The 57671-nt window shown below is 33.9% G+C and carries 60 protein-coding genes and 1 other RNA gene (1 of these 61 running past the window's edge); 14 read left to right on the top strand and 47 right to left on the bottom strand.

The annotated features are described in order from the left end of the window. Together H3T43_RS07860 and glpK are read right to left on the bottom strand one after the other, a co-directional pair. Window positions 1-867 carry the start of an FAD-dependent oxidoreductase gene (locus H3T43_RS07860; protein ID WP_198213789.1) on the bottom strand. The gene continues 879 nt to the left of window position 1, outside the view, so the window shows 867 of its 1746 coding nt (coding positions 1-867); the start codon lies at window positions 865-867; its stop codon lies off the left edge, out of view. Between the two features lie 31 nt (window positions 868-898). Next, complete coding sequence (gene glpK, locus H3T43_RS07855; protein ID WP_034977680.1) at window positions 899-2416, bottom strand: glycerol kinase GlpK; 1518 nt, start codon at window positions 2414-2416, stop codon at window positions 899-901. 145 nt (window positions 2417-2561) lie between these two features. Between glpK and H3T43_RS07850 the strand changes: the two genes are divergently transcribed. After that, complete coding sequence (locus H3T43_RS07850) at window positions 2562-3440, top strand: LysR family transcriptional regulator (protein ID WP_198213787.1); 879 nt, start codon at window positions 2562-2564, stop codon at window positions 3438-3440. A 21-nt stretch (window positions 3441-3461) separates the two neighbouring features. On the opposite strand, the gene H3T43_RS07845 is transcribed toward H3T43_RS07850, so the two are convergent. Continuing rightward, the gene (locus H3T43_RS07845; RefSeq protein WP_198213785.1) at window positions 3462-4655 is read right to left on the bottom strand and encodes an MFS transporter; all 1194 of its coding nucleotides are present in this window, start codon (window positions 4653-4655) and stop codon (window positions 3462-3464) included. A gap of 244 nt (window positions 4656-4899) precedes the next feature. Between H3T43_RS07845 and H3T43_RS07840 the strand changes: the two genes are divergently transcribed. Then, entirely contained in the window at window positions 4900-5181 is a 282-nt protein-coding gene (locus H3T43_RS07840; RefSeq protein WP_198213783.1) for a DUF2628 domain-containing protein, read from the top strand. Between the two features lie 176 nt (window positions 5182-5357). Here the strand turns inward: H3T43_RS07840 and H3T43_RS07835 are convergent, their stop codons facing one another. The 14 genes from H3T43_RS07835 to H3T43_RS07770 all read right to left on the bottom strand — a co-directional run bounded on the left by H3T43_RS07835 (window position 5358) and on the right by H3T43_RS07770 (window position 15427). Beyond that, window positions 5358-5573 carry a hypothetical protein gene (locus H3T43_RS07835; protein WP_034977671.1) on the bottom strand — a complete coding sequence of 72 codons (216 nt, stop codon included), beginning with the start codon at window positions 5571-5573 and terminating at the stop codon, window positions 5358-5360. A 421-nt stretch (window positions 5574-5994) separates the two neighbouring features. Further along, window positions 5995-6360: a transfer-messenger RNA gene (gene ssrA, locus H3T43_RS07830) on the bottom strand. A 63-nt stretch (window positions 6361-6423) separates the two neighbouring features. After that, entirely contained in the window at window positions 6424-7236 is an 813-nt protein-coding gene (locus H3T43_RS07825; protein WP_198213781.1) for a Cof-type HAD-IIB family hydrolase, read from the bottom strand. A 272-nt stretch (window positions 7237-7508) separates the two neighbouring features. After that, window positions 7509-8693: an acetate/propionate family kinase gene (locus tag H3T43_RS07820; RefSeq protein ID WP_198213779.1), complete on the bottom strand. Its 1185-nt coding sequence runs from the start codon at window positions 8691-8693 to the stop codon at window positions 7509-7511. 43 nt (window positions 8694-8736) lie between these two features. Further along, window positions 8737-9738 carry a class I SAM-dependent methyltransferase gene (locus H3T43_RS07815; protein ID WP_198213777.1) on the bottom strand — a complete coding sequence of 334 codons (1002 nt, stop codon included), beginning with the start codon at window positions 9736-9738 and terminating at the stop codon, window positions 8737-8739. A 184-nt stretch (window positions 9739-9922) separates the two neighbouring features. After that, window positions 9923-10411, bottom strand: a complete 489-nt coding sequence (locus H3T43_RS07810) for a ComGF family competence protein (RefSeq protein WP_198213775.1) — start codon at window positions 10409-10411, stop codon at window positions 9923-9925. Window positions 10412-10421: 10 nt separating this feature from the next. Next, entirely contained in the window at window positions 10422-10667 is a 246-nt protein-coding gene (locus tag H3T43_RS07805) for a hypothetical protein (RefSeq protein ID WP_034977645.1), read from the bottom strand. Between the two features lie 19 nt (window positions 10668-10686). Next, entirely contained in the window at window positions 10687-11109 is a 423-nt protein-coding gene (locus tag H3T43_RS07800) for a Tfp pilus assembly protein FimT/FimU (protein ID WP_198213773.1), read from the bottom strand. Continuing rightward, window positions 11099-11437 (bottom strand): competence type IV pilus major pilin ComGC, encoded by a 339-nt coding sequence (gene comGC, locus H3T43_RS07795; protein WP_370520800.1) that lies wholly within the window; start codon window positions 11435-11437, stop codon window positions 11099-11101. The genes H3T43_RS07800 and comGC overlap by 11 nt, the downstream gene beginning before the upstream one ends. Window positions 11438-11446: 9 nt before the next feature. Continuing rightward, window positions 11447-12451: a type II secretion system F family protein gene (locus tag H3T43_RS07790; RefSeq protein WP_198213771.1), complete on the bottom strand. Its 1005-nt coding sequence runs from the start codon at window positions 12449-12451 to the stop codon at window positions 11447-11449. Then, the gene (gene comGA / locus H3T43_RS07785; protein WP_198213769.1) at window positions 12417-13391 is read right to left on the bottom strand and encodes a competence type IV pilus ATPase ComGA; all 975 of its coding nucleotides are present in this window, start codon (window positions 13389-13391) and stop codon (window positions 12417-12419) included. The genes H3T43_RS07790 and comGA overlap by 35 nt, the downstream gene beginning before the upstream one ends. Window positions 13392-13509: 118 nt before the next feature. After that, entirely contained in the window at window positions 13510-14043 is a 534-nt protein-coding gene (locus H3T43_RS07780; protein ID WP_198213767.1) for an NAD(P)H-dependent oxidoreductase, read from the bottom strand. A gap of 23 nt (window positions 14044-14066) precedes the next feature. Continuing rightward, window positions 14067-14744 (bottom strand): flavodoxin, encoded by a 678-nt coding sequence (locus H3T43_RS07775; protein WP_198213765.1) that lies wholly within the window; start codon window positions 14742-14744, stop codon window positions 14067-14069. A 302-nt stretch (window positions 14745-15046) separates the two neighbouring features. Continuing rightward, window positions 15047-15427: a VOC family protein gene (locus H3T43_RS07770; protein WP_198213763.1), complete on the bottom strand. Its 381-nt coding sequence runs from the start codon at window positions 15425-15427 to the stop codon at window positions 15047-15049. 1382 nt (window positions 15428-16809) lie between these two features. Between H3T43_RS07770 and H3T43_RS07765 the strand changes: the two genes are divergently transcribed. After that, on the top strand, window positions 16810-17151 hold the full coding sequence (locus H3T43_RS07765) for a helix-turn-helix domain-containing protein (RefSeq protein ID WP_198213761.1): 342 nt from the start codon (window positions 16810-16812) through the stop codon (window positions 17149-17151). Window positions 17152-17212: 61 nt separating this feature from the next. Here H3T43_RS07765 and H3T43_RS07760 read toward each other — a convergent pair whose 3' ends face one another. Then, the gene (locus H3T43_RS07760) at window positions 17213-17941 is read right to left on the bottom strand and encodes a YebC/PmpR family DNA-binding transcriptional regulator (RefSeq protein WP_034977621.1); all 729 of its coding nucleotides are present in this window, start codon (window positions 17939-17941) and stop codon (window positions 17213-17215) included. A gap of 261 nt (window positions 17942-18202) precedes the next feature. On the opposite strand from H3T43_RS07760, the gene H3T43_RS07755 reads away from it, so the two are divergent. The 7 genes from H3T43_RS07755 (at window position 18203) to H3T43_RS07725 (ending at window position 26724) form a co-directional block, all read left to right on the top strand. After that, the gene (locus tag H3T43_RS07755) at window positions 18203-19807 is read left to right on the top strand and encodes an amino acid permease (protein ID WP_232350315.1); all 1605 of its coding nucleotides are present in this window, start codon (window positions 18203-18205) and stop codon (window positions 19805-19807) included. A 140-nt stretch (window positions 19808-19947) separates the two neighbouring features. Continuing rightward, the gene (locus H3T43_RS07750) at window positions 19948-20760 is read left to right on the top strand and encodes a Cof-type HAD-IIB family hydrolase (RefSeq protein ID WP_198213757.1); all 813 of its coding nucleotides are present in this window, start codon (window positions 19948-19950) and stop codon (window positions 20758-20760) included. Between the two features lie 46 nt (window positions 20761-20806). Then, complete coding sequence (locus H3T43_RS07745) at window positions 20807-21508, top strand: ABC transporter ATP-binding protein (RefSeq protein WP_198213755.1); 702 nt, start codon at window positions 20807-20809, stop codon at window positions 21506-21508. A gap of 12 nt (window positions 21509-21520) precedes the next feature. After that, entirely contained in the window at window positions 21521-24313 is a 2793-nt protein-coding gene (locus tag H3T43_RS07740; protein WP_198213753.1) for an ABC transporter permease, read from the top strand. Between the two features lie 193 nt (window positions 24314-24506). Then, window positions 24507-25271 carry an ABC transporter ATP-binding protein gene (locus tag H3T43_RS07735; protein WP_198213751.1) on the top strand — a complete coding sequence of 255 codons (765 nt, stop codon included), beginning with the start codon at window positions 24507-24509 and terminating at the stop codon, window positions 25269-25271. A gap of 2 nt (window positions 25272-25273) precedes the next feature. Further along, window positions 25274-26005, top strand: coding sequence for a hypothetical protein (locus H3T43_RS07730; protein WP_034977608.1), 732 nt, complete (start codon window positions 25274-25276; stop codon window positions 26003-26005). Further along, complete coding sequence (locus H3T43_RS07725; RefSeq protein WP_198213749.1) at window positions 26005-26724, top strand: antibiotic transporter permease; 720 nt, start codon at window positions 26005-26007, stop codon at window positions 26722-26724. The genes H3T43_RS07730 and H3T43_RS07725 overlap by 1 nt, the downstream gene beginning before the upstream one ends. Window positions 26725-26777: 53 nt before the next feature. Here H3T43_RS07725 and H3T43_RS07720 read toward each other — a convergent pair whose 3' ends face one another. The 7 genes from H3T43_RS07720 to add form a co-directional block, all read right to left on the bottom strand. Further along, complete coding sequence (locus H3T43_RS07720) at window positions 26778-28685, bottom strand: copper-translocating P-type ATPase (protein WP_198213747.1); 1908 nt, start codon at window positions 28683-28685, stop codon at window positions 26778-26780. Window positions 28686-28698: 13 nt separating this feature from the next. Then, window positions 28699-29070, bottom strand: a complete 372-nt coding sequence (locus H3T43_RS07715) for a cupredoxin domain-containing protein (protein ID WP_198213745.1) — start codon at window positions 29068-29070, stop codon at window positions 28699-28701. Window positions 29071-29206: 136 nt separating this feature from the next. Beyond that, window positions 29207-29410 carry a hypothetical protein gene (locus H3T43_RS07710; protein ID WP_198213743.1) on the bottom strand — a complete coding sequence of 68 codons (204 nt, stop codon included), beginning with the start codon at window positions 29408-29410 and terminating at the stop codon, window positions 29207-29209. Window positions 29411-29510: 100 nt separating this feature from the next. Next, a complete protein-coding gene (locus H3T43_RS07705; protein ID WP_198213741.1) occupies window positions 29511-30293 on the bottom strand; it encodes an ABC transporter permease in 783 nt (260 codons plus the stop codon). Between the two features lie 2 nt (window positions 30294-30295). Next, window positions 30296-31093 (bottom strand): ABC-2 family transporter protein, encoded by a 798-nt coding sequence (locus tag H3T43_RS07700; protein WP_232350310.1) that lies wholly within the window; start codon window positions 31091-31093, stop codon window positions 30296-30298. Next, window positions 31090-32073: an ATP-binding cassette domain-containing protein gene (locus H3T43_RS07695; protein ID WP_198213739.1), complete on the bottom strand. Its 984-nt coding sequence runs from the start codon at window positions 32071-32073 to the stop codon at window positions 31090-31092. Before H3T43_RS07695 ends, H3T43_RS07700 begins: the two co-directional genes overlap by 4 nt. A gap of 241 nt (window positions 32074-32314) precedes the next feature. Next, window positions 32315-33340, bottom strand: a complete 1026-nt coding sequence (gene add / locus H3T43_RS07690; RefSeq protein WP_198213737.1) for an adenosine deaminase — start codon at window positions 33338-33340, stop codon at window positions 32315-32317. Window positions 33341-33640: 300 nt separating this feature from the next. Between add and H3T43_RS07685 the strand changes: the two genes are divergently transcribed. After that, window positions 33641-34786 carry an IMP dehydrogenase gene (locus tag H3T43_RS07685; protein WP_198213735.1) on the top strand — a complete coding sequence of 382 codons (1146 nt, stop codon included), beginning with the start codon at window positions 33641-33643 and terminating at the stop codon, window positions 34784-34786. A 54-nt stretch (window positions 34787-34840) separates the two neighbouring features. Here H3T43_RS07685 and H3T43_RS07680 read toward each other — a convergent pair whose 3' ends face one another. From H3T43_RS07680 to murB, 11 genes are all read right to left on the bottom strand, one after another. Further along, window positions 34841-35266 carry a MarR family winged helix-turn-helix transcriptional regulator gene (locus H3T43_RS07680; protein ID WP_198213733.1) on the bottom strand — a complete coding sequence of 142 codons (426 nt, stop codon included), beginning with the start codon at window positions 35264-35266 and terminating at the stop codon, window positions 34841-34843. Window positions 35267-35276: 10 nt separating this feature from the next. Continuing rightward, the gene (locus H3T43_RS07675) at window positions 35277-36674 is read right to left on the bottom strand and encodes a DHA2 family efflux MFS transporter permease subunit (RefSeq protein WP_198213731.1); all 1398 of its coding nucleotides are present in this window, start codon (window positions 36672-36674) and stop codon (window positions 35277-35279) included. Between the two features lie 132 nt (window positions 36675-36806). Then, window positions 36807-38330 (bottom strand): glycosyltransferase, encoded by a 1524-nt coding sequence (locus H3T43_RS07670; protein WP_198213729.1) that lies wholly within the window; start codon window positions 38328-38330, stop codon window positions 36807-36809. Between the two features lie 142 nt (window positions 38331-38472). Beyond that, window positions 38473-39183, bottom strand: coding sequence for a hypothetical protein (locus H3T43_RS07665; RefSeq protein WP_198213727.1), 711 nt, complete (start codon window positions 39181-39183; stop codon window positions 38473-38475). Window positions 39184-39219: 36 nt separating this feature from the next. After that, a complete protein-coding gene (locus H3T43_RS07660; protein ID WP_198213725.1) occupies window positions 39220-39657 on the bottom strand; it encodes a CopY/TcrY family copper transport repressor in 438 nt (145 codons plus the stop codon). 24 nt (window positions 39658-39681) lie between these two features. Further along, window positions 39682-40497: a Cof-type HAD-IIB family hydrolase gene (locus H3T43_RS07655; protein ID WP_198213723.1), complete on the bottom strand. Its 816-nt coding sequence runs from the start codon at window positions 40495-40497 to the stop codon at window positions 39682-39684. 126 nt (window positions 40498-40623) lie between these two features. Beyond that, window positions 40624-42435, bottom strand: a complete 1812-nt coding sequence (glmS, locus tag H3T43_RS07650; protein ID WP_198213721.1) for a glutamine--fructose-6-phosphate transaminase (isomerizing) — start codon at window positions 42433-42435, stop codon at window positions 40624-40626. Between the two features lie 487 nt (window positions 42436-42922). Beyond that, entirely contained in the window at window positions 42923-44275 is a 1353-nt protein-coding gene (glmM, locus tag H3T43_RS07645; RefSeq protein ID WP_198213719.1) for a phosphoglucosamine mutase, read from the bottom strand. A gap of 20 nt (window positions 44276-44295) precedes the next feature. After that, on the bottom strand, window positions 44296-45273 hold the full coding sequence (locus tag H3T43_RS07640; RefSeq protein ID WP_198213717.1) for a YbbR-like domain-containing protein: 978 nt from the start codon (window positions 45271-45273) through the stop codon (window positions 44296-44298). Then, window positions 45270-46115, bottom strand: coding sequence for a diadenylate cyclase CdaA (cdaA, locus tag H3T43_RS07635; protein ID WP_198213715.1), 846 nt, complete (start codon window positions 46113-46115; stop codon window positions 45270-45272). The genes H3T43_RS07640 and cdaA overlap by 4 nt, the downstream gene beginning before the upstream one ends. A gap of 44 nt (window positions 46116-46159) precedes the next feature. Beyond that, window positions 46160-47059 (bottom strand): UDP-N-acetylmuramate dehydrogenase, encoded by a 900-nt coding sequence (gene murB / locus H3T43_RS07630; protein ID WP_198213713.1) that lies wholly within the window; start codon window positions 47057-47059, stop codon window positions 46160-46162. A 98-nt stretch (window positions 47060-47157) separates the two neighbouring features. Here murB and H3T43_RS07625 point away from each other — a divergent pair, with 98 nt between their 5' ends. Further along, window positions 47158-47691, top strand: coding sequence for a 3'-5' exonuclease (locus tag H3T43_RS07625; RefSeq protein ID WP_034977550.1), 534 nt, complete (start codon window positions 47158-47160; stop codon window positions 47689-47691). Window positions 47692-47765: 74 nt separating this feature from the next. Here H3T43_RS07625 and tsaE read toward each other — a convergent pair whose 3' ends face one another. Genes tsaE through H3T43_RS07610 form a run of 3 tightly spaced genes read right to left on the bottom strand, consistent with a single transcriptional unit; the run spans window position 47766 to window position 49934 of the window. Beyond that, the gene (gene tsaE, locus H3T43_RS07620; protein WP_198213711.1) at window positions 47766-48239 is read right to left on the bottom strand and encodes a tRNA (adenosine(37)-N6)-threonylcarbamoyltransferase complex ATPase subunit type 1 TsaE; all 474 of its coding nucleotides are present in this window, start codon (window positions 48237-48239) and stop codon (window positions 47766-47768) included. After that, window positions 48229-49227 (bottom strand): phosphate acetyltransferase, encoded by a 999-nt coding sequence (gene pta, locus H3T43_RS07615; RefSeq protein ID WP_198213709.1) that lies wholly within the window; start codon window positions 49225-49227, stop codon window positions 48229-48231. The genes tsaE and pta overlap by 11 nt, the downstream gene beginning before the upstream one ends. Before the next feature lie 11 nt (window positions 49228-49238). Continuing rightward, window positions 49239-49934: a uracil-DNA glycosylase gene (locus H3T43_RS07610; RefSeq protein WP_034977541.1), complete on the bottom strand. Its 696-nt coding sequence runs from the start codon at window positions 49932-49934 to the stop codon at window positions 49239-49241. 196 nt (window positions 49935-50130) lie between these two features. Here H3T43_RS07610 and H3T43_RS07605 point away from each other — a divergent pair, with 196 nt between their 5' ends. Both H3T43_RS07605 and H3T43_RS07600 read left to right on the top strand, forming a co-directional pair. Next, entirely contained in the window at window positions 50131-51006 is an 876-nt protein-coding gene (locus tag H3T43_RS07605) for a Cof-type HAD-IIB family hydrolase (RefSeq protein WP_034977539.1), read from the top strand. A gap of 10 nt (window positions 51007-51016) precedes the next feature. After that, window positions 51017-51538, top strand: coding sequence for a hypothetical protein (locus H3T43_RS07600; protein ID WP_034977536.1), 522 nt, complete (start codon window positions 51017-51019; stop codon window positions 51536-51538). A 61-nt stretch (window positions 51539-51599) separates the two neighbouring features. Here the strand turns inward: H3T43_RS07600 and H3T43_RS07595 are convergent, their stop codons facing one another. The 8 genes from H3T43_RS07595 to H3T43_RS09630 all read right to left on the bottom strand — a co-directional run bounded on the left by H3T43_RS07595 (window position 51600) and on the right by H3T43_RS09630 (window position 57663). Beyond that, window positions 51600-53168 carry an ABC transporter ATP-binding protein gene (locus H3T43_RS07595; protein ID WP_198213707.1) on the bottom strand — a complete coding sequence of 523 codons (1569 nt, stop codon included), beginning with the start codon at window positions 53166-53168 and terminating at the stop codon, window positions 51600-51602. Window positions 53169-53354: 186 nt separating this feature from the next. Then, window positions 53355-53750: a MerR family transcriptional regulator gene (locus tag H3T43_RS07590; RefSeq protein WP_198213705.1), complete on the bottom strand. Its 396-nt coding sequence runs from the start codon at window positions 53748-53750 to the stop codon at window positions 53355-53357. 12 nt (window positions 53751-53762) lie between these two features. After that, window positions 53763-54617 carry an aldo/keto reductase gene (locus tag H3T43_RS07585; protein WP_198213703.1) on the bottom strand — a complete coding sequence of 285 codons (855 nt, stop codon included), beginning with the start codon at window positions 54615-54617 and terminating at the stop codon, window positions 53763-53765. 81 nt (window positions 54618-54698) lie between these two features. Next, on the bottom strand, window positions 54699-55268 hold the full coding sequence (locus tag H3T43_RS07580) for a GDSL-type esterase/lipase family protein (RefSeq protein ID WP_198213701.1): 570 nt from the start codon (window positions 55266-55268) through the stop codon (window positions 54699-54701). 65 nt (window positions 55269-55333) lie between these two features. After that, window positions 55334-55939: a hypothetical protein gene (locus tag H3T43_RS07575; protein WP_198213699.1), complete on the bottom strand. Its 606-nt coding sequence runs from the start codon at window positions 55937-55939 to the stop codon at window positions 55334-55336. Window positions 55940-56061: 122 nt separating this feature from the next. After that, entirely contained in the window at window positions 56062-56703 is a 642-nt protein-coding gene (locus H3T43_RS07570; protein ID WP_198213697.1) for a hypothetical protein, read from the bottom strand. 264 nt (window positions 56704-56967) lie between these two features. After that, the gene (locus tag H3T43_RS07565; protein WP_198213695.1) at window positions 56968-57417 is read right to left on the bottom strand and encodes a hypothetical protein; all 450 of its coding nucleotides are present in this window, start codon (window positions 57415-57417) and stop codon (window positions 56968-56970) included. 162 nt (window positions 57418-57579) lie between these two features. Further along, complete coding sequence (locus tag H3T43_RS09630; protein ID WP_370520801.1) at window positions 57580-57663, bottom strand: IS3 family transposase; 84 nt, start codon at window positions 57661-57663, stop codon at window positions 57580-57582. Between the last annotated feature and the right edge of the window lie 8 nt (window positions 57664-57671).

Raw genomic sequence — 57671 nt, 5'->3', positions numbered from 1 at the left:
CATTCGGCCATCAGCAGTACCTGAACCAAAATATGTTGGCTGTGGCACAGTCAAGCGGGACTGGTCAACTACCAAGTGGACACCTTTTGTAGGACGCAAACGCGGTTTTTTATAAACTTCTTTATCTTCTTGTCTTACCAAATCAGACCAAGGTCCAGAAGTGTTAATAACAACATCAGCATGAATTTCAAATTCTTCACCAGTTAAATTGTCATGAACGCGAACGCCATTAACTTGTTTCTGATCATTATGTAAAATTGCTATACACTTCAGTCGACTAACGGCCAGACATCCTAATTCATGAGCTTTTTTAACATTTTCTACTACCAAGCGGGAATCGTTATTTTGATAATCTAAGTAAACACCTGCACCCTGCAAGTTCTCACTATTTAATTGTGGCTCTCGTTTTAATGTTTCTTCCTTATTCATCATGTAGTTGGCATATTTAATTAAAGGTGAATCTCCTTCGATACCAGCCAAATGATCATAAAGATCCATTGCTACTTTTACCGAGAACATAGTAAACGTTGTCCCTGGTTCGTCATAAATTGGCAAAATCATAGGATCAGGTTGGGTCATATGCGGAGCAATATGCTGGATAACAGCACGCTCCTTGACTGTATCAGAAACGACTTGAACATCAAAGGTCTTCAGATAACGAATACCACCATGTACAAGTCTGGTAGACCGTGATGAGGTACCTCCACCAAAGTCTTGCATATCAATCAAGCCTGTCTTCATTTTAGCTGCACTGGCCTGAAGAGCAACACCTGCTCCAGTAATGCCGCCTCCGATAACCAGCAAATCTAATTTTTCATTTTTTAAACGTTCAATTTCTTCTTTTCTGGTTTCAATTGAAAACGCCATGATTTAGCCTCTTTCTTTTTTATAAAAATTTCTAATTATTCTTTTGATATGGCTTATATGAAAAGCTCTGAGCAGCTTTAACAGCTGATTTCCAACCTTCATAAAGGTGATCTCTTTCTGCACTGCTCATTTGTGGTTTAAAGGTTTTACCTACTTTTTGAATTTTCTTGATTTCATCAAAGTCTTTCCAAAAACCAATGGCTAAACCTGCAAGAAACGCTGCACCTAATGCTGTTGTTTCAAGGTTAGCCGCACGTTCAATTTCGATGCCTAAAATATCAGCTTGGAACTGCATTAAATAGTCATTATTAGCAGCACCACCATCAACCTTTAATTTTGGAATTTGAATCTTGGTATCTTCGTGCATCGTATCAATAACGTCACGACTTTCATAAGCTAGAGACTGTAATGTGGCTTTTGTAAAGTCGTCACTGGTTGTTCCACGAGTCAGACCGAAAACAGCTCCACGGACATTAGAATCCCAGTATGGCGCTCCTAAACCGGTAAATGCAGGGACGACGAAAACTTCATTGTTATCTTTTGAGCGCTTGGCGGCTTCTTCTGATTGAGGAGCATCATCAATAATTCCCAGCTGATCACGCAACCACTGAATAGCTGAACCAGCAACGTAAATACTACCTTCCAAAGCATAATTTACTTTGCCGTTTATGCCATATGCCACAGTAGTTAACAAATTATTAGCTGAAAACTTAGGCTTTTCACCCGTATTCATAACGGTGAACGCACCAGTTCCATATGTGTTTTTAACCATTCCCGGCTCAAATGCCAACTGCCCAAACAAGGCTGACTGCTGGTCACCTGCCATGCCAGCAATTGGTACTTGACTGCCATAAAAGTGATATTCAGCTGTAGTGCCATAAATTTCGGAGTTAGAACGAATTTCAGGCAACATTTTTCTTGGAATGTTTAATAACTTAAGAATCTCATCATCCCAATCAAGTTTGGTAATGTTAAACAGCATTGTTCGACTTGCATTTGTATAATCTGTCACATGAACCTTGCCGCCAGTTAACTTCCAAACTAACCATGAATCAATAGTACCAAACAATAATTCTCCGTTTTCTGCGCGTTCCTGCGCACCAGGAACATGATCAAGAATCCAGCGAATTTTGGTTGCTGAAAAGTAGGCATCAGGAATTAAGCCAGTTTTTTCATGAATCATGTCTGAATAGCCATCAGCAATAATTTTATCTGCAATATCTGATGTCTGACGAGACTGCCATACAATCGCATGGTAAATTGGCAAGCCAGTCTTCTTATCCCAAATAACAGTCGTTTCACGCTGATTTGTGATACCAATAGCTGCAATTTGGTTGGGTTTAATCCCTGAGTTAATAAATGAATTGGCAATTGTAGATAAAACTGAATTCCAAATTTCATTGGCATCATGTTCTACCCAGCCAGGCTTAGGAAAATATTGGTTAAACTCTTTCCGTGAGTCAATTACTTTTTTACCAGAATGGTCCAAAATAATTGCCCTTGTACTAGTAGTACCTTCATCAATCGCTAAAATATATTTTTCAGCCATTATACTTTCTCCTTTTTAGTATTAAAACTAATTTTGTAAAGGTAACTGTCGTTACAATTCAATTTTACCCTCGCTTTTCGGGAAGCGCTAACATATAATGATAATAACTTATTAGTTAAAGTTATAAGTAAAAGGACAAAGTATAATGAAATATAGTTTATTAACATATAAGTACTTTATTGACGTCGTTGAAACTCAAGGATTTACCCCTGCTGCCAAAAGAAATTTTGTCTCCCAAACAGCAATTAGCAATGCAATAAAAAATTTAGAGAAAGACCTGGGCGTTCAACTTATTGATAGGTCAACTTCTCATTTTAAGGTCACTTTAGCCGGAATTAATTTGTACCATTGTGCAGTGCCTGTACTAAACAAATATTATGAGTTTAGCGAAAAAATCAGCCAATTAAACAATTCCTTTCAAACAATAAGAATTCATTATTTGCACGCCTTCAATTATTGGGCAGTTCAATTGGCACAGTCTCTTGCTAAAAACAATCCAGGTTTACAATTACAACTTGACACTGAAAACTTTGCCGCCAGTATACCTAAACTCGATGCAGGAGATTATGACGTATTGATTGGGTTTTCCACTGCCGTTAGTAAAATTAAAAATATCCATGTTAGAAAAATCGGAACAGCTAATTTTGGCATTTTATTGAATCAAAAGGCTATTGATCAAAAAGGAAGACTCAAAAAGGAAGTTATAAAAAAGCAGCCCCTTTTCTTACAAAAATGGACTGCTACTGATAATAATGATGTACAAACAAAAATTAAAAATATTCTAGAAAAAATGAATATTTGTTATGAACAAATTAATTATTTGGATAGCTTTGACGCTGCTTTATCAAATGTTGTTTTAAATTATGGGATGGCTATATATCCAGAAGAGCTGCCACTGCCGAAAATATATGATGAATATGTTACTTTTTTACCAAACTTGCCTAAACTAAAATACGATGTTGTTGCGATATATAAAAATCCAGCTATTTATAATATATTAGAACATTCCCTGTCTAAAAAATAAGTATTAAGTTACTTTCTATAATTAGTCCAGTTTTCCCAATTTGCCTAAACCAGTAACTATAGTTATAAGCACTGAGAGAAACATGCAAACGGCAGCAACGACGAATATTGAATGGATTTCTGCTTTAATTAGAAAGCCACTAATTAAAGACATAACAGGACCAATTATTCTTGTTAGCGAAGTTGAAATAGAAGTTATTGTTCCTTTAAATTTAGATGGGGTTTCTGCTTGAATAACAGTAAAGAAGTTGGCTTGCGACCAGACGCTACCAAACGAAACCAATGCGTAACCAAAAGTGACCCAAATAAATGACTGGACATCAAGCATAATTAGGAAACCTCCCATTATTAACAGGGCAATCATAATCATTTGAGTACCGAGTCTCATGCTTTTATTAACGCGCAAATAAATAAAATTGCCTAAAATGCTTGCAATCGCTGCTACTGTGTAAAAAATACTGACCATATTGACAGAAACTTTCATTTCTTGTTTTAACAAAAAAGTAAGCATGGGAACAACTGCTTGAAAGCCAATGTTTGCCACGAAAAAACTTGCGATCAGCCATTTAATATCATGATGTGCAAATAAAAAAGTGATTCCATCTTTTGCGCTTTTATTAAAAGACTTTTCTTCTTTCACTGACTTAATTTCTTTATACAACGGTTCATAATCTTTAATGACATAGGTTAAGTAGCCAAAACTTAAGGCATCTAGCAAAAAACCACCTACGTAATCAATTAAATTAATAATGACAGCTGCAATACCTGGACCAAAAGTTTTTTGAATCGATGAAATTAATCCCATTTGTCCTGAAACGGAAGATAGTTCTTCTTTTTTAACCGATTCGGCTATGAAAATTTGATATCCGGTCCAAGTAATTAAATCAAATGAACCAAGTATAAAGACTACTAATAAAAGCCAATATAATGAAATATTTTTAATAACCAAAAATGGTGCAATTATAATTAGCACCATTTGCATTATCAAAGAAAAGAGCATGATTGTCTTACGAGAATATATATCAAAAATGGGTCCAATTGTTAGTCCAAACAATGCTGTCGGCAGATATTCAACTGCGGTTAAAAGTCCCATTATGACTGATGAATGAGTTCTAGACAGCATCAGCAGTGGAATTGCAAAAGTGTAAAATTGATCACCCAGTCCTGAAATGGCATAGCCTAAAAGTAGTTTATTTTTTTGTGTTAAATTTTTCATTGTGACTTCTTTTTAAATTTACGACAGACTATGTACTTAACTATTACAACGCACATAATTCGCCGTTTTTAAGTTTAAATTAATTTAAGTAGTTTTATTGTTAGTAAGATAGTTTTTAAATCAGATCGTTTTTTGATTTATTTTTAGTATAATAAATATATATAAATAGAATAACAAATTTTCTTAAGATTTGTCCATATTGCTAGCGACCTAAAACCTAAGGTAAAAATTAAGGAGTGTAAAAATGAAAGCAAATTTAAAAAGTGATAAAACAGGAGTAATTAAACGGGTGAAAGCTGGGGCAAGTTGGACAGCCCTTTTCTTTGGTGCGTGGGTACCAATCTTCAGAGGAGACTGGAAGTTTGCCATTCTTTTTGGAATTATTCAATTACTTGAATTTTTTTCTTTTGGAATTATAGGATTAATTATAAGAATTGTAACCTGTGTCAAATATAATTCTTGGTATATATCAGAACTACTAAATAATGGTTATTCTCCTGCTGATAAACCTCTGAACAGGTATTAAGACAAAAAGGTCTTTACCTAATCTGATGGGATTTCAAATAAACGAATTTATAATTACAAGTAGAATGGTAAACTTTAATACAACTAACTAAAATTAAACTATTCCAAAAAACAATTATCTCAAAATGTGACCTCAAAATTCATAAAATATTTGGAGGCTATTTTTTTGTTAAAATTTTATTTCTTGATTTCACACGCACTCACAATTTCTGAGATGCGAACTTCATTTTCTTCAGAACCTCCAATAAAAGTTAATTCTGGTTCATCATCTTCTTCATTCATAATATCTTGGACAAATATTGTTTTCGTTTTGCCATTTTTTAACTTAAATTGAACAGTTCTACCATAAAAATGTTTTCCTAACTCTTGCAATGTCATTTTATGTGGATCCATTTCATCAACTTCATAGTCATCAAACAATTTTTATATAATTTTGATACGGCAATAGATAAGCTTGTAAATCATCATTTTTAAATACTCAGTTAATATCAAGTAACATTTATTTCCACTTTTTAATTTTATAACACTTACTTATTTTTTATTGCTTCCCCTTTATCATAATACTCTATTGATTCCATTGTCTATATAGTTAATAAGCATTTTTGCTACACGATTAATTGCTTCATATTATTTTTACTGAATGATCTTTCACAGAAAATGTTTATCAAAAAATGAATTGTTATCTATTAACAAACACTTCACTTTGGTTTCCATATTCAAAAAATAAAATATTTAGATTATTTATTCATTTATGCCGTGCGAAAGCAAAATAAAGCCCTATGATTGCTTTATTCATAGGGCTTTATTTAAATATCTATGGAGGTGAGGGGAATTGAACCCCTGTCCAAACGCATTCCGTCACTGACATCTACGATCATAGTTATATTATTTGAACTTCACTAGTCCAAAACGCCATATAACAGGGCTAGTATGGGCTAGCTAACCTGGAATGACTCTTTTTAACTATTCAGATGAGGTAGTTAAACGTAACTCACTAAGTTGATACTTGAATTCAGACGTGAGTAATCCGAAAACAAGCAACACATGCGCCTAAATTAGGCAGCTAATGCGTAAGAATTTTCTTTATTTGCAGTTATAAAACTGTGACGTTTTTACGTAGACGTGACCTACGAACCGCAGTCAATGCGAATCTACGCCTGTCGAATCCCAAAACACCCCCGCTTTGGGTAGAAATAATTATAGCATAATATAGCAATCTTGCCTAATATTATAAAATCACTTTTTATTTATCAAAAACAAATTTGCTAAAAGCTAAGGCTATACCATCTTGATCATTTGATGCAGTTTCAAAGTCAGCTTGTTTTTTTGCTTCTGCAGAACCATTATTCATGACTACTGAAGTTCCAGCTACTTGAAACATTGGTATGTCATTTCGTTCATCCCCAATTGCCATTATTTCTTCCGTTTTGTAATTTAACTTTTGTGCTAAGTACTGTAATGCAATACCTTTATTAACATTGGCATGCATTACTTCTAAAAAATTAACGGCTGCTCTGACAACATAATTATCTTGACCAAAAACATGCTTAACTTCAGCTTCAATTTCATCTAGTTTTTCTTTTTCATCGCCAAAAACGGCTTTGATAACAGTTTCTTTACTTGATAAATCTTGTGGTTTCCTAATCAATATTCCGGCATTATTTTCCCATGCCTGCGTTACTGTTATTCTACCCACATTCAAATTGCTGGTAATAATTTGACTGTCAGCATTCACAATATTATAAAAAACTTTGTTTTTCTGACTAAATTTGTCAATTGCTTCATAAGTTTTTGCAGACAAACATTTCTCAAGTAATTTTACGTGCAACCCTGTTTCAATTACGGCACCATTAAAAGTTATTACATATTGATTATTGTTTTTCAACGCTAATTCATCAATGAATTTTTTAACTCCAGCATAGGGCCTTCCTGAACATAAGACCACTTTAACATTTTTGCTAATTGCTTTTGTAATTGCTTCTCGAGAGGATTCTAGAATCTTACCTTGACTATTTAATAAAGTATCATCAACATCAACAGCTACTAATTTAATCATTTATGTTTCTTTCTATGGTTCTTTCCAATAGTTAGTTATTGTATAGCCTGGCTTCCAAGCTTACTTTTCATTATACAGAAATTTTCAAAATAAAAAATTGTATATCTATAGGGTTTTAAACATTTATTTATGTTAACTGTTAACTCAAAATATGTAAATTCTATAACTAAGTCACTTCTAAGATCAGCAAATCCACCTCATATTAGCTCATTTTCAAAATAAAAGAAAACCGTTAAGAAACTTTCTTAACGGTTCATAATTTTTTGTTTTTATTAATTCAAATGTGCTAATCGAACGACATCACGCTCAATCATTAATTCCTCATCAGTTGGAATAATTAGAGCTTTAATCTTTGAATCTGGTTTAGTAATAAACTTCTCGCCATTGGATTTATTTGCTTCCAAGTCAGGCTTTAAGCCTATAAATTCAAAAGATTTCATTACATTTTCACGAATGCCGGAATCATGCTCACCTACGCCTGCTGTGAAAATAATTGCATCTGCGCCCTTCATTTCCACCATATAGGAGCCAATATATTGGATAACACGATTTACAAAAATAGCTCTAGCGAGATCAGCTTTTTTATCAGAATTATTCTCTAGATCACGCATATCAGAAGAAATTTCAGAAATTCCCAGCAGACCAGACTTATCATTCAAAATCTCAATCATTTCATTGATATCAATATGGTCTTTATTCATGATATATTGCAAAACAGATGGGTCAACATCACCTGAGCGTGTACCCATAGTTATACCAGCCAATGGAGTAAAGCCCATTGATGTATCAAAGGACTTACCACCTTTAACTGCAGTGATGGATGCACCTGAACCAAGGTGACAAACAATTAACCTTAAATCTTTAACATCTTTACCCAACATCTGAGCAGCGCGTCCTACAATATAACGAACAGAAGTACCATGAGCACCATACTTACGAACGCCATATTTCTCATAATAATGATAGGGAATCGAATACATATAATGCACAGGATCTAAAGTTTGATGGAATGAGGTATCGAAAACGCCTACTTCAGGAACACCAGGTAGCAATTTCATAAAGGCCTCAATGCCCTTCCCTTCTGCCGGATTATGAAGTGGAGCATATTCCTTCAAATCATAAATCTTTTGAAGTTTTTCCTTGTCAATTAGAGCAGAATCAGTAAAGTCTTCTCCACCTGCAACTATTCTATGGCCAACACCTACAATTTCACTCAAATCGTTAATCACATGGTATTTCTTTAATGCTTCAAGTAGTAAATTAACTGCAGTTTCCTGATCTGGAATGGCAACATTCTCTGAATGTTTTTCACCATTCTCCAGTTCAATTTCAAAAGAAGAACCATCAATACCAACTCTGTCAGCAATTCCATTTGCTAAAACCTTTTCTTCAGGTAAAGCAAACAACTTATATTTAAATGAAGAACTGCCTGAGTTGATTGCTAAAACTTTTTTCATAAATGTAATTCCTCCATAAACTTGACTTTGAAATTTTCACAAATCAATCAATGTTTTTAGTATACCACTCATTTAGTTTAACATTAAGCTTTATTAGGTCTTGTTCACTTTTAAATGAATCTAACTTTGTGAGAAAAACTTCACTATTTCTGATATTTTTTCCATGATTTTGAAAGGCCAAAATTGATTTTTGATTAAATTTATTCTGAAAAGCACTGTCTGGTAACTCAATTATTGCACGCAGAAAAACCTTATCAGTTAGCCATGGCATAAAGTCACCACCACCTTTGCCAGACAAAATATTCTGTGGCACAATCAGGAAAGCATAGCCACCGGCTTTAAGATTTTTAATGGTCTGTTCAATAAATAAAAGATGAGCAAGCGAATGTCCATTCTCAGATTTGGTAGCAAAATTTTTAGCGTTTTTATCAATTGGATAATAACCAACTGGTAAGTCACTTACAACAACATCAGGGCTTTTAAACATCCAGGGAGTTAGAGCATCCTGACAAAACATTTCAATATCAATATCACTCAAATGAGCTTCAATATCAGCAAAGCTCAACATTTCTTCATCATTATCAATACCATAAAGTTCAAAATCAGACTTTGAATGATTAGCACTTTTCAACTGATTGACTACAGAAAACAATAAATTTCCAGTTCCAATAGCAGGATCGGCAATTATCAACCTTTCCTTTGGTAAAAGTTTTAACATAAACATTGCAATTACTGTTGAAATCGCAGGAGGCGTCGGCATTTGATTAACATCCAACCCGTCTTCATTAATTGCTTTTAAAGTTAAATAAGTAAAAATTTGCAGCTTTAGCTTATTAGAAAGTCCGCTATAATCTAATTTTTCATATTTTTGACTCAATTCCTGAACCGTTTTTTTGTCGGGAGCTCCCAGCTCAACCTTAATTTGATTATTTTCGAGATTATCAAATGTTTCTGTCAGAGCTTCACCAAAAGAGACATTTAATGCCTCTTGCAAGCATTTAACACAGTCCAAGAAATTATTAAACAGTTTTTCAATATTATCCATTGCTTATTCCCCTTATCTCTTAAATATTTTAATAGAAGAAAGGTAATTAGAGCAAGAGAATCAATCATTAATTAAATACTCAATTAATAAAAAATCATTTTCCAAGCTTTCTTGATAAACATCTAGATAAAATTGAATAAAAACTAAGCAGGTGATTAATACCAAAATACTGCTAAGAAAAGCATTAGCTTTTAATCTTAGTCTTTTGTTTTCGATCATTTAATACCTTCTCCTTCTCTTTTTTTGTCGGTCTTGAGTTAAATTTAAAATATAATTCTGATTTTCTGCCGTCTGTTTCTGTAACTTCTATTTTCAACATTCTATCATTGGTTGTAAAACTAGACCTTTTTACATCTAACAATAGTGGCATATGTCCGCCTTCAGGAGTGGTCACGCGCAACATATTTTTATATTGAGTCAAACGATATATTGTATCTTTTCCTTGCGCATCAATTTTCTTAAAAACAGCCTTTTCAGAATTAGATCTCTCTGGTAAGGTAAATGCTTTTATATTCTGTTTCTCTTTAATAAATCGGTTTAGTTGCACATATGAAAATACAATGTCATCTGTTCGATGCTGAACTTTATTTGCTAGAGTAAGACTTTTTACTAAATTCTGTAAAATTAGAACTACCACAAATGTCACAAACACCGCAAATACTGCTTCCGCCAAAATGAAGCCTTTAGTTTTTAATTTTGTATGTCTTTTTTTCTGCCATATCATAAATGCTATTATTACCATTAAGCTCATAAATATGATCGTGGATTAATATTCTTTTTAATCCATGCTTTTTCAAAACACTCCAAGCATATGTGCGATCAGTTTTTTGTTCTACTTTACGCTCAATTATTCTACTTTCTCTAACTGTTAAAGCTAACGTTATGACACCGACTGTTGCGATCATCAAACCAATCATGCTTTCTGCCATTAAGAACCCGCTCTTTTTCCTATTTATCATCAATTGCTCGTCCCCAAGTCATTTGCAACTTCACTTTTCGTGTATAGTGATGGTTAGTAACAGTAATTGTGTGAGGTGGTAACGAACCACTAATTGAAATTTTTAATAGACTTAAGTTACTTATACTTATTTGTGGTTTTATTTTTATTGTCTGAGGCTTTTTTCCACCAATAATTATCAATTTTTTTGACGGAGGATAATATCTGACTATACTTGTGCGGTTTTGTATAGCTGATCTTCTTGCTGCATGTTCAATAGAGCTTTTAATCTCTTTGACCGTGTTTTCCAATATCAGCTTTTCCCTATATTCATTTATTTTTATAGTGCCTAGACCCACTAATCCAAGCATAATAGTGAGGGTAACAACCATTTCAGTCAGAGTAAATCCTTGCAACTTGAACTTATTTAGCATTTTTTTCAACTACACCATCATTTACAGTATAGTTTTTAGACTTTGAGAATTGCTTCTTCGTTAAGTAGCCATCATCAAACATATTTTGAAAGTTAATTTCTTTACCATTACGGTCTTTATCATCTTCATAAAGTGTAGCTTGAGTTTGCAAGGTTGTTTTAAAAGCATCATTAGTCCTTTCATTAGCACTATTTTTTTGTTTTGTTAAATTTGGTGCAATAATTATAAGCAGCATCACTATGATTGCAACCACTACTACCATTTCAATTAAAGTAAAACCTTTTACTTTGTGTTTCTGAGATGTAACTTTTGTCAAAATGTTTTTCACTTTTTTCTCCTATATTTCCTGCATCATTGCATACATTGGCAATAAAAGTTTCAAATATAATCCAATAATGCATAAACCGATTAAAATAAAACAAACAGGTTGAACATTTACTATTAATTTCTCAATTTTTTGTGCTAAGTCATTAAAAAGAGATCGTCCTAATAATAAAAATTTCTTACTCAAATCTCCCCTTTTTGATCCAGCTTTTAACAACAATAGAATTTCATTAGGCAAAAATTGTTCATTTTTAATTATCTCTTCCGGACTCATTCCTTTTGCCAGCTGTTTACCAACTTTTGTGCCCACATATTGCTGTAAAGATCCCTTAACTTGCATTGCTGAATAGTCACAAATCTTTTGCAAGGAAAAGCCACTAGCCAGTAGTAGTCCTGTATCATAGATCAAAATATATTTCACATAAATTTTGATCAATGGCCCAACAACTGGAAAGTGATTAAGTCTACTCAAAGAGTGATAATCTTGTTTTCTTAGTAACAGAAGTATTCTGCTCATAAAATAAACTAAGCCTAAACTCAAAATTAATAGAAGTAATAACAGGTAGTCTCCAGTATGTTCACCAGATTCAGCAAACTGATTAGATACAAAAGTCTGCATAAACAATAAAAGAAAAATCATCATTAACACTAAAATAAAAGGGTATGTCATTTCAGATTTTAACTTTTTTATTTGTTCATGTTTCAAACGAGTTAGAGTCGCAATTTGGGTAAGACATTCAATTAGGTTTCCCTGTACCATTGACAGCTCAATCTGAGTAGCAATAGTCTTAGAAAAGCCCAAATTAAGCATTTCGAAACTTAGTTTTTTTCCTGACTGAATGCTGTTACTTAACCTATTAAATAAGTTCTTTCTTTTAGGCCATATTATCGGCATCATTTCTAAACTGGTATTTAACGAAAAGCCATTTGATAAACTATTTTGTAAATATTCTAGAAATTCAATCCGTTCTTTATTTGTTAGCTTATCCTGCCTGAAATTGTTCAAAGACCTGTTCACTAATTCTTTTCCTTTCCTTTAGCTTGACCAAATTTTGGTGCCAACTAACATAATCACCTCGTTTATGCTTGCTTATGTCTGCCTGTAATTGATGTCCACTATCAATATCCATTAAGCAGGCAAAACCCGTATTAGTTGGCAGTAAGCGTTGATAGCTAACAGCGGTCAAACAATTATAAAGATCAGCCGCATTAATATTTAGACTTTCCAATCTCGAAATAGTCTGCAAAGTACTTTTGGCATGAACAGTTGCAAAAACAAGATGGCCACTTAGAGCAGCATCTACTGCCAGCCTTGCAGTTATTGCATTTCTAATTTCACCGATTATTAGAATATCTGGTCTATGACGTAAAGCTGCTTCAAGCAACCTGGAATATGTGATTTCCGCTGTCATGTTAACCTGCGTTTGTAAAAAATTTATTTCATGTATTTCAACAGGATCTTCAATCGTCATAACCATCTGATTTTGACCTATCATTTTTGCCAAGTTATACATAGTTGTAGTTTTACCCGATCCTGTAGGACCACTTGTAACTATTAAGCCTCTTCTTTGAGCCAAAGTTTTCAGATTCTCAATTTGTTCATCAAAAAAATATTTACCTGTACTTATCTGATAAATAATTCTAATTACCAAAGATTCATGATCATTGAAATCTCCAATACTTGATAACCGCAAGTAATATATTTGTCCCTTAAAATCATATTCGAATGCTCCTACTTGTGGTCTACGATGTTCGGCTATATCCATTTGAGCAGCAAATTTTAGAAAATTGATCATTTCTTTGCCTTCTCTTATTGAATATTCAGCCTGATTTTCTATACCCATAATTGTGCGAAATCTCACAACTAGATTAACTCCCCGCATTAAAAAGAAAATGTCACTTGAATGCTTATTTATTGCATCTTCAATTAAAGAATTAACAGCTTCTTTGATTTTCATAAAAACCTCCTTATCTTGCTACCATTATTAATTACGCAAAAAAAAGAATTTTTCTCATATAACAAAAAAGCTCACACAATTGTGTGAGCTTAACTAAAATAACTAATGAGAAAGAAAGCTATTTGTTGCTTAAAATATAGTCAACATATCTCTCAGATTCTTTTTTTAACTGTTCATCTGTTAGATTTTGCATTACTCCTTGGAGGATTAAAGGTTTCAGAAATTTTGTCCCAATCAAGTTACTTGTAGCTTTAAAAGGAATAAGCATTTCATCAATGGTATAATAAAAATCACCGTAAATATGATAATTTTTAGCTGGAGCACCAGTAGAAACAGCAATAATCATCTCTTTGCCTTTAAGAGCATTTCCGCTACTTCCATAAGCCCAGCCATGTAGAAGAACTTTGTCTTCCCATTTTTTTAATAAGCTGGGGGAACTATACCAGTACATTGGAAATTGTAAAACTATTCTACCGGCTTTTTCTAACAGACTTTGCTCTAATTCTACATCTATTTTTTCATTTGGATACTTTTCGTATTCATCCCTTACTATCACCTCCTTTGAAGAATTTTTCAGAACTTCTTGTTTCAAAGCTTTATTTACTCGTGAATTATTTATATGAGGATGAAAAATTAAAACTAAAGTTTTCAATATGGTTTCCTTTCTTTTTATGTTTAATATCCTAAATCATGAAGCCAAGAATCTACTTTGGCTTTGGCAGAAGCAGCATTTTCTCCTTTAATTTCAAAGCCTTTTTTCAATTTTGCTTTTGGAAAAACATTATGAATAGTATTTAATGACTTGCCCCAACCTGAACTCGCATTTGTAGAAAAGGGTATTATTGTTTTATTATCAAGGTCGACCTGATCCATAAAAGTCCTGACAATCATTGGAATATCATCCCACCAAATTGGGTAACCCAAAAAGATGGTGTCATATTTAGAAACTTTAGGCAGCTCCCCTTCTATTTTTGGTCTAGCCTTATTTTTTTGCTCCCTTTCTGCTTGACTTACTGTTTTATCATAAGACTTTGGATAAGCTACCCTGGGTTTAATCTCAAAAATTTGAGCACCAGTAACTTTTTTAATTTCATCAGCGATACGCGCAGTATTTCCTCGCTTTAAATTAACTCCAGGATAATTTTGACCAGATCTTGAAAAATAAACGATTAAAACGTGACTTCTGTTTAAACTTTTTACTTTTTTAGTTGAAACCTGTTCATTTCTTTTGTCATCAGCTTTTTCCTGAGCCTGATTTCTATTTATAAACCAGTACATGCCTAAACCCAGAAACACTAGTATTAAAAGTAAGACCACAATAACTGTAGTTTTCTGCTTTGAAAATTTTTTCATTGATATTCTCCCAAAGTCTGCTTATAAAATTAATGATTGATTCGTTTATCAAATTATAAAAGCTAATAAATATAAGTTAGTTTTTTATATTTATTATTTCTCATTTACATAAAATTTATAGTTTGCCTGGCTTTATTGCCGTTCACCACCTTTTACAATAAAAGTTTAAAGTCACGGTTAATAATTGTCTAATACTTAAAAAGCATGCTTAATCATGCTTTTGTCGCAATAAATCAGAAAATTTCACAAATAAAAAAACATACAATAGTTTGTATGTTCTTTATTTTATTTTTTAAAAACGTTTATATATAATTGGAAATTTCAATTAGATTCTGATCTGGATCTCTAACGTAAATTGATTTTATTTTTCCCTCAGCACCAGTTCGCAAAACTGGCCCTAAAACGATATGTAAGTTATTTTTTTGAAAAGTCTTCAGTAAATCATCAATTGGCTTATCACTGATCAGACAAATATCTCCAGACCCTGGAGTTGGAAATTCAGCTTTAGGATCAATTTCATGTCCCAATTCATGTAAATTAATTTTTTGATGTCCAAGTTTTAAAGCAGTCCGGCCATTTTGAAAATTAATTGTTTCTATACCAAAATATTTATGGTAAAAATCAGTAGTTGTTTTAATATCTTTAACTGTAAGTACTAAATTGTCAAGTCCAATTATAGCCATATTTTCCGCCACCTTTTTTGCAATTATTATATAAAGACATAGAGAAAAATGTTTGATTTTAAATGTTTGTTTCAAACAAAAAACAACACTTTCGTGTTGCTTTAATCCATTAAATACCTATTCTTACTGCGATTTTAAAAACATACTTATTTAGATAGAAAAATTTTTTATTATATGAATAAACACTAGGAATAATAAAATTAGATCTTCACAGATAATGAGTTGATATTTAAGGTTGAGACTTATTGGCATCACTCCCCTTTCTATTTAATAATTTCAGAGGTAAGAATAATTAAGTCAAAAAGCAATAAATTTTTGTTCTTAAATTAAAATTACTATTGGTTTTTAACTGAGTTAAAGGAAAAACTCTGTCAGATTCAAGTCTTTTTTGTAGTCTCAATTACCAATTTCTCATAATAATATAAGTGAGTGTAGCTTGCATATAAGTTTTTTATTAAAACCATTATTTAAGCATTATCAAGAGTTAAATAGGGTTATCCCCAATTTTCAATTTTTCATTATGGCAAACTATTCATTAATATTTAAAAATATATTATATTATTATTAATTTTAGCCAAAAACAAAAGACAATTTTATCATTAACTTAATTTTGCATTTTTCCTATATATATCTATAAACTTCACTTAAAAATTAAATCCATCATCGGTTATTACGCAAAAAAAGTTAATCCACTTTTTCAAGTTTCATTTTTTCATAGCATTCAATTTTTAATGAAGATAGCATCTTAATGTCTCTTTATTCCCAAATTTTTACCTTATCATCTACCGTTATAGGTGTTATAAAAAAGAGACTGATAAATTTTAGCTATAATAAATACATATATAATATTTTTTGATAAAATATTGATTAGCAATCTAAGTTGTAATCAAATAAACCTGATTACAGCCTAAGCCAACTATTAGAATTGTTACAATTCAAAAATTATATGCTAGGTAAAATGAATATGTAAAAATCCATTAGTTGTGATTGCTAATCAATACATTGCAACAAAACATTTTTTATTGCTATTTTGTCTCTTTGTATATATCATTAACAAAGAAGTAAAAACTACTAAAAATTTTTTCTTTGGCCCAGATATTATTAAATATGAACATTTTAATTGAACATATTTTATTTAGGCTACTACTAACCTCCCGTTTTTTAAAATTGCAACATTTGATATTGCTTTTTCTACTACCACAAGTGATACTATATAAGTATATAAAAAAGTAGTCGATGTTGAACGCAGACTACTAAATTAGTTAACACGATGATAAAAATCATGCCGACCACTATGTGGATGCTTTTATTATATTGCCATTTATGATAGCGGTCAAGCACAAATACAATCATTTGTGATACTTTTTTAAGGAAGAATTTGAATGAATGTATATTCGCGTATTTCTGATACCGCTAAAAAACATGGCATGTCTATTAAAGAACTTGCTAGAAAAGCCCAAATTGGTGAAAATAGTATTTATAGGTGGAAAACTATTAAACCTTCCACGCAATCTTTGACTAAAGTAGCTCGAGAATTGCACGTTTCTACTGATTATTTATTAGGTCAAGAAAAAGGTAGTAATAAAAAAGACTGCCTAGATATAGCTAATAAAAATGCTCAGTTATTATATGAAGGTCAACATGTACCCGAAAAATATGTCAACATGCTCCGCTTTATTATGGAAGAAGATCGCGCAGAAAAAACTAAAACTCCCGAAAATTAAGAAAAAAAATTCCCCAGAATTGACTAGTCAATTCTGGAGAAACAATTAAATAAGATTTTTCTTATTCTTCGTCAGCTGCAGCCGTATAAACATTCTGAACATCATCATCATCTTCTAGAGCATCAACCAAATGGTCAAATTGCTCTTTTTTATCATCTGGAACAGGTGTTGTGTTTTCAGGTATCATTGTTAATTCTGCGTTGGCTAACTTATAGCCATCTTTTTCAAGTGCATCACGAACTTGTGCAAATTGTTTTGGATCTGTATAAATTTCATAAGCATCATCGCTGGTTTGCAAGTCATCTCCACCAGCATCCATTACGTCAAGTAACATCTGATCTTCATCAGCATCAGTAGTTGTGCGATCAATGACAATATAACCTTTACGATTGAACATATAAGCAACAGAACCAGTTGCTCCTAAAGAACCACCATTTCTAGTGAAAGCAACTCTAACTGCAGAAGCTGTCCGGTTCTTATTATCAGTCAGTGCTTCAACAAAGATAGCCACACCACCTGGTGCGTATCCCTCATAAGTGATTTCATCATAATGCTCTTCTGAATTGCCCTCTGCCTTTTTAATAGCCCGGTCAATATTTGACTTAGGCATATTGTTAGCATGTGCCTTGTCCATAACCATACGCAAGTTAGGATTTCCGGAAGGGTCAGGACCACCATTCTTTGCAGCCATGTATATTTCACGAGATAATTTTTGGAAAATCTTACCCCTCTTTGCGTCTTGTGCATTCTTGCGGCCTTGGATATTGTGCCATTTTGAGTGTCCTGACATTTAAGAATCCTTCTTTCTTTTCTTATCATTAACGATATTATCTTACCGCAGAGGACTGTAAATTTCAATACAAGCAACTATTTCTCCCGCTTTTTTAATTAAATTTGAATGTGCTTTCATTAAAATAAGTTTGTCTAGCCTCTGGTCATCTTTTTATTTAATTAGTAAAATAAAAACATTAGTTGTTTTTCAAAGGAGAGAACTTTAGTGGAGGAAATAAATTCAAACAAAAAGTATATTTCTTGGCCCGTTTTAACCTTGATGGCTTTTTGTACTGTTATTGGGTTAGACGATATAATGTACAACTTCCAGAATCAAGGAATGCCGGTTGTTACTTCCTGGATTATCATGTGCTTATTTTATGTTATTCCTTATTCTTTAATGGTTGGGCAACTGGGATCTGTTTTCAATAATGAAGGTGGAGGCTTATCTTCTTGGGTTCGTGGGACTAATGGCGAATTTCTGGGATATTTTACTGCCTGGACATACTGGGCTGCATCTATTCCCTATGCTGTTGATTCTGCTAATGAAATTATAGTTGACATTGGTTGGGCACTGACAGGTTCTGAAAAGTTTCAAAGCCAAATTTCTAACACAAAATTTGCTTTAATGACATTTGCCATGTTTATTATTTTCATTATTGTTGAACATTACTTTTCTCACTCAATGGAAGTCTTATCTACTATTGGTGGTGGACTCATGCTTATTATGACCTTGATGTTTGTTTTCCTGGCATTTCTAGGACTGGCAAAATCAGGTGGTCATATGGCTACACAACCATTTACCTGGCGGACATTAATTCCCAAGTTTGACATGCATTATTGGACGACTATCGCAATGCTCATTTATGCTTTAAATGGCTGTGAACTTGTTGCTCCTTATGTGACCAAAATGAAAAAGCCTAAGTCTGACTTTCCAAAAGCAATGATTGCACTTGCTTTAATGACTATTTTTTTAACAGTGTTCGGTTCATTTGCTTTGGGAATATATTTTAACAGTTACCATATTCCAAACGATTTAAAAATGAATGGTGCCTACTATGTCTTCGATATGGTAGGGCATCAATATAGTTTGGGCAAAACTTTGCTTTATGTATGGGCTTGGACTTCTGTCTTTTATAACGCTGCTTTATTAGCAGTACTGCTTGACGCAATGACCAGAATGCTCATTTCTGATACTGGCGACAAGTACATGCCTAAATTTTTACAGAAAAAAGATAAAAACGGCCTTCCTATCAATGGTTACGTATTAACCGTTTCTTTATCAGCATTTATCATGCTCTTAGGTATCTTTTTACCAGACATGAACGACATTTTTAATTGGCTATTGAACTTAAATGGCATCATCTCACCAGGAGTAACTTGCTGGATATTTTTCTCCTTCATGCAAATTAGAAAAAATTCTAAAAAGTTTACTTCAGACTATGTCTTTATTAAAAACGATAAATTAGGATATCTTGCAGGACTATTTTTACTAATAGTTACTGCTGCAGCTACTATTTTAGGCATTGCACCACAAGATATTAAAAAATTCAGCGGTTATTGGTGGTATGAACTAATCATCAACATAATTGCCATTATTGTTTTAATTGGCTTAGGTGTGATATTACCAAGCATCAGACGTCGTGAAGAAGAGTATGGCATTGCATTTAACCGCAAACAGTGGATCACTATGTTCATCTTAATCATTGGTTCAATTATCTTTGACCTTTATTTAGGCGAAAAAAATGCTTTATTTAATAATGCGGTCATTAATTTTGGTCAGGTAAAAATTGGTATAAATATCTTTCTGATTCTTATCGAAACAGTATTCGCAATTTTAATCTGCTGGCTAGTTGGCAAAAGAAAACCCATTACAACTAAATAAATATAGATAAAAGCAGGAATGTTGCTAATAACATTTCTGCTTTTGCTTTTATTTTGCTTTTAAATTAATGAATATCTGGAGTTAAACCTGACAATAATTACTATATAATATACCTGAGAACTTATATTAAGGAGATTAAAATGACACATATTCCCTTTAAAGCTGTAGCAGTAGACATGGACGGTACTTTTGAAAATGATGACAAACAATATGATCATCAACGCTTTGAAAAAGTTTTAACTAAATTGAGACAACACCACGTTCATTTTATTGTTTCCAGTGGCAGACCATTATCACGTTTGCGTCAAGATTTCTTTGATTTCTTGGACAGAATTGATATTGTAGCTGATAATGGTTCAATTCTCACTCAAGACAATAAAATAATTGTTCGTCACGTTTTTACCTATAAAACGGGTATTAAACTGATCAGTTTTATTGAAAATAATTATCCACAAGTACATATTGCTGCTAGTGGGTTAGATCATTCTTATATTAACAAAAAAGCCCCGACTCAATTTAAAAATATGATGCATTTCTTTTACCCCAATGTAGTGGAGATTGCGAAATTAGTTGATATCCCTACAAGCGATAATTTAACAAAGCTAACTCTAAACTGTTCCTCCAAGCTCGCTGGCGAACTAGAAAAAAAGTTCAATCAAACAAACCCTGAACATATTCACTGTACTACCAGTGGCTTCGATAATATTGATGTTATGCCCAACAATGTTAATAAAGGGCAAGGCATTAAATATTTTTTGAGATATTTCAATGTTAAACCAGAAGAACTCATAGCGTTTGGAGATGGCATGAATGACCGTGAAATGATTGAATTGGCTGGGTACAGTTATGCGATGAAAAACGGTCATGAAAAACTTAAAAAGATTGCAAAATATGAAGCACCATCAAATAATGAAATGGGCGTTTTACAAGTATTAGAAAGTTTTCTAGATTAAAATAAGTTTATATCAGTTATTTTAAAATCAATAAGGACAGATTTTCATGAGTTATATTGACGTAAGACACAACTATAAGCGCTATCAAACTGGAGATACTGAAATATTAGCCAATAATGATGTCAGTTTTACTGTGGAAAAAGGTGAATTGGCTATTATTTTAGGTGCATCAGGAGCAGGTAAATCCACGATTTTGAACATTCTGGGCGGAATGGATACTAATAGTTCCGGGGATGTTATTATCGATGGCAAAAATATTGCTAAATATAATAAAAGACAACTAACCAGCTATCGCCGCACTGACATTGGTTTTGTTTTCCAATTTTATAATTTAATTCAAAATCTAACTGCAAGAGAAAATGTAGAATTGGCATCTGAAATAGTTCCAGATGCACTTGATCCGGTCAAAGCTTTGATAGATGTTGGTCTTAAAAATCGCATTAATAACTTTCCTGCAGAACTTTCAGGGGGTGAACAACAAAGAGTGGCAATTGCTCGGGCAATTGCCAAAAACCCTAAAATTTTGCTTTGTGATGAACCAACTGGTGCACTTGATTATCAAACTGGAAAAAGTGTTTTGCAAACCATTATCAATATGAGTCGTGACAATGGCACTACAGTAGTCATAGTTACTCATAACAGTGCTTTAGCCCCCCTAGCAAACCGTGTGATTCATTTCCATGACGGCAAGGTTACGCAAATTGAAGAAAATACACAGCCAGCAGATGTTGCTAGCGTTAAATGGTAGAAAAGGCTAATCATGAATAAAGTTATTCTGAAAGATTTTTGGCGATCAATTAAACATACTAAGGGACAATTTGTTTCTATCATGGGGTTAATGATGATTGGTGCATTTGCTTTAGTTGGATTAATTGTGACAGGACCTGACATGCGTGATACCGGCAATCACTATGCGCAAAAACTAAAAACAGCTGACCTTACTGTTATCTGTAATTATGGTCTAGACCAAAAAGATAGCCAAAAAATCAAACAAACTAAAGGTTTGCAAACCGTTGAATTTGGCTACATGACAGATACAGTTGTCAAAAATAGCCAAGAAAGTTTTCGTATTTTTTCAAAACCAAAATCAGTAGGAAAATATGAATTGCGTAAAGGTCGTTTGCCGGTAAAAACAAATGAAATTGCTTTGGCAGACCATTATTCACATAAATATAAAATTGGCCAAAATATCAGTTTTACAGAGAAGAAGAATATTTTAGGAAGCACTCTGCTAAAACGAAAAAGCTTCAAAATCACAGGTTTCGTTCGGTCCAGTCAAATTTTATCAAATGTAAACTTAGGGCAAAGCAACAGTGGTACTGGAGAACTTAAAGGTTATGCAGTAGTCAGCCCTGATGCTTTTAATCATACGGTTTATACAGTGGCTAACCTAAGATACAAAGACTTGCGTGGCCTTGACTCTTATGGCAAAGTCTACACTAGTAAAGTTAAGCACCATAAAAAAGTTTTACAAGATAACTTAAAAAACACCGCGCATCAAAGGCAGAAAAGAATAATAACTGCCGCTAACAAAAAAATTGCACCTCAAGAAAAGAAAATTCAACAAGCAGAGCAGAAATTACAGGCTGCAAGCGAGCAAATTAGTTCCGCAGAAAAACAACTAACCCTCCAAAAAAGTAAATTAAATGCGCAAATATCACAGACTGAAGCTGCAGGAGCTAATTTACCTCAAGCAGCAAGATTGCAACTACAACAGGCTCAGCAAGAAATTGCTGCAGGCGAGCAAAAATTAAAACAAGAAAAAAAGATCTTTGCTCGTAAATCTGCGAGAGCCAATAATAAAATTAAAAGTGGCAAAGAAGAAATCAGAAAAGCTAAAAAGCAATTGCGGAAATTGGCTCTGCCAAGCTATAACGTATACAATAGGCGCGAGGTACCAGGCGGTGAAGGCAATTTAGTTTACACAACAGTTGCGCAAGTAGTCGAAGATTTAGCTAAAGTATTTCCTATTTTTCTTTATTTTGTTGCCGCTTTAGTTACCTTTACTACAATGAACCGCTTCATTGATGAAGAAAGAATCAATTCTGGTACAATGAAAGCCCTAGGCTATAATGATCAGGTCATAATTAATAAATTCATCGCTTATGGCTTTATTTCAGGTACAATCGGCACTATTTTGGGCGTTTATTTGGGACACACTTTGATGCCACAAATTGTTTATCATGCTTATTACAAGTCTCTGACCATCCCGCCCATTGAATTACATTTTCATTGGCAAATCAGTCTGATCGCTTTATTATTGTCTTGGATCAGCTCCGTTTTGCCTGCATACTTAACTACTAAAAATGAATTTAGAGAAAAACCGGCCGCATTACTATTGCCTAAGCCTCCTGCAGCAGGCTCTAAAATCTTACTGGAAAGAATTCCTTTTATTTGGAACCATCTCAGCTTTACTCATAAAGTTACTGCCCGTAATATTTTTCGTTATAAAAAGCGCATGCTGATGACTATTTTTGGTGTTTGTGGTGCTGCTACTATGCTCTTTGCCGGTTTTGCTGTAAAAAATTCGATTACTAATATGAATAACAGGCAATTTAATGATCTCATTCACTACAACATGATCGTTGCCCAGAAGTCTGATATTTCAAAGCATCAGCACAAAGCTTTAAATAGCAAATTAAAAGAAGACAGTATTAAGTCAGAAACACCAATTTATTATGAGTCAATGTCTAAAACTGCTGGTAAAACTGGTGATACACAAGATATTACCTTAATTGCTCCTTCTTCTAGCAAAGTACTGAAGAACTATGTTCATTTAAATAATCGTAAAACCAAGCAGACATTGCACTTATCAAACAACGGGGTTATTATTTCAGAAAGATTGTCAACATTGCTCAAAGTGAACAAAGGTGACTATATCTCTCTAACGGATAAAAATAATCAATCCAGGAAAATGAAGGTAGCTGGCATCACTGAAATGTACATGGGACATTTCATTTTCATGAACAAAACGCAATATCAGAAAATTTTTAACAAACGCTTCACGTCAAATGCATACCTTGTTAACTTAAAAAATTCCACTCGCAAAAACACGAGAAAAATTGCTGCAGAATTCATGGCTCTTAATGGTGTGGCAGGAGTGGTACAAAACACTGCAGTTAGCCAAGAGCTGGACGTGGTGGTAAAATCTCTTAACTTGATCATGGTTGTTTTGATTGTAGTTGCCGGACTTTTAGCAATTGTAATTCAATATAATTTGACCAACATCAATATTGCCGAAAGAATTCGCGAACTCTCAACCATCAAAGTTTTAGGTTTCTACGATAATGAAGTAACGATGTATATTTATCGCGAAACTATTCTTTTAACAGGTATTGGCATTTTAGTCGGTTACCTCACAGGAGACTTGCTTTACCGCTATATTCTTTACGTAGTGCCACCTGACAATGTCATGTTTAATCCGGCATTATCTGTCTCAAGTTTTCTGTGGCCGTTAGGAGTTATCGGTATCATTACAATAGTTCTAGGATTTATTGTTAACAAAAAATTAAAAGACCTTGATATGCTTGAAGCTTTAAAATCAGTTGATTAAATAAATGGAACTGCTCTAACAAGAACAGTTCTATTTATTTCTGCAAAAATTAAAAACTAAATAAAAATATGTTATACTTTACTCATTAGATTTAATGCTCACAACAAGATCTTCAAATTAACGTGTATAAAGAACTTGATCATCCTTCCTTTTTAATTGATGAAGTTCCAACAAATTAATTTTGGAGATAAAATTGAATAATATTTTACAAGTTAAACATTTAATAGAAACATATAAAGATAAAAACCAAAAGTTTCAAGCTTTAGACGATGTTTCTTTTACAATTGATCAAGGAAAAATATTAGCTCTCTTAGGACCTAATGGTGCGGGGAAAACTACCACTGTCTCAATTATAGGTGGCTATTTGCTCCCTACTTCTGGTCAGGTAATTTTAAACGGACAGGATATTACTACTGCTCGTAAAAGACCCAACATAGGCGTTTCTTTTGGTGGAGATCTAGGGTTTTACCGTAACGCCACAGCAAAGCAAAATTTACAATTTTTTGCGGATCTGGCCAAAGTACCCTTTCGTAAGCAAAAAAAAGAAATACAGCGAGTTCTGTCTATCGTTGAGCTGGATAATGTCGCAAATAAAAAGGTAGGGAAATTTTCTAAAGGAATGACGCAGAGACTGCATATCGCTCGTTCCTTGTTAAATAATCCAAGTTTATTACTTTTAGATGAACCTACTAGTGGTTTAGATGTTGAAATAGCGCAAAGCGTTCAGAAGACTATTAAAAAATTAGCAGATTCCGGCATTAGTATTTTATTAACAAGTCACACCATGTCAGAAGTTGAAAAGCTAGCTAAAAATGTAGTTATTCTAGGTGCAGGAAAAGTTTTTTTCACTGGCACCGTTTCTGCTGTTTTGGGTTTGGCTGAAAAAGAAATCAACCAAAAATCTAAAAATTTGGAAGAAGCTTATTTAGCAATAGCTCCTAAACTAAGGAGGAATTAGATATGCGTTTTATTCGTCTTTTCCTCTTTCATGTAAAAGATTATCTTTCCGATCAGTACTTTGTCTGGTTAACAATCACTAGTACTGTTTCCATTTTTTTGATGCAATATATTATGGCCTATGCTTCTCACGATTTGAATAATCCACAATTGTGGCTGCAAAGTGGTATTTTTGGCATGTGGACTTCGTGTACAACCGTTGCCGGTTGTATCGGTTTTGAACGTTACAAAGGAACGCTGCCATATTTGCTAAACAGTCAATATGACGAGCGAGCTTCTTTAATTACTTTACTTTTACCTGCTTCGAGCTATGGTTTATTTTCATTTCCTATTGCTTATATTCTTGCAAAAATTTTAGGAGTAGCTACTGGTAAAATTTCTCTGTACCAGATTTTGCTAATTTTTCTACTGTGGATCGGATGCTCAGTAATGGGAATTTTAATTTCTTCATTTCTTACTCTTTCACCTAATGCAATGGTTTATGAGGGATTAATTGGCACTCCTATTTTGTTATTAGCAGGATTATTTGGCAATGAAACCATTTTGAATCCCTTAACCAAGTTTTCTCAGTGGTTTATTCCTATAACTGGACCAATTGCTTCTTTGTCCCATAATAAAAGTCTCAACTGGACTGCTTATTTTTGCAGTTTACTTCTTTGGCTTTTGTTAATTGTGATTATTGTGAGAAAAATTAACGACCTTGTCAGAAAGAAAGGAGCTCTGAAAATTATCTAATGTTTGCTACACAATTCTCTGGCCTTTCTTTTCTCAATAATTGGCGTACCAAACTAACTTATTTCTTTATCACGCCAATGATAAATCTGGCCCTGTTAGTATTAATCAATATGCAGTATTCTAATCAATTTAACTGGGATGTTGCGATCAGTTCAATTGCAATAGATGCTGCGGTACTTGCTCTTGAAACATTTTGCTCTGCTGTGATTAATGATGCAGACTTAAAAATTGACTTTGAATTAATTGCCAAAAGACCTTTCAGTATCATGTATTGGCTTTCTAAATGCATTGTTGCTATTATTATAGGTTGCACTTTAGCATTAATTAACCTATTTCTATTGTACTTAGCCGGTGCTCCCATAGTCATTATTGAAAGAGCTTTGCTCATGCTACCGCTTTTATGTATTTATGGCTGTGTTTTAGGTTTTGTATCTTGGGCCATCTCATGGCAAATGAATGATCCCTACTTTTTGGAGAATATTTTTAGCAGTTTAGCCCAATTAGTATCAGGAGTCCTAGTTGTAATTTCAGCTTATCCTGAATGGTTAAAAGAAATTGCTTTATTATTTCCTTTTGCAGAACCTGTTACTTACATCAAAACTGGTAGCGCCAATTTGATGTACAGTGCATTAATTACATTTATTTGGCTCATTATTGGAATTTTAGCTTATATTAGCCAAATCAAACCAGTTCTGGCTAAAGGTAAACACCATTATTAAAGCTTACACAGTAAAATAGCAATCGCAAGATTTGCGACTGCTATTTTTTATATCTATATTTTTGTTTTTCCTAATAAAACTGAACTGATTACAACCGATAACGAACTAAAGGCCATTGCTAATCCTGCTATTTCTGGACTAAGTGTGAGACCCACACCCGCAAAAACGCCAGCGGCAACCGGAATACCCAGTACATTATAAATGAAAGCCCAGAACAGATTTAGCTTTATCCTATTAAAAGTCTTGCGACTAAGTTTCAAAGCGCGAACAACATCTTCCAGGTCATTTTTGATAAGCACTATGCCACCTGCATCGATGGCAACATCCGTACCGGAACCCATGGCAATTCCAACATCTGCCTGGGTTAGAGCTGGTGCATCGTTGATCCCATCACCAACAAATGCGACATGGTGCTTCTCTTGCAATTTTTTAATAACTGCTGCTTTATCAACCGGCAAAACCTCAGCAATTACCTGATCGATATCCACCTGTTCTGCAATAGCCTGGGCTACTTGTTGATTATCTCCAGTTAACATGACAGTTTTCAAGCCTAAACGATGTAAGTCGTTTATCGCATTTTTGGCATTCACTTTAGGAGCATCCTGAATTGCAATTAGACCCAGCACTTGATTATCTTGAACAACAGACACTACTGTTTTTGCCTCATTTTGCAATGCCACTATTTGCTCTTCTAATTCTGGAGCAATTTTAATTTCTTCTTGTTTTTTGGGACTGCCGACCGCAACATTTGTACCAGAAATTTTACCAGTGACACCCCATCCCTCAATTACAGTAAAATTTTCTACCGTTTTTAACTGCAACTTTTCCTTCTTAGCCGCAGCTAATATAGCTGGAGCGAGAGGATGTTCAGATAATTTCTCTAAACTGGCAGCATATTGTAGGACATTTTCTTTATCTCCAACAATATCTGTTACTTGTGGTTGACCTTTGGTAATCGTTCCCGTTTTATCAAAAACTATAGTATCAATGCTGTTTGCAGCCTCTAAAATTTCTCCATTTTTAATTAGGATTCCCATTTTGGCACCACGACCAGTTCCAACCATTAATGCAGTTGGTGTTGCCAGCCCTAAAGCACAAGGACAGGCAATAACCATAACCGCAACGGCAAAAACTAATGCAGTTGCTATGCTTTTACCTAAAAAAATATACCAAACTAAAAATGTTACAATTGCAATAATCAATACTGTGGGAACAAAAATATTTGCAACCTTATCAGTTAATTTTTGAATCGGTGCATGACTGTTCTGTGCCTTTTTAACAATCTCAATAATTTGCGCCAGCATCGTTTCATTACCAACTTTTTGGGCTTGCATTACAAATGATCCCGTTTGATTGATTGTAGCTCCTATTACCTGATCGCCTGTCACTTTTTTAACTGGCATACTTTCGCCAGTTACCATAGATTCATCAATGCTTGAATTGCCAGAAACAATTTTGCCATCAACTGGTACTTTTTGTCCAGGCATTACTTGTATGTAGTCGCCCTTCACAACTTCAGTGATAGGAATACTGACAAATTGATCATCGCGCTTTACTAAGGCATTTTTTGCACCTAAATTAAGCAATTTCCCCATAGCGTCAGAAGCAGTTGCCCGCATTTTTTCTTCTAAAACCTGCCCTAATAAGACGAAAGTAATAACAAAAGCAGCACTTTCAAAGAAAACAGGTCTTTTAGTAAACATCGCATAAATACTGTAGATATAAGTTATCGATGTTCCTAAAGCAACGAGGGTATCCATATTTGAATGGTGCTTTTTAAAGGCAGACCAGGCACTAGTAATAAATGGACCTGCTGAAATCAACATAATTATTGTTGTAAAAATAAGCATGGTCCATTCGCCACCTGGCAACATCCATCCAGTAAAAGGATGAATAATCATTTCCAGAAGCATTGGCAGTGATAATATTAGCGACGTCCAAAAACGTGTTGTAATTTTCATTGTTTTTCCTTAGCTATTTGACAATTACCTTACCATGAAACATGTTCATACTGCATTCCCATTGATATTCACCTGGTTTTGAAGTATCTATTTTAACCGTTTCTACTTTGCCTTCAGGTAATTTCTGATTTATTCCAAAATCTGAAAATACAACATGTTCCAAACAATTGGAGGAGTCTGTTCTCTTAAAGTTTAAAGTAGCGGGTACTCCCCTTTTAAGAACAACTCTTTCTGGTGAATAACCACCTTTAACTTCAATATCAACACTCTGTTTGTTTGACTTCATAGTGGCCTTCTCCTCTTCTACTTGATGGCTACCAAAGAACCACCATGCAATAAAAGCTATTAGTGCAAGACCCAAAGCTAAGATAATAATTTTATTCATGATAATTCCTCCCCGATTAATCTTATTGTTAATGTCTACATTTGTAAACTAAGTTTAGTATAAATTTTGTATCTACAAATGTAAACATAAATGCTCAAAAAAAACTTACTGATTTTTTTCAGTAAGTTTTACCTTATTAATCTGCATCTAATCGCTTTAACCATTGAGTCAGATCATTTTTGTCCACCATTATTTGCTTAAGTTCGGCCTTATTATCAGTGGCCAAAAACAGCATTAACTGTAGATACTTTGCCACAGAAAGTCCATAATTTTCCAGATTAGCCTTAGCTGCTTTTACTACTGTATCATTTAAACTAATTGTAAGAAGTTCGTCTTTCAAAGTCTATCCCATTTCCTATATTCTAAATAAAAACTAACAGGATTATTTTAGAAAAACCTCTAATGCTATGCAAGTATTTAATTCAAAATCATAATTCTTTTTATCTACCTGCTCCATTATATTTCCTTAAGCCGAAATTCCATACCCAATGGTCTAAAAATAAGAATACTAAGGCTATCAAAAGTTGCAATAAAATTATTTGCCATTGACGTGGCCTTATTAAAATAATTGTTGCAGGACAAGCAATCAGTCCAAAAGGCAGGATGAAATTAAAAATAATATTACCCAGTCCCCGATAAATACTTGCAGGGTAGCGACTCATTTGTATCATACTTAAAAATAAATCATTTCTGCCAAAATTTGTTGGAAACCAAAATGCCGAAATTGTCCATAAATACCAAAGAGAATAGTATAAAATGCAGCCAAAGACGCAAGAAAGCAAAAAGAACAACACCTGGCCTATATTAACACTTATACCCTGACATGCATAAATAATTACAAATAGTCCCAGCACCGAATTAATTAATTGTGTAAATTCAATTGCACTAAAAAAGTAATATACCTTAGCGTTAATTGGTTTTAATAAAATTGAATCTAAGGTTCCTTCTCTAATGTCTTTTTCCATTTTAGGCATTGATTTGACCAAGAAAGCCATTAAGAAGGCGTCAAGCATAGTATAAACGCCAACCAACAACAGACATTCTTTGTAGGTCCAACCACCGATAGTATCAACATTTAGATAAATTACCTTAAAAAAAGCTATAGAAATGCCTAACCACAATATGGAAGAGATTATCCCAAACAATGTGTCTAACCTGAAACTAATAGTTTGCAATAAGGCAATTTTAATTAACGATTTGACTACTTTAAGTTTACTTTTCATAATCAACCCATTACATCAGAGTATTTCTGAAGCCCTTCTTTATTAACTATTTTTACTATTAAATAAAAAACTATCATCCATACAATTTCAATGATTGTGTTTTTAAGCCATATATTTAATGGTAATGCTTTAACAAGCGTATCAATTGGAAAAGAGCTGAAATACTGAAATGGCAGTAGTTTAATTATTTTTACCAAAAAAGGCGGCAAAATTTCTAAAGGAAAGTAAAAACCTGCCAGCAGATTGACTACAACTTCTTTTACCAGTAAAACAAAGAAAAGATTGTCAAACCAGTAAGCTACACTACCAATAATATAAGAAAAAAGAAACCATAATATGGCTGCCATAATTAAACTAAATGCAAATTCAAGTAGAACGAGTAAAGAAATATGAATTAAATTACGCGCAACTATATAGATAAATCCAATAATTAAAATCGGAGCAAGCAAAATTAAATTTGCCAGTCTATCGCCCAGCATTTTAGCAAAATAATATTTTTCAATTGTAATTGGTCTATGTATGATATTAGACAATTCTCCTGAATGGATATCATCATTCAATTCCCAGTCAACTGCATACCATACAAAAGAATTAATAAAATTAACCCCAATATAATAAATTACCATTTGATTTTTGCTAAAACCACCAATAGTTTGACCATGATTCAATATTAATGACCACAAATAAAACATCACTAAACTTGGTACCAGTGCTTGCAGAAGCAAAATTATGACGCTGCTCTTATTGGCTAATATAGACTTCAATGAGATCTTGCTTACTGAAAAATAGGTTTTTATCATTTTTCTTTCTCCTCAGCAAATAGCTCTAAGATAATATCTTCAAGCTTCAGGTCATTTATTTGATAGTCGGAGCCTTGATTATCCCGTGCCAACTGAGCGATCTGGTCATCTACCTTTTCTACAGGAACTTTAATTGTCACGGTCAAATCATCCTGATCAATAATCTTGGCGCCCAATTTACTTTCGTTGAAGTTCTCCGATTTAATAAAAGTAATATATTTATTCTGATTAAACCTCTCTAATAAATCTGTTTTTGGTCCATCCCACATTATCTGACCGCTATTTACAATGATCAGGTGATCACAGATAGTGGCAATATCTTCCATATCATGAGAGGTAAGAAAGACAGTCAATTTTTCTTCCTGATTCAGCCTTAACAAAAACTTGCGTATATCCCTTTTTGCCAAAACGTCTAAGCCAATAGTCGGTTCATCTAAAAAGAGTATTTTTGGTCTAGTTGCTACGCCGGCCAGAAATTCTACTTTCATTCGTTCTCCCAGTGATAATTTGCGGGTTTGTACATCTAATTTTGAAGTTACATTTAATATCTGAGCCAGATCATTGACCGTTTTTTGAAAAATTTCTTCCGGAATATCGTACATTGACTGCAATAATTTCAAATAATCTCTAGGGGTTAAATCAGGAAAAAGTTGCGATCTATTTCCCATAACGACTGAGATTGACTTTTTGAAATCATTTATCCTTTTTGTAGGATCATAGCCATTTACCCTGCAAGTTCCAGCTGATGGAAACAAGGTTCCAGTCAGCATCTTAATGGTCGTGGTCTTACCTGCCCCATTTTTGCCAATAAAGCCAACTTTTTCACCGTTCTTGATAGTAAAATTGAGCGATTTTACTGCTTGCACTGCCGTCTTTTCAGGCTTAAAAATATTTTTAACAACTGCACGCCAGTTTTCACCCCTGCTGCTAATAAAATAATCCTTAGAAAGATTATGAACTTCAATCGCATTTTCGTTCATTTTTGACCTCATTTAGTTATCTAGCCAGCACAAAAAAGCAATTTTTAAAAGGACGATCCTTTTTACAAAATTGCTTTAAGTTTTGAACACCTATCATCATACATTTAGAAACTGTCATTGGTTTAACCTTATTACTCATAGTTTTTAAATCAGCAACAATTAGATAAATTCTACCACATTTTTAACAGTTTTTAAATATAATTTAATTTTTGGCACAAAATATATTTTCTATTTAGAAATATCACCTTTTGCTTGAGATATATTCATCTATTTGGGCAAGATAGCTTTCTTTTTCCTGCTGACTGATCCAAGAGGTTTTAAATGAATTTTGTCCTATTCGAATCAGTTCTTTTTCACTCCAATCGCACTTTTGGGCAAATTTATAGTAAACATCATTAATATAATTACTACCCTTATAAGCCGGATCATCGGAATTAAAACTAATTAGTGCACCGCTATTAAAAAGCTTATTAATGGCCTCTTGTTCCATAACTTTGCGGGTGTAAAAATAAGCCATGGGACATGCTGTAATACCAATTTTTTGGTCTACTAAAAATGCCATTAAATCCTCATTTTCAACTATATTTAAGCCATGATCCAAACGATCTACCGTGATAATTTCTAAAGCTTGTTTAATATGATCGACTGAATCAACTTGGTGTAGATCACAATGCATTGTTAAATAGTAACCTTGAGCTTGGGCCTTAGCAAAAACCAGCATAAACTTCAACGGTGGGTTATGATGTTCATCTGAATCAAGACCAACACCTAATATCCAGCCTTTTTTATGATATGGCTCAGCTTCTTTTAAAGTTTGCATTGCTGATTCTTGTGAATACTCTCTTAAAAAGCACATTATTAACTGTACATCAATGTCTAATGATGCTGCATCAACAATCGCTTCATGAATGCCCTCAATTACTGTAGCAAAAGGGATGCCCCGACTAGTATGAGCTTGAGGATCAAAAAACAATTCAAGGTGCTTAACATTGCTGTCAGCTTCTTTGCGCAAAAAAGCTGCAGTTAAATCATAGAAATCTTGTTTCGTCCGCAAGACCTGCATCCCTTTATAGTATGCCTTTAGAAATTCCGGCAATCCTACTCCATAATTTCTGTCAATATCCGCTGGAGTCTTAGCACCAATATCAATCTGGTTTCTCTTAGCGATGGCAAATTCCATTTCTGCTTCTAGTGTTCCCTCTATATGAACATGCAGTTCAGCCTTAGGCAATCCGTCAACAAACTTACGAGATAATTTTTGGATCATCTTTTTCTCCTTAACAAAATCACTATAAATACGAACATTTTAAGCGAATTCTAATTACCTTCTTTATCATCAAAGCTTTTATATAGCTACAAATCAATATTAAAAATCATAACATTTTTATTTATTACTTACAATGACTATTTATATTATGCTTTTGTTCGATTTTTGCATTGAAATACTTCGGTAGTAATATTATAATTTTAACAATACGATCTATAATTTTATCTTGACCAAGGTTAAAATCACTAGTAAAGTGTAATCAATTTAACTTTAATATTTTTGAAAAGGAGAGTGCATTAAATGTCAAATTGGACAACAAAATTTGTTAAAGAGGGCTTAACGTTTGACGATGTGTTATTGATTCCAGCGGAAAGCCATGTATTGCCAAATGAAGTAGATCTTCATACTCAATTAGCACCTAACCTGAAACTTAATATTCCTATTATTAGTGCTGGAATGGACACCGTAACTGAAGGCGCAATGGCAATAGCAATTGCTTTGCAAGGTGGTTTAGGCGTTATCCATAAAAACATGTCCATCACTGCCCAAGCTGGCGAAGTTGCAAACGTCAAAAATGTTGTTGTTCCATCTAACATTACCAAAGCAGCTGTCGATGACAACAATCACCTGCTCGTTGCTGCTGCTATTGGAGTCACAAGTGATACATTTGAACGTGCTGAAGCACTTATCGAAAAGGGTGCTGATGCAATTGTCATTGATACTGCTCACGGTCATTCAGCTGGGGTTTTGCGTAAAATCAAAGAAATTAGGGATCATTTTCCTCATGTTACGTTAATAGCGGGCAACATTGCTACTGGAGATGCTGCTAGAGCTCTTTTTGATTCAGGAGTTGATATTGTTAAAGTGGGAATTGGTCCTGGCTCCATTTGTACTACCCGCGTCGTTGCTGGTGTCGGAGTTCCGCAAATTACTGCAATTTATGATGCTGCTACTGCTGCCAGAGAATATCACAAACCAATAATTGCAGATGGTGGAATGAAGTACTCAGGAGATATAGTTAAGGCACTGGCTGCGGGCGGAAATGCAGTCATGCTTGGAAGTATGTTGTCAGGTACAACTGAAGCACCTGGTGAAGTGTTTGAAAGCGATGGTCAAAAATATAAAACCTATCGTGGTATGGGATCTGTCGGAGCAATGGCTCAAGCCCATGGATCCTCTGACAGATATTTCCAAGGTGGTGTCAATGAAGCTAATAAATTGGTACCTGAAGGTGTAGAAGCACGAGTGGAATATAAAGGTGATGTTTCTGATATTATTTTCCAAATTATTGGTGGTCTGCGTTCAGGCATGGGTTATGTGGGCGCTGCCACTATTGATGAATTACGTGAAAATGCTCAATTTGTGAAGATTACCAATGCTGGTTTAAGAGAATCTCATCCACATGATGTCCAAATTACAAAAAAAGCACCTAATTACGAAAGATAAAAATTTAAATTAAAAAAATAGTTATTGCATTAAAGCAATAACTATTTTTTTGATCTATTTTTCAGATATGGCTTCGTTCAGCTTCTGTAGATTTTTTACCAATTCTTTTTTTGTATCAGTTCCTAAAATTTCGGCATAACTATTCTCAGAATTGACAAAATAATTAGTTATTTTTGGTCTTAGCTTGACAGCTTTCTCAGTTAGGATTATTGCCTTTAATCGTGTATCATGTTGATCAACTTTTTTGGTAATTAAGTCTTTTTCTTCCATTAAGCGTAATACATTAGTAGCAGTAGACTTCCTAATGTTAAATTCATGCTCAATATCCTTCTGATAAATTGACTTGTTTTGGGCAAATGAAGCCAAATATTCAATGATCAACATCTGTGTTCCAGTTAAGCCAATTTTTCTGGCGTAATAATCAGCATTACGATTAAATGTATTTTGTACACGCTGTAAGGCTAATCCTAATCTGTTCATTAATCTTACTCTATTCCTTTGTTTTTACCGATTTTGTAGCTTGATAAAGTAAGTATACACCAACAAGAACAATAATAAGAATAAAAATAAAACCTACCTGAGCAGCCTCAATGTATTTTCCAGTAGTAGAGCTTTGACTACTCATCTGTTCTACAAATTGCATAATAGCTGAAATAATTGCCGTGCCGACAGCTCCAGCAAATTGCTGTGCCATATTGAACAGCCCATTGCCATCTGTATTCTCTTTTTCATCTAGTTTACCAATGGAAGCAGTCATCGTGTCGCCCATTACCAGACCTATACCCATCATTGTAATAGCATAGAACAGAATAATTTTGCCAGATGATAGTGAGGAAGCAAATAAACAATAAAGAGTGCCGCCTATTATTTCAAAAAAAGCACCAGTCATAATTGGCTTTCTAGGACCGTAATTGTCGAGCAATCTGCCACTAATTGGTGAGAGCACCGCTCCAACAAGTCCACCGGTTAAAAGCAGAAGACCTGCAGTCATTGCTGTAGAATGATTAACAATTTGAACATAATTAGGCAAGATAAACGACAATCCCAAAGTATTAACTTGAAAAATAAAATAAGCTGTTATGCCTTGAGTAAATTTAGTGTTTTTAAAAACTCTAATATTAATTAACGGAGTAGCGGTATTTAATGAATACTTGATAAAAATAATTAAACAAATAACACCAACTGCCAGAGGCAAAATGAACATCAATGGTTTTTGTAATATGGTAGACAAATTGCTAAAAGCAAAAATAAAACCTATGAATGTTAAAGCAATACTCAGAAATCCTGCTGTATCGAGGTGAGTATGTGAATTTTTTTTGGATTCATCATTAATTGAAACTATACCCATTAGCAGAGAAATAATCATCACAGGAATGATAAAAATAAATATGTAGCGCCAACCTAAAGTGTTGACGACTAATCCACCAAAAGTTGGACCTAAAGCTGGAGCGACCGCTGTAATCATTGTTCCTATTCCCATAAGCAATCCAATTTTATCTAATGGTGTCCGTTCCAAAATAATATTAAACATTAATGGAATAGCTATTCCTGCACCTGCTCCTTGGATGACACGACCAAGTACCAGAAAAATAAATTGATTTGCTACTGCATCAATTACTAAACCACAAATAAATAAGGTAGCGGCTGTCACAAAAAGTTTTCTTGAACTAAAATTTCTTTTTAAATATGCAGATAATGGCATAATAATAGAAGCAACTAACAAATAACCAGTTGTCATCCACTGTACGGTAGCCATATTAACATGAAAATCATTCATTAAAACAGGAAAAGTAACGTTTCCCGCTGTTTCAATTAGCACACCTGAAAAGGACATTAATCCGGCTGCGAAAATTGAACAAATTAATTTTGCATCTAATTTTCTTTGCATTCAAATTCCTCCTAAAATTTAGTTAGCAAGCTAACTAATTAACCATAGTAACTCACATTTTTTTGAAATGCAATAAATTTAAAAGAAAGAAAAACCCACCTTGAATTTCAAGGTGGGTATTTTTAAAAATATTTACTTATCTTTATCAATCACATATTTTTGCCAGTAGCGCCAAACACTTTCGCTTGAAAAACGCTTAGCATTTTCATATGCACCATCGTTCAGTTTCCTGCGTATTTTAGGACTGGCAAAAAATTCAGTAATTTTGGCAGCTAAATCATCTATATGGCCATTTGGTACGATAAAGCCACTCTGGCCGTCAGCGATTAAATCCTCTACTCCATAATTAATATTATATGAAGCTACTGGAACCCCGTGAGATTGAGCTTCAGGTACAGAAAGGTTAAAGCCCTCATACCGGGAAGTAACAACAGCAAGCTGCGCATCATCATAAATATAATTCATATCTTTCGCATAACCCATAAAATGGACTACATCTTCCAAACCCAGGTCCTGCACTAATTTTTTTAACTTTTTTTCTTCCTTGAAATTATCAGCGCCATTTCCGTAACCATAAATGTCTAAAGTCAACGAGTCGTTATTTTGATAAGCCTGATTGAAAGCTTTGATGGCATCATCAATCCGTTTTTCATAAAATATTCTAGCCACTACTATTATTTTACCTTTTGTACGCTCACTCATTGGTATATGTTCAGCATGTAGCTGCTCATCTGGCACTATTCCAACAGGAATAGCAACGATTGGTACTTGCGTCCTCAGCCTTTTACGCATGTCATCAGCTTGTTGTTTTGTAGGAGTAATTACTAAATCGGTTTTACTAAGTAGCTCATTATTAGAAATTGAGTTGTAGGTAAGAGGTGAAGTAGGATCCCAGTAATCTCTAAAATGAATACTGTGAAAATGCTCAATTTTTCTGGCAGGCGTCTTCATATTAATCATTGGTACATTAGTAATATTGCTACGGTCCGAAATAAATGTTGATCTTTCATCCCCATCTTGTTCGTTCAATTCATCAAGCATAATGGTAAAGGCTTGACCATTATTCATTAGTGAGTGGACATTGCCATTAGTGTCTGTCATTTGAATGTTAGTAGCTGGATAGACATTTGGTTTTCTTTCATATGAGATTTCATAGTAAATGGTATTATTTGGACGAAAGAACAATTCATAAATCAAATGACCGTCAACTGTATCATAAATTTGGGTCATACTCTTAAATCCGCGTGTATCGTAAAATTCCTGCTTAATACAGTGGACATCAGCATTAAAATATTTTATTGTATCAATGCTGCCATTAGGCAACATATTAACGGTCATTGTTTTACGTTGACCTTCATAGACTTCATAACCATTGTCAATTTGTTTCACATTATTATCACTCGGAATCGGCAACTCTTTTATAGTTACAATACGACTAGTAAATTTTACTGTGCCGGCAAAAAAGTCGAACTTATTGACATAATCATCATCTGTCATGTTATACAAAGGTAAATTACGATGAGCAAACCGGTTATATTCTGATGTCACTATTTTTGCCTTAACGTGATTGCGTTTGAAGAGCATTAATCTTTTGACTTCTGCGTGCTCTATTCCCGAACTATTCGCATCTAATCTATTATCTAAAAAGTAATACATAAATTATCCTTTATTCCTATATTCAAACTATCATAGTCAATTTTAGCATAGATTTTTTAAATATAAATAATGGATTTAAATGCAAAAAAGTATTAACCGATCAATATTCGGCTAATACTTTAGTTGAATTATAAATTAATTACTACTGCTTTTTAGTTAATTTTAAAATTAAAGGCCAAATAATTGCAGCAATTATCCCTAAGGCTAACCCGGCCCACAAAATCGGAGAAGTAGTTAATGAAATTCCACTGACAACATTGTTCTGTAGCCATTGAACTAATTGATTTGCTAAAAACTGTAGTGCTCCAAATGATCCTATGGACGCAACTAATAAAATAATTGAAGCCCAATATTTACCAAATAACATCAACAAAGCAGCTAGAATAAAAACTAATATTGTTGCAAAAAGACAATAATGAAAAATACTAATAGTTTGGTTAACTTTATCCTTGTTTTCATCTAAACCATTGTTAATTTTATTTAGCAGCAGATTGCTTACAGCTTTTTGTACTTCATTATTTTCTGGGAAAGACAAATTCTTAGCAGATACTTCTCCATTTTCTTGATAAGTAACACCGAGATTATATAGACTAACATAAGACATATCATTATGATATTTTTTGGGTAACTGTTCTAAAATTTTGTCTTCAACACCAAAATCCTTAGCCAATTTTAGAGTACCTTTTAGTCTTGAATCACCAGTATCATTTACGCTTTTTTTAATTACAGTTTGTGCCATGCCACGAACATTTTGCACATTAACAGTTATTGGAGATTCCAGTAGCAGAAAGCCAGAAATACAAACTGTCGCAGTAAAAATCAGGCGGAATAAAATACTAGCAAATTTTTTCATTAAATTGACCTCCCACAATAATATTAACTATTTAATCTAACAGTCATGTTGACCCGAAGCTAAACAGTTACAATTAACCATTTCGGGAGCACTCTCTTTTTTACAAGCAAGTTCTTTTTCTATTTTAGCAATGTCACCCTGAGCAAGAGGCATATCTTTAAGAATAGCTATCATTACCTGACCTTTATGCATATCACACATATGACTCATCATTTCTTTTGTGACCTCAATCATCATTTCGATTTGAGTAACAGTAGCAGAATAAACAAAACGGCGACCATCTTTATGAGTTTTTAACAAACCCTTTTTGACCAAACGTCCCATTAAAGTTTTGATTGTAGATTCAGACCAATTCTTTTTTGCCTGCAGCTGCTGAATCACTTCTCCAGTGTGAATTTCTCCTAAAGTCCACACTATTCTCATAACTTCCCACTCAGCTTCGGAAATATTATGTTCTCTATTTTTTTCTACCATAATAATCAACTCAACTTTATTTTACTACAGAACGAACTTTTTTATTGCTTTCGCAATTCCATCATGATCATTGTCTTCTGTCACATAATTTGCATAATCTTTTATTTCTTCAATTGCATTACCCATGGCAATTTTCATAAAGTCAGGATTCGTAAACATGGAAATATCATTGCCTTGATCGCCAATTACCATAATTTGGCTTGGCTTAATTTTTAATCTTTCTGCCAATTGCAAAACAGCATTTCCCTTGGAAGCGTCTTTAATATTAATTTCAATGATGCTTGAAAAACTACGAACAATATCATATTTTGCAAAAGCCCACTGAGGAATATTATTCCACAATTTATCAACTTCTCGCTCATCATCAAGTACGCTAAGCCCCACTTTATTAAAAGTAAAGTCTTGTGTTATTTCTTCAGCTTTACGTACTTTAAGCACATTATTTGTAAAGGTAGCATTCCTCGCCAGATTAACACCTATATTACGATCACAAGTCCAGTAACACTCAGGAGTTTCAAAGTGAAGGTTAACATGTGCCAATCTTTGCAGTTTTCGCATATTAGTAAAGTCACGATAATTCATTTCTTCATTCATTAATATGTTTCCTGCCAGATCCTGAATTACAGCACCATTAAAAACAATATCATACTGTTTTTTACCCTCCAAACCTAATAGCTTATTAAATTCCTTTACACCAGATAAAGGTCTTCCTGAAGCCAAAACAATTTTAATTCCCTGGCTATCTGCCTGCTTAAGAACCCGTTCAGTTTCCGGTAAAATCTGCTTTGTAGTTGTCAGCAAAGTGCCATCTAGATCAACCGCAATCAACTTTATTGCCAAAATAATATCCTCCTGCACATTTTCACTATTTTCTTTATTATACAAAAAGTCGTAATTACTTACGACTTTTTCAAGAATTATTCTGTTTTAAATAAAAATTTTTGTTAAAAAAGATGATTTAAAATATTACTCTACCGTTACGCTCTTAGCTAAGTTGCGCGGTTTGTCCACATCCAAACCTTTATCTTTTGCTGCAAAATAAGCAAAAAGCTGTGCTGCCACTACACTAACAAGAGGAGATAAATAATAATTTACTTCTGGCAAAACCAGGTCATCATTTGTTTTAGCTAATGATTTACGAACTATTGTGATAACGTTAGCTCCGCGAGCAATCACTTCTTGAATATTGCCACGCATGAGGTCCGCTGTAATCGGATCATTAATCAATGCAATGACAGGTGTACCCTTTTCAATCAATGAAATTGTCCCGTGCTTTAGTTCTGCTGCCGCAAAACCTTCAGTTTGGATATAAGAAACTTCTTTAAGTTTTAATGCCGCTTCTAAAGCAACTGGATAATCGATTCCCCTGCCGATATAAAAAGCATTGCGACTTGGTATAATATATTTCTGAGCTAGCTGCTCGATTTTTGCCTGACTGGAAATTACCTGTTCAATTCCTTCAGCAGCCAAAGCAAAATTCTCTTTTAAATCAAACGCCGTAGCGTCTTTATTTCCTAATTTCTCGCCCAAAGCTTTAGCTACAATAGCTTGAACTGCAACTTGAGCTGTATACGCCTTAGTTGAGGCAACAGCTATTTCGGGCCCTGCTTCAAGCGACATGGCATAATTAGCTTCGCGCGCCAAAGTAGAGTTAGGAACATTCGTTAAAGTTAAACTAGGTATGTTCCTTTTTATTGCTTGTTGCAGCACAACTCGTGAGTCTGCAGTTTCGCCGGACTGGGATAGGAAAATAAAGAATGGGTGCTTTGACATCATAGGAAAATGATATCCTGCTTCTGATGCAAATCCAACTTCAGTTGGAATTTTAGTCAACTTTTCAAAAAGTTGTTTGCCAACTAAACCCGCATGGTAACTTGTACCAGCAGCAAAGATATAAAGTCTGTCTGCCTTTGATAAAGCATTAATAATTTTAGCATCTACTTTAGGATCACCATTTTGATCAAGATAATATTGATCTAAGTGGCGTAAAACAGTAGGTTGTTCACAGATTTCTTTAAGCATATAAAACTCATAAGTGCCTTTAGAAGCAGCACTTTCATCAATATTTAACTCATAGTGCTGATGATCAACCTTTTGACCTGCAATAGTTTCAAGCTGATATCCACTTTTAGTAATATCTCCGACTTCTCCATCCTGTAAATCGACAAAAGTTTTAGTTTGATCTAATACAGATAGTGCATCGGATGCAATAACATTAAAGTCATTACCAAGTCCAAGCATCAAAGGAGATTTATTTTTAGCAATAAAAATATGGTCAGGATTTTGATTATCTACCAATAAAAGGGCATAAGATCCTTTTATTAATTGCAATGCTTGCTTTAAAGCCGTAAAAGCATCTTCGTTTTTTTCACGAGCAAACTTACTAATTAATTGAACTATCACTTCAGTATCGGTGTCAGACTTAAAAGAAACATCTCCAAGGTATTGCTTTTTTAATTCCTGGTAGTTTTCAATTACACCATTGTGAACCAAATAAAAGCGCTCAGTTTCATCAAATTGGGGATGAGCATTATTTTCAGTTGGTTTTCCATGAGTAGCCCAACGAGTATGCCCAATTCCAACTAATCCTTGTTCATCAGGTGTCATTTTATTTTTTAAATCCTGAATACGACCGGCTGTTTTAGTTAAAAATTCTTTTCCAGCTAAATTATTTAGATAAATTCCAGCCGAATCATAACCACGATATTCAAGCTTAGACAATCCGTTTATAACAATTTCCCTAGCAGATTTTCCAACAATTCCAACAATTCCACACATATATTTCTCCTTTGGTCTAGTACAATAATATAATTTTGGACTAATTAAATAATTCAACTCACGTATGGAATATTAGCTTTTTTAAAGCAATTGGTCAAGCTATATTTTTATAATTGGTCTATACTTTAACGTGAAACTACTGTTGCTAACACAAAAAGAGGGCAAAAATAAATGATGAAAATTTTAAACTGAGAACAGTTAAATACTTTGAACAAGCATGAGTCGTCAGATAAAAAGCAGAACTCTTTTATGAAGTTTTAGATTCACCTTCATCAGTGTTAAACTGTGATTTTGTAAAAGTTTCAACTGCTAAATATCTCTTTGGCGAGCATTTAAAACCAACTAATACAGCAGCAGATGTAACGCCAGCCAATATAGAAAAAGATGTAAAAAAAATAGAATAAGACCCCCAAATTTGTTGTAAATTTGGGGGTCTTATTATTGTTTACCTGTTTTTTAGGTCAAAAACACAGTGGGGCTAATTTATTTATACGCCCATTTCCGCTTCAACTACATCAGTTATTCTCTTAACGTAAGCATCTGTTTCTTCTTGAGTAGGACCTTCAGCCATTACCCGCAGAAGCGACTGAGTTCCTGAAGGACGAACTAATACTCTTCCCTCATCTCCCATATCACTTTCAACTTCTTTTATTACATTCATAATCGGTTCATGATTTTTCCAAGAATTCTTATCTTTAACCGGAACATTTACTAAGCACTGAGGATATTCTTTAAAGTCAGTTAACAATTCTGTTAAAGTTTTGCCTGTTTTTTTCATTACTAACATTAGATGCAAGCCAGTCAACATCCCGTCACCAGTATTATGATAATCACTCATAATAACATGACCAGACTGCTCCCCACCTAAGTTATAGCCATTTGCTCTCATTTCTTCTGAAACATACCTGTCGCCAACTTGAGTACGAACATTTTTAATCCCACGCCTTTGTAGTGCCTTCGTAAAACCAAGGTTGCTCATTACAGTAGTGACAATGGTGTCTTTTTTTAGTCGACCACCATCTTCCATGTAGCTTCCAAGAATATACATAATATGGTCTCCATCAACTTCATGACCGTTTTCATCGACAGCGATACAACGGTCTGCATCCCCATCAAAAGCGAGACCAAGTTGCGCCCCCTGTTTAACCACTTCTTCCTGTAGTTTTTTAGTATGTGTTGCGCCAACATGATCATTAATATTCAAGCCATTGGGATTAATAGCAATAGTAGTGAAATCAACCCCACAATCAGCAAATAACCGGGAAATCAAACTGCTGGCAGCGCCGTTGGCACCGTCAATAACGACTTTGATGCCGCCAAGGTCTTCTGGAATTGTATTTTCGATAAATTGTAAATACTTTGCACTGCCTTCATGAAAATCAGTGACAGACCCCAAACCTTTAGCAGAGGGTCTAGGCAATTTGTCCTCAGGTGCATCAATTAGTTGTTCAATTTCCTCTTCCATTTCATCAGATAACTTCAAGCCATCACTACCAAAAAATTTAATACCATTATCCTCGACAGGATTGTGTGAAGCAGAAATTTGTACACCTGCATCAGCTCCTTGAGCACGCACTAAATATGACAAACCAGGGGTGGTTATTACTCCGACTTCCAAGACTTCAATTCCAACAGATAAAAGACCTGATATCAAAGCATATTCCAACATTTGGCCTGAGATTCTTGTATCACGTGAGACTAAAACTTTAGCCTGTTCTTCTTTGGCTTTATTTTTGGTTAAGACATATCCACCGTCACGACCTAATTTAAATGCCAATTCTGGTGACAGGTCTTGATTAGCCACTCCACGAACTCCATCAGTGCCAAAATATTTTAACATTAGTAAACAACCTCTCTATCTTAATTATTTTTTCCTTTTGAATCGTTTGCATTATCTACTTTTACTTCTACAGCAATTTGCGTTGGATTAGACTTAACAATACCATCAGGTAAATCAAGAGTAATAGTCTTAGTTGTAGTAGAAGTAACCGAACCTATATCAACAGGAACCACTAGATTTTTAATTTTTGCTAAATCTTTTTCATTACCATATAACGTAACATACTTATTTTTTACAGTAAGCGAATACACTTTATCTGTTTTTTCATGTTCAGGCTTCAGCTTTATTTTTACTGCTTTTTTAGAAGTGGTAATGGGAATTGCCACTTTGGCTGTAGCTGGATCAATCACAACGTTAAGTTGTCTGCCCTTACGATCTTCAGCTATTAAACTTACTTGACGTTCATAAGTGTGATCGATTCCATTAGGTAGAACAACTTTGGCAATTATTTGATCAATCTGATCAACCTCGGAACGAGCTCCAGTAACCTCTACTTGTTGTGGGTATACACTGGAGTGTCCCAACTGATAACCCTGTCCAACTGCACTCTTATTATACTCTATTTGTATGGGCATAGTGGTGGACTTTCGCCGTTGAATATTAACTTCAACGCTACGTGGATTAACAGAATAGGAAATCTGCTTATTAATACCGTTTACATGTACTCTAACATTGTGTTGACCGATGCTTTTTTTCGTTAGATCGATATATGCCCTGAAATTTTGGGTATTGATAGTTGATGTAACCAATGCAGTGGATCCTTCAAGGGTAACGCTTACTTTTTCAGGATAACCCACAACATAAAATTTGTCTGTATCTACAGAAACTTGTAAGGGAACTTTAATAGTTTGAGTTTTATTTGCAGTCTGCTTGGTTTTATCAGTCTGTCCCTGAGACAAAAATCCTTCCTGGGTAGAATTAACATAAATTACCAGTAAAACAGCAATTAAAAGGGAAACTAACCGGATAAACCATGATTTTTTCCAAAACTCTTTCATCGATCGGCACCCCATTTCCATATCTTACGTATAATTTTTTGATACCATTTGTCGTTATCACTTTTCTTGGGAACCAGTTCTGCATTAAGGTACTTTAAGTATTCATCTCGTGTCATGTCAACTAAAAAGCGACCATTACGTGTGATCGTTACCCCACCTGTTTCTTCTGAAACGACAATGGTAATTGCATCAGTCACTTCTGAAATACCAACAGCTGCGCGATGACGGGTTCCTAGTCTCTTAGGAATCATACTATTATCGGACAAAGGTAAATAAGCTGCCGCCACTGCAATTTGGTGATCTTTATTAATAATAACTGCACCATCATGTAAGGGAGTATTAGGAATAAAAATATTAATCAGCAGTTCTCCGGTAACATCGGCGTTAAGCTTAATCCCAGTTTCAATATAGTCTTCCAAGCCGGTTTCTTGTTGAATAGTAATTAACGCACCTATTCTTCTTTTCGACATATATTGAATAGCTTTATCAAGTTCATTAATAAATTGAATTGATTCAGTACGGGCACTTTCTTCTCGACCACCAAAAATTGGCAAGCGACCTAAATGTTCGAGACCTCGTCTAATTTCTGGCTGAAAAATTACTATTATCCCAACAACTGACCATGAAACTATTTGATCAATAAGCCAGATCGTTGTGTGTAACTGAAAAATGCCAGCAAGGATACGAACAATAAAAATCAAGACAATTCCTTTGGCTAACTGAACAGCCTTGGTTCCTCTGATCAAAATAACCAGGTGGTAAACCACAAACCAAATAATCAGAACATCAAGAATTATTGAAAAGTTTCCCCATGTAAAAATGTGTGCTCCATTAGTCTGCATAAATACTCCCTTCTATCATAGACAAACTTAATAATTTTTTCGGGTTAATCATTAGGTTTACCAATAATTCTAACTTCAGTGTGTAAATCCAGACCAAATTTCGTTTTGATTTTTTCTTGAATCAAATGAATCAGGTCAAGATAGTCAGTTGCAGTGGCATTACCCTTATTCACTATAAAACCAGCATGCTTTGTAGAGTCTTGAGCACCACCAATTTGTTTTCCTTGTAAACCGGCTTGAATAATCATAGGACCTACATAATGACCAGTTGGCCGTTTGAAAACACTGCCACAAGAAGGGTATTCCAGTGGTTGTTTATATTGACGCAAAGCATTTAAATAATTCATATCCGCCAGAATGCGGGTTTTTGCAGATTTTTTTAATGCAAAAACTGCTTCTAATACAATGTCGCCATTCTCTTGAACCAAAGAATGACGGTAAGAAAACTTCATTTCCGACTGAGAATAATTTTTAAAGTTGCCAGAACGCGTCATTACCCTGACACTTTCAATAACGCTGCTAGTTTCACCTCCATAGGCACCAGCATTCATGAACACAGCACCTCCGACACTGCCAGGTATTCCAGCAGCAAATTCTAAACCACTAAGACCATGATGGGCTGCTGTAAATGCGGTTTCGACAATAGTCGCTCCCGCTTGAGCAATAACTTTGTTTTTATCAACTTTAATTTGATTCATTTTGGTTAAAATTAGGACTATACCTGAGATACCACCATCACGAATTATTAAATTGGAAGCATTTCCTATTATAGTCAAGGGAATATTGTTATTATGTGCGGCAATTACTAAGTTTTTTAGCTCACTTTCATTTCGTGGAAATGCAAGAAACTCAGCTGGTCCCCCAGTTTTTGTAAATGTATATTTACTAAGCGGAACCTGCCTCTTTATTTCTATGCCATTTTTGGTTAAATCTGATAATTTCAAATCAAAAATCCCCTTTGTCTAATCTTTTTCTATTTTACCGCATTCAGTTAATTGCTTCATCATATGTTATACTAAAATTAAAATTTAAAGGTGAGAAAATGAATTTTATTGCGATGGATTTTGAAACTGCCAACCGGCATCCAGAAAGTGCTTGTTCACTTGCTTTAGTAATGGTTCGCAACAACCAGATCGTAGATCGATTTTATACGGTCATTAATCCCCAAATGCCTTTTGATGCACGTAATATTCAAATTCACGATATAACTGCTGAAGATGTCAAAGATGCTCCTACAATGGCAGAGGTATGGCCTAAAATAAAAGATTTGTATCAGCCAGGAATGTTAGTAACTGCTCACAATGCCCGTTTTGACACAAATGTGATGCGACAGAGTTTAGCCCGTTATGACATACAAGAACCACACTATTTTGTCATTGATACGTTGCAAACCAGTAAATTGCTTGAACCTAAGTTGCCAAACCACAGACTTGACACAGTTTCAAAAGCTCTTAACGTTGAACTTTGGCACCATCATAATGCATTAAGTGACAGTGAGGCATGTGCAGGTATATTAATAGCTCAGGATGAGCAATACGGCGACGACGCATTGAAAAACTTGGTTTACCAAATATAATAGAAAAAACAGGACCTAATAACATAACCCTAAAATCTGAAAAATTCTGGGTCACATTATAAAAGACCTGTTTTTTAATTTAATAATTGCAAAATACTTTTAGACCACTGTTTGTTTCTTGCGCCTTTTGCATCAAATTCAACTATTCGCTTAGTAGAATCCCAACTATCATCAACACGCTTAATAGTGATTTCTAGAAAAGTTTCTGGCAATTGTTCCTGCACAATTTCTGGCCATTCAATCACCACTATACCGGGTTCAGCCAAATATGCATTCAAATCAATCGAAGATAAATCATCATCTTCCAAGCGATAAAAATCCATATGATACAATGGCAACCTGGCCTCAGGATATTCGCGGACAATTGTAAATGTAGGACTTTTGACCGGTCGCTTAATTCCCAGTGCTCTGCCAATTCCTTGAGTGAGCGTCGTTTTTCCAGCTCCAAGATCACCATTTAATAACAATAGATCATGTGCCTGGGCAGTCTGAGCAATAACTCGACCTAAATCCTGCATTTGTTGCGCTGAATTGACATTAAGCTTCATTTTCTTCATTCCTTAGTAATACCTGAGCAGCAGTCAATATGGCAATATTATACACATCCTGAGTACTTGCTCCGCGCGATAGGTCATTAACAGGCTTACGAAGTCCTTGCAAAATCGGACCAATAGCGGTGAAATTTCCTAGTCTTTGAGCTAATTTATAGGAAATATTCCCAGACTGTAGTTCAGGAAATATAAAAACATTGGCCTGGCCTTTTAAAGGAGAATCAGATGCTTTTTTTGCAGCTACATCAGGCACAAAGGCTGCATCAAATTGCAATTCACCATCTGCCAAAATTTCAGGATGGTTATTTTTAAAAATTTCAGCAGCCTGTTTTACTTTAGTAACCATCTCACCCTTAGCTGAGCCTTTAGTTGAAAAACTTAGAAATGCTACTTTAGGATCAATATCAATCATTTGGGCAGTTTTAACTGACTGGTACGCAATCTCAGCCAAAGTTTCACTATCCGGATCCAAATTAATTGCACAGTCAGCAAAGACATACTTTTCGTCTTTTCTTTCCATAATAAAACTGCCAGAAACTCGTTTCATTCCCTTTGACGTATGAATTAACTGTAAAGCAGGTCTGACAGTTGCAGCTGTTGAATGGGCAGCTCCTGAAACCATACCGTCAGCTTCATCCATTTCTACCAGCATAGTGCCAAAATAATTTCGGTCTTTCAGTGTTTCTTCAACTTCACTCTGTGGAATATCTTTTCCGCGTGCTTTAACAAAACTCTGAATCATAACTTTTTTATTTTCATAATTACCAGGATTTACTATTTTCAAATCTTCAAAATCTAAATTTTCCTTTTGAATTAAGTCGATAATTTTTTCCTGGTTCCCCAATAAAACCGGTGTGACAACCTTTTCAAGTGACAATTTACTAGCAGCTTTTAAAATGCGGGAATCACTTGCTTCAGGAAAGACTATTTGAATATTTTTTTCTGTTTTTTTTACTTTATTTTTTAATAAATCAAAAACGCTCATTTACTTCCTACCTATGCTAAATCTTCTTTTGTTATATTTGCGGGCAATTGCCAATCAATTGGAATTTCGTTAAAGTTTTTCAGTGCTTCATTGCAACGTGAAAAAGGCCTCGATCCAAAAAATCCTCTATCCGCAGAATATGGACTTGGATGAGCTGATTTAATCACAAAATTTTTATTCTGGTCAATTAAAACGATTTTATTTTGAGCATAGCGTCCCCATAATATAAAAACTACCTTACCGCGATCACTAAGAGCCTTAATAGCAGCATCAGTAACGTCTTCCCAGCCTTTTCCCTGATGACCATTAGCGTGACCATAAGGGACTGTTAAAACGGCATTTAATAGTAAAACACCTTGATCTGCCCATTTTTTTAAATAACCATGATTAACTGGTCTGCAACCAACATCATCATAAAGTTCCTTATAGATATTTTGAAGAGAAGGAGGCAATTTTACCCCCGGATTAACCGAAAAGCTCATCCCTGTTGCCTGACCAGGATTATGATATGGATCTTGCCCTAATATTACAACTTTTGTATTTGCAAACGAAGTTAATTTAAAAGCAGTAAAAATATGATACATGTCTGGATAAATTTTTTTGGTGGCATATTCTTTTTTTAAGAATTCATGTAATTGCTGATACTTTTCACTTTCGAAAACAGGAGCCAAAATTTTATCCCAGTCATTACCTATAAACTTTTTCATTACTTCAACAGCCTCTCTTTCTCTAACTTTTATGTTATCATGAAATTAATTATCAAAGTGAATCAAATTGGTACTTTTAATTTCTTCTTACTTTTTACCCAAGTTCAACAAAATTAAAAGTAAGGTTTTCTTCATATATAGTAATATGATAAGTACCAAAATGTTTATCAAGCTTGGAGGAGGAGTAATTTTACCATTGATTAAATTAGTAGCTTGTGATTTAGACGGAACTCTTTTTAATAGCGATATGGCTATTTCAGAAGAAAATGTAGCTGCAATTCGTGCAGCACAAAGAAACGGTATTGAATTTTTAGTGGCAACAGGACGAACACCACGCCAATCTCGCAGAACCATTGAGAAATATGGCCTTAAGACTGGCTTTATCAATATTAATGGCGCCTTAGTCTACGATGCCGACAATAATTTAAAAGTTAAACATAAATTGCCTAATGATAAAGCGAGCGCAATTTCAAAAATTCTTAAAGAAAATAATATATACTTTGAATTAGTAACTACTGATAAAATATATTCAAGTGATATTAGTAAACGTGTAGTTAATCTTGCTCGAGCATTAATGATACTTAATCCAGGTGTTACTTTTAAAAAGGCTGTTGCCACAGCTGCTGGTAGTGATGCAATGTTAAGTATGACTTTAGTTGATAATCTTGATCAATTATTAGCTAACGATAAAATTGAAATAATGAAGATCATTGCATTTGATGCTCACGGACAATCTGCCTTTGCTAAAGCTAAAAAAGAAATCAATGCATTAGGAAATGTCGTTGTTACTTCAAGTTCTGCTGCTAACATTGAGATTAATGATATTAAAGCTCAAAAAGGACCTGCACTTCTTGATTATGCCAAAAAGAAAGGTCTTAAACGTGAAGAGGTGGCTGCTATCGGAGATAATTTAAATGACGCCAGTATGATTAAAGACGCTGGAACCGGCGTGGCCATGGCAAACGCAATACCGACAATCAAAAAGTTGGCACAGGTCAAAACTAAATCAAATAATGATAATGGAGTTGCTTACATATTAAGAAAATTTATTAAAAATAACGCTAAAGAATAGAGGTGCTTAGATGCGCTACTTATTGGAATTAACTCAAAAACAGGAATATGGTCAAATACCTGTAGCAAATGAAAACAATAAAATTCAGTATATTATTCAAGGCAATTTAGATAATCCTAACCATACCCTCTATCTAAAAAAGTATACCGGTAAAGAAATTGGTCGACTTTATACTGACGGCAATGGAATTATTTCTTCATATACAATTGATGTTGTTAACCACTCATTAGTAAAGGTTAAAAGACTAAACAATAAAGTAGCTAATCTTTTCTATATCACAAGGTTAAATTACATAGTAACCGGCAGCATAAAAAAGGGCAGTTATAAATTTCTCTCTGGAATTAAAAAAGTTGCCACAGTTAAAACCGTTATACAAAATGAAGGAGTAGTCCTGATCTGTGAAGTTGAGCGGCCTGAAGATGTTCCATTTATTTTATTATGTGCTACGCTTTTCACTCAGTGGCATACAACTCCGCTAAGATTGCCAACTTTTCCACCTATTGGCCGTAAATATAATGTTAACTTTAATTAAATAGTTACCAGTAAAACAGACTGATTTTGCTGGTAACTTTTTTATTTTTTGAAAGTCCTCCCTAATCTAGTGATAAAATTTTAAAATTGAATTGAGCAATTTCCTCATTTCGATGTGAAACTACTATTACTGTTTCAACTCTTTTAAGTAATTTTTGTAATAATTCTTGCGCTGTTTTCAAGTCAATACTGGAAAAACTTTCATCAAACAAAATTATTTTACCTTTAGTATCAATCAGCCTAGCCAATGCAACACACTGCTCCTGCCCACCCGAAAGAGAATCAAATTGCCATTCATCGCTAATATTAAAATCTTTCTTTACTAAGTCTAGAGTTTTTTCATTATAGTTGCGACCGAGCAAAATATTATAATCAATTGAGCGCGGAAAAATTGTAACTGCCTGTGGCATATAAACAATCAACGAATTAATTATGCCTCGCGGTATGGCATTAATATCAACTCCATTAAGCAGTATTTTTCCCCGGCTGGGCTTTAGTTGACCAGTAATCAGCTTCAATAAGGTCGACTTTCCTCGTCCCGACACACCATTCAGCTTATAAAAATCTCCTTTTTTAAAAGTAAAAGAAAAATTATGCAGTATTTCTTCTTTTGCTTGAGGATATGCAAAAGAAACATTGCGAAATTCCAAAGTTCTAAAATCCAGAGGAAAAGTTGTCTTATCAAATTTTTCAACCTTATTTTTACTTTTTTCTTTCAAATTATTAAACTTGGCAAAGATACTTGATGTAGAAAGAAGTTGGGCAAAATAACGGTTAATAATACCTGCTGAGTCGAACACTTTAGTAGCTAATTCGGCAGTGGCCAAAATAGCCCCAGCACTGATTTTTCCTTGAAAATGCAGAATTCCGGTAATTCCTAAAATAAGCAGTTGACTGCCTATATTAATCACACCAGTTATAATATCAACAGCTGAACGTCTAACAGTGTTATGTACATTCGCCTCTTTTAGTGATTGTGAACCAGCAGCTACTAATTTCTTTATTTCGCTGAGAACATTAAAGGCATATAAAGTATCATAACCGTGCAAACCGCTGCTTGTAAATTTTAAAAATTTTTCATTTACCTGAGAAATCCTAGCAACTCCTGTAGTTAGAAACTTTTTACAAAAACGCGGAACTAAGACAATTATCAAAACAAAAATAATTGCAGCAAGAAAAAGAATATAACTATAAAGATATAGTGCTGCTAAAGCAAAAATCGCATTACCGCTAAAACGTACAATTAGAAAAAAGGTATTTAAGCCCTCTTTTTGAATTAAATTGACATCATTTTGCAAGTAAGACTCATAATAATCAACTGGATTTTCTTTAAATTTATTTTGAGGAAGTTTAATTAAACTGGTAACAATGTCATTGCGAATATCACTTAGAATATCCTGCGTTGCGGTTTCTTGAATATAATTTTCAAAAAAGGAAACAATAAATGTTAAAAACCAGAGCATAAATATAATGACTAACATTTTAATAAAGGAGGCAATTTTACCCGCAATAAGATAATTTGCGAGTACAGCCATTTTGGTAGCAGCCAAAACCTGCAATATTGAATTAACTAGTAGTAATAAACAGGCTACTATAATTAAGAATGCATGTTTTTTGAAATAATGGTACATTTTGGCCTCCTAAACTATCATTAAGATAATAAATAGTTTTTTACAGCTGATTTAATTAATTTATAATTTATTAATAATATTAACAAAAGAAATTTGGTCATACAAGCTGTCGTTACAAACCTTTTCTATCAGTAAAATATAAAAAGCCCTCCTAAAACCTAATTTTAAGAGGACTTTTGGGTTGAATTAAATTTCAACTGCGTTTTCATATGCCAATTTTTCTTTTTCAAAAGTTAACAAGTGATCATCAAAATGATCGATTTTATAATTAAGATAATTAATTGTTTTTTGAATCTCTATCATTTGTTTTTTCAGTTGGTCTCGCTGATCAGTTAACAAACTTTTTCGCTTATCAGAAGATGAACCGACTTGATATATGTTTACAAAATACTTTAATTGCTTTACTGAAATGCCCGCTTTACGCAAAACCTTAATATAGAAAACCCAATTCTCTTCATACTGATCATAGACACGATAGCCGTTCTCGTCTCGTTTAACAGGAGGAATTAACTTTTCCTTTTCCCAATATCTTATTGTATCTTTTGTTAAATCAAATTCCTGACTTATTTCTTTAATTGTCAACGTTATTTTCCTTCAATCTACATTTCTAATTAAATCATGAATATTTTGAACTGCAACCGGGTCACGATGGTCAAAAAACTGACTTTCATTTCTATCTAATGTTCTGATTTGATCCATTTCTTTATGACTTAACTCGAAATCAAAGATTTTACTGTTTTCAACAATTCGTTCGTGATGAACTGACTTTGGGATCACTACTATTCCTCTTTGAATTAACCAGCGTAAAATGACTTGTCCGGTAGTTTTATGATATTTAGCACCTATTTTTGACAACAAAGAATTAGTAAAAACATGGTGTTTACCTTCTGCAAATGGAGCCCAAGCTTCTGGCTGAATATGATGGTTTTTTAAGAAAGAAATTTCATTTGTCTCTTGCATCCATGGGTTAGTTTCAATTTGATCTACTGCAGGAAGAACATCATTATACAAACTTAAATCAAGTACACGGTCGGAAGTGAAATTAGAAACACCTATTGCTCTGATAGTTCCCGCTTTATAAGCTTCTTCCATTGCGCGCCAAGAGCCATAAATATCACCATATGGCTGATGAATAAGATAAAGATCTAAATAACTAAGCTGTAATTTTTTTAATGAAGTTTTAATTGCGCGTTTGGTCGCTTCATATCCAGTATCAGATACCCACAATTTTGTAGTAATAAACAAATCTTGTCGATTAACTCCACTATTTTTAACAGCTTTTCCTACCGCTTCTTCATTGCCATAAGAAGCAGCTGTGTCAATTAAACGATAACCAGATCTAATTGCATCCTCAACCACACGTTCAGCAATACCCAAATCAGTTATTTGAAAAACTCCAAAGCCCAATATAGGCATTGTAATACCATTATTTAGTTTGATTTCTTTCATTTTGTTGCTCCTTTATAAGATTACAAAAAGATTGTAAACCTTAGAGTTAACTCTATAGCAAACAAAATAAAGGAGTATTTTTTAACTTTTTAGTTCGTTTACCAGTAAATCTGACAACAACTTGTATCCCTCTGCTCCAAAATGCAAGCCATCATTCAATTGTCCTTGACAAAGAGTTTTTAAGTCACCATGTTTAATCATAGCTTGAAATAGGTTAATAAAATTCAAATTATAAGTTTCGGCTAGTTTTATTAATTCTGTAGTATAAATAGCTATTTCACGATTGTTCCTCTTTTTTTGTCTGGTCTCATCAACTGCAGGCGGTGAAATCAAAATTACATTTTGCGGATAATATAAACAAATTACGCTGGAAATTATGAGAGACATATTTTTACTAAATTGTGTAACTGGAACATTTTTGTGCAGGGCCAAGTCATTAGTTCCCAAGAGTAGAATTAATTTGTCACAACGCTCAACTTTTAACACTAGATCTGGCAATAATGCGTAAAATGCTCCTGAGTTAATACCAGAAACTGCCGTATTAACTAAATTTGTGCCTGGTATTTTTTCTTTTATCTCTGCATTAATACGAGGCTCTTTTAAGCCTTCTTTGCGTGCAATAATGCTATCCCCTGTTAACAGTAGTTTCACGAGTTTCTCCTAACTTTTCATAAAAAAACTGTAATCACAAAGAGTTGAGACTACAGTTTAATATCTTAACGTGGATTAATTTTACTATACTTCATGTTTTTAAATTCATGAGCACTATACTTATTGGTTAAAGCTTTGGATTTAAAATATTGATTTATTACCAACCCATTTTGTGGATTACCTTGAAATAAAATTTTATGTTTTTTACCAGCTAATTTTTCATTTTTGATTGTGAAAGCAAAACCGTTTTTAAAAGAGTTCTCTTGGACTGGGCTTAGAATGATCCATTCATTACCATTTATTTTTCTAGTTGTAACACGCATGTATTTAGCAAGTTCATTTTTATTACTTTGTTTCCATGAATTAGGCATTTGCCAGGGATACTTTTTTGTTCCTTTAACGAAACCTGTTTTCACAACTTTAACATAATCATTTGCCCAAGGAGTATTAAAAGCAGACTTGTGAATAAACATGGGACTTGGTGTAAGATTATTGTTGCTAAACCACTTACCTTGCCATGTCTTTGGGAATTTAAATTGCTGTCCCAGCATAAACTGGTTCTTCTGATTTTGCGCTGCCTGCACTGTTTGCGTCTGATTTGATTTAATTGGCACATTAAGTGATAGAGTAAGAGATGCTATGGCAGTTAATGCAGTAATTATTTTTGACATTCATTTTCTCCTAAAATTAATTATTATATAGTAATAATTATAAACTTGCTACTCAATTTAAGAAATACATTTTTAAAGCAAAAACTGGTTCCATTTAAAAACCAGTTTTTATTCTGAAATATTTACTTTTTTTGATATTGATTAAAAACAGGAGCATACGTTTCATTCTTAAAATGATAATTTTGGTATTTCTGTGCTAATTTTGGTGAACGGTAAAATTGATCATAGATTTCGCCAGTCTTAGGATTAGCTTCAAACATTACTTTCTGAGTTTTACCGTCAATTTTTTTATTTTGTAAACTGAAAGCATATCCTATTTTGATATTATTTTCATCAATTGGACTAAAAACTATCCACTTTTTATTTTTTAAGTTTTTAGTTGTTACTCGTCCCAAATTTTTGAATATTTTATTGTGTTTTGTAAACCAACTCTGGGGCATTTGCCATAAGTATTTATTAGTACCTTTAACTTTGCCGACCGAAACTAATTTAACGTATTCTCCTGTCCAAGGTGTGTTGAAACCATTTTTCTTAATAATCATGTTGCTCAAGTGACCATGTATATTACTAAACCACTTGCCCCGCCATGATTGTGGAAATTTGAAATCTCTTTTAAAGCCATACTTAGTTTTATTACTGATTTTCTTAACGGATTTTTGCACCTTAACAGTCTGAGCTTGATTTGTCTGGCTATTAATAATTCCACCAGCTGCAGCTAAAGCAATTACTGCTGCTGTCCAAATCGTAGTTTTACGAAGTTTCATAGTATTGCCTCCCTTACTATAATTTTTACCTCATATTATGGACAGGTATTTCCCTTATTGCAAGCGGTATCATTGAAAGTAAACAAAAAGCCACTATGAATAGTGACTTCGATTACTTAGGAAAAATGCATGAAATTACCATTCTCCGTATCTTTTAAGCTCTTTAGGCTTATGACCTCCATATTTTTTAGCCAGCTTGCGCGTTTTCCAATAAACATTAGTAATTCTAAATGAAGATGTAGTTCTATCAATTAAAACCTTATGTCATTTGTAATGATATAAGCCAAGACTCTCACCAGATAAAACCGGACTTACCCACGGATACATGGATATGTATTTTATACCCTTATCTTTTTTAAACTTTACTGGATAATATGTTCTCGACCAGTTCCGAGCCGCCTTTGGTATTTTGGTACCTTTAAAATTGGCTTCTTGTTTATGCAATGGACTCCCAGCAATTGTGTGGGCAGTAATCTTTATCTTATCAACTTTCTTTGCTTTAATACCATTGATGTCAAAATATTTGCCATACCATGTGCCGCGCATTTTTTTAGGTACAGTAAATTTTCCTAAGTCTCCCTTAACATGTTTTGCGTCTACAGTATTACTAAAACCAGCAAAATTGTTACTATCTTGAATACAGAATCCTAAAATTAGCACTCCCAAGAGTGCTACCAATATTTCTGCTAGTTTAAAATTAACTTTCTTTTTCATTTCACTGCCTCATTTTATTATTTATATATAAATTGTTTATAAAATTATAGTATTTTATATTTTATTACAAATCAAGCACAAAATAATTGTATTTTTCGGTTAAACAAAAAAGTTTCTGCGAATTGATGTGAACCCTAAAATTAGGACACTTTATATTAGCTATTAACTGAGGACTAATTGCCGATATTCAAGCGGAGTTAGTCCTTTTAGTTTGATCTTGATTCTTTTCTGATTGTAATATTCAATGTAGTCTC

The sequence above is a fragment of the Lactobacillus sp. M0396 genome, from assembly GCF_016101625.1.
GTDB classification, from domain to species: Bacteria; Bacillota; Bacilli; order Lactobacillales; family Lactobacillaceae; genus Lactobacillus; species Lactobacillus huangpiensis.
This window is presented reverse-complemented; position numbering and strand designations above follow the sequence as displayed.

Coding starts and splice junctions, on each gene's coding strand:
- glpK (WP_034977680.1), bottom strand. CDS start 2,416: ATGGCTGAAAAATATATTTTAGCGATTGATGAAGGTACTACTAGTACA.
- H3T43_RS07850 (WP_198213787.1), top strand. CDS start 2,562: ATGAAATATAGTTTATTAACATATAAGTACTTTATTGACGTCGTTGAA.
- H3T43_RS07845 (WP_198213785.1), bottom strand. CDS start 4,655: ATGAAAAATTTAACACAAAAAAATAAACTACTTTTAGGCTATGCCATT.
- H3T43_RS07840 (WP_198213783.1), top strand. CDS start 4,900: ATGAAAGCAAATTTAAAAAGTGATAAAACAGGAGTAATTAAACGGGTG.
- H3T43_RS07835 (WP_034977671.1), bottom strand. CDS start 5,573: ATGGATCCACATAAAATGACATTGCAAGAGTTAGGAAAACATTTTTAT.
- H3T43_RS07825 (WP_198213781.1), bottom strand. CDS start 7,236: ATGATTAAATTAGTAGCTGTTGATGTTGATGATACTTTATTAAATAGT.
- H3T43_RS07820 (WP_198213779.1), bottom strand. CDS start 8,693: ATGAAAAAAGTTTTAGCAATCAACTCAGGCAGTTCTTCATTTAAATAT.
- H3T43_RS07815 (WP_198213777.1), bottom strand. CDS start 9,738: ATGGATAATATTGAAAAACTGTTTAATAATTTCTTGGACTGTGTTAAA.
- H3T43_RS07805 (WP_034977645.1), bottom strand. CDS start 10,667: ATGGCAGAAAGCATGATTGGTTTGATGATCGCAACAGTCGGTGTCATA.
- H3T43_RS07800 (WP_198213773.1), bottom strand. CDS start 11,109: ATGCTAAATAAGTTCAAGTTGCAAGGATTTACTCTGACTGAAATGGTT.
- comGA (WP_198213769.1), bottom strand. CDS start 13,391: ATGAAAATCAAAGAAGCTGTTAATTCTTTAATTGAAGATGCAATAAAT.
- H3T43_RS07775 (WP_198213765.1), bottom strand. CDS start 14,744: ATGAAAAAATTTTCAAAGCAGAAAACTACAGTTATTGTGGTCTTACTT.
- H3T43_RS07770 (WP_198213763.1), bottom strand. CDS start 15,427: ATGGCTATAATTGGACTTGACAATTTAGTACTTACAGTTAAAGATATT.
- H3T43_RS07765 (WP_198213761.1), top strand. CDS start 16,810: ATGAATGTATATTCGCGTATTTCTGATACCGCTAAAAAACATGGCATG.
- H3T43_RS07760 (WP_034977621.1), bottom strand. CDS start 17,941: ATGTCAGGACACTCAAAATGGCACAATATCCAAGGCCGCAAGAATGCA.
- H3T43_RS07755 (WP_232350315.1), top strand. CDS start 18,203: ATGGCTTTTTGTACTGTTATTGGGTTAGACGATATAATGTACAACTTC.
- H3T43_RS07750 (WP_198213757.1), top strand. CDS start 19,948: ATGACACATATTCCCTTTAAAGCTGTAGCAGTAGACATGGACGGTACT.
- H3T43_RS07745 (WP_198213755.1), top strand. CDS start 20,807: ATGAGTTATATTGACGTAAGACACAACTATAAGCGCTATCAAACTGGA.
- H3T43_RS07740 (WP_198213753.1), top strand. CDS start 21,521: ATGAATAAAGTTATTCTGAAAGATTTTTGGCGATCAATTAAACATACT.
- H3T43_RS07730 (WP_034977608.1), top strand. CDS start 25,274: ATGCGTTTTATTCGTCTTTTCCTCTTTCATGTAAAAGATTATCTTTCC.
- H3T43_RS07725 (WP_198213749.1), top strand. CDS start 26,005: ATGTTTGCTACACAATTCTCTGGCCTTTCTTTTCTCAATAATTGGCGT.
- H3T43_RS07720 (WP_198213747.1), bottom strand. CDS start 28,685: ATGAAAATTACAACACGTTTTTGGACGTCGCTAATATTATCACTGCCA.
- H3T43_RS07715 (WP_198213745.1), bottom strand. CDS start 29,070: ATGAATAAAATTATTATCTTAGCTTTGGGTCTTGCACTAATAGCTTTT.
- H3T43_RS07705 (WP_198213741.1), bottom strand. CDS start 30,293: ATGAAAAGTAAACTTAAAGTAGTCAAATCGTTAATTAAAATTGCCTTA.
- H3T43_RS07700 (WP_232350310.1), bottom strand. CDS start 31,093: ATGATAAAAACCTATTTTTCAGTAAGCAAGATCTCATTGAAGTCTATA.
- H3T43_RS07695 (WP_198213739.1), bottom strand. CDS start 32,073: ATGAACGAAAATGCGATTGAAGTTCATAATCTTTCTAAGGATTATTTT.
- add (WP_198213737.1), bottom strand. CDS start 33,340: ATGATCCAAAAATTATCTCGTAAGTTTGTTGACGGATTGCCTAAGGCT.
- H3T43_RS07685 (WP_198213735.1), top strand. CDS start 33,641: ATGTCAAATTGGACAACAAAATTTGTTAAAGAGGGCTTAACGTTTGAC.
- H3T43_RS07680 (WP_198213733.1), bottom strand. CDS start 35,266: ATGAACAGATTAGGATTAGCCTTACAGCGTGTACAAAATACATTTAAT.
- H3T43_RS07675 (WP_198213731.1), bottom strand. CDS start 36,674: ATGCAAAGAAAATTAGATGCAAAATTAATTTGTTCAATTTTCGCAGCC.
- H3T43_RS07670 (WP_198213729.1), bottom strand. CDS start 38,330: ATGTATTACTTTTTAGATAATAGATTAGATGCGAATAGTTCGGGAATA.
- H3T43_RS07665 (WP_198213727.1), bottom strand. CDS start 39,183: ATGAAAAAATTTGCTAGTATTTTATTCCGCCTGATTTTTACTGCGACA.
- H3T43_RS07660 (WP_198213725.1), bottom strand. CDS start 39,657: ATGGTAGAAAAAAATAGAGAACATAATATTTCCGAAGCTGAGTGGGAA.
- glmS (WP_198213721.1), bottom strand. CDS start 42,435: ATGTGTGGAATTGTTGGAATTGTTGGAAAATCTGCTAGGGAAATTGTT.
- glmM (WP_198213719.1), bottom strand. CDS start 44,275: ATGTTAAAATATTTTGGCACTGATGGAGTTCGTGGAGTGGCTAATCAA.
- H3T43_RS07640 (WP_198213717.1), bottom strand. CDS start 45,273: ATGAAAGAGTTTTGGAAAAAATCATGGTTTATCCGGTTAGTTTCCCTT.
- cdaA (WP_198213715.1), bottom strand. CDS start 46,115: ATGCAGACTAATGGAGCACACATTTTTACATGGGGAAACTTTTCAATA.
- H3T43_RS07625 (WP_034977550.1), top strand. CDS start 47,158: ATGAATTTTATTGCGATGGATTTTGAAACTGCCAACCGGCATCCAGAA.
- tsaE (WP_198213711.1), bottom strand. CDS start 48,239: ATGAAGCTTAATGTCAATTCAGCGCAACAAATGCAGGATTTAGGTCGA.
- pta (WP_198213709.1), bottom strand. CDS start 49,227: ATGAGCGTTTTTGATTTATTAAAAAATAAAGTAAAAAAAACAGAAAAA.
- H3T43_RS07610 (WP_034977541.1), bottom strand. CDS start 49,934: ATGAAAAAGTTTATAGGTAATGACTGGGATAAAATTTTGGCTCCTGTT.
- H3T43_RS07600 (WP_034977536.1), top strand. CDS start 51,017: ATGCGCTACTTATTGGAATTAACTCAAAAACAGGAATATGGTCAAATA.
- H3T43_RS07595 (WP_198213707.1), bottom strand. CDS start 53,168: ATGTACCATTATTTCAAAAAACATGCATTCTTAATTATAGTAGCCTGT.
- H3T43_RS07585 (WP_198213703.1), bottom strand. CDS start 54,617: ATGAAAGAAATCAAACTAAATAATGGTATTACAATGCCTATATTGGGC.
- H3T43_RS07575 (WP_198213699.1), bottom strand. CDS start 55,939: ATGTCAAAAATAATTACTGCATTAACTGCCATAGCATCTCTTACTCTA.
- H3T43_RS07570 (WP_198213697.1), bottom strand. CDS start 56,703: ATGAAACTTCGTAAAACTACGATTTGGACAGCAGCAGTAATTGCTTTA.
- H3T43_RS07565 (WP_198213695.1), bottom strand. CDS start 57,417: ATGAAAAAGAAAGTTAATTTTAAACTAGCAGAAATATTGGTAGCACTC.